Below are 55,975 nucleotides of genomic sequence, written 5' to 3'. Positions count from 1 at the left end.
AGCGGGGCGAGGGCGCGGGCCCGTTCGAGGTCGGCGGGTTCGTCGATCTCCAGCACGCGGGCCGGGTCGGTGCGCACCAGGGCGGTCCTGCCGAAGAAGCGGTGGTTCGCGGCGCGGAAGCCGTCGGCGCGCATCGCGTACGCGGTGCCGGTCTCCAGCAGGTCCTGCGGCCGGTCCTGGCGGCGCGGCCGGGTGGACTTGTCGTGGTTGACGCCGACGGCGCCCCCGGCGGCGAGCGCGGTGACGGCGGAGGCGGGCGCGGTGACGGCAGGTGCGGTCCCGTTCGCCGGCTCGTGCGACGTGTCGGCCGCCGCCGCGTCCCCGGCCTCGCGCCATATGAAGCCGTGGAAGGGGGCGACGGTGTGGGCGGTGTCCGCGCCGCCGTCCAGCACCGCGGCGGCGACGCCGTCGACCTCCTCCGCGGTGATGAACGGGCTGGTGCACTGGACGAGCAGGACGACGTCGGTGGCCGCGCCGCTCATCGCCTCGTGGGCGTCCATCGCGTGCAGCACCGCGGCCTCGCTGGTCGCGGTGTCGCCCGCGATCGCCGCCGGGCGCAGGACGACTTCGGCGCCCGCGGCGCGCGCGACCTCGGCGATGGAGGGGTCGTCGGTGGAGACGACGACCGCGGTCACCCGCCCGGCCTCGACGCAGGCCGCCACCGCCCGCGCCACCAGCGGCACCCCGCCCACCGGCGCCAGGTTCTTGCCGGGCACCCCCTTGGACCCCCCGCGCGCGGGGATGACGGCAAGGACGCTTCCGGCCGGGGTGGTGGATCGGTCGCTCATCGGGTGACTCCTGTCGTCTTTCGGGCCCGGCGGCCCCGGCGCCCCGCTCCCGCGAGGGGCTCTGTGCTTTCGCCGCGTATGCGGAGGACGGCCGCTCCAGGGGCGCGCGGAACCGCGCGCTCGGCCGGGAATCGCGTGCGGGCCGTCACAGCTGGCCCCAGCGGCGGATGGTGGGGGCGACGCGCTGGACGCCCTGGCGGTAGGCGGTGCGGGCGGAGTTGCGGACGAAGTCGCGGACCGCGCGGCGGACGGGGCCGGGGTCGCGCGGGGCGAGGCCGCCGACGGGTTCGCCCTTGGGGTCGAGGCCGTGGCGGGCGAGGACACCGGGGAGGTAACCGGGGGCGGTGCGCAGCGTGTAGTACGGCGTGATCCTCGGCAGTTCGGGTTCGGCGAGCAGTGCCTGGACGCGGGCGCGCAGGGCGGCGAAGGGCGCGAGGGCGGCGACGCCGTGGGCCGCGGTCCAGTCGGGGTGGGCGTGCGGCACGTGGCCGTCGTCCAGTTCGTCCCAGGAGGCGAAACAGCCGGAGCCGAGGAAGTGGTGGTTGCCGAGCGATTCGCGGATGCCGAGGTCGGTGAGGATCGCGGTCGGGATGCCCCGGTGCAGCGATTCGAGCGCGGCGGTCGAACTGACCGTGACCAGCAGGTCCGTACGGTCCAGGACCTCGGCCATGTTGCCGTAGACCAACTGGAGGTTGTCCGGCGGATCGAGGGCGGCGACCAGCTTCTGGTACGGGTGTTCCTCGATGTGCGTGGTGTGCTCGCCGGGCTTGCTGCGCAGCTTGACCAGCACCTCGCGCTCGGTGTGCCGCCGCGCGTGGTCGACAGTGCGGCGCAGCAGGTGCGTCCGGTCGGCCCGGCCCTCGGGCGCGGACGGCTGCACGGCGAAGGTGACGGTGAACGGCCGCTGGTCGTCGGGCCGGTACGGCTCGCCGCCGAGGAACGGCAGCGCGGTCTCGACGATGCTCGTGGTGCGGTAGCCGACGCCTTCGTACACGTCCCTGAACCGCCGTGCGTCGTCGGCGCTGTTGGCGAGGACGACATCGGCCCCGGCGCGCAGCAGCAGACCGTCGGCGAGCTTCTCGTATACGACGCCGACGTATCCGGTGACGACCAGCGGTCGCTGCGGGCGGCCTTCCCAGGCGCGCGCGAAGCCGTGCAGGAGCGCCTGGACGGTGCCGCCGACGCAGGAGATGACGACCACGTCGCAGCTCTCCTCGTCGATGTCGGCCAGCATCTCGGCGGCGGTCGCCTCCTCCATGGAGTCGGCCGGAATACCGAGTTCCGCCAGTTGGCGGGGCGTGGGGGTGGCCCGGCCGCGCAGCAGCCGCGCGTCGAGTCGGGCCTCGGGGTCGATCCGGCGCGCGGTCAGCGCACCCCACTTCCACCGGGTGTCCGAGTCGGCGATCACAGTGACCCGCAATGGGCCGGGCTTACGTTTTGGCACGGCAAGACCTTAGGAAGCCGTTGAGTTCATCGTGCTAATTGGCGACCAACAGCAGGTAAACATAGAGCCGCCACTTAGCCGTCTGCCGTGGATAGGCCAGGAGTTCTCCGACCGGCAGAAGAGCCCGTGCGGGGCCTGCTTCATCGCTCCGACATCTGCCGTTTACCCAGATGTACGCTCGACGCAAAGCAAAAGGACAGGCAAACGCCCTAAGGTACGGCGGGTGGTCAAGCTCACCGTTATCGTGCCCTTTTTCAATGTGCAGCAATTCGTGCCCGACGCGCTGCGCAGTCTCCGTGCCAATGCACGCTCGGATTTCGAGTTCCTGCTGATGGACGACGGGTCGACCGACCGGACTCCGGAGCTTCTGGAGCAGGGGGTCGGCTCGCTGCCCGGCGCACGGATCATCCGGCGTGACCACACCGGGGTGGCGAGCCTGCGCAACGCGGGCATCGACGCGGCCAGGGGGACGTATCTGACGTTCCTCGACGGCGACGACTGGATGGCCCCGGGCTATCTGCCGCAACTGGTGCGGGCGATGGAGGAGTTGGACGTCGACTTCATCCGTACCGACCATGTGCAGTGCACCGGCAGCACCCGCAACATCATCCGGGCGCCGTACGGCCGCCGCGGTCAGCGGCTCGACCCGCGCGCGACGATCCTGCCCGCCGACCGCCCGACGCTGGTCGACTACCCGTACTCCTGGGCGGGCGCCTACCACCGGCGGATCGTGGACGAGGGGCTGCTGCACTTCCCCGAGCACCTGCGCACCGCCGAGGACCGGCCGTGGATCTGGCGGCTGCACCGCGAGGCGAAGTCCTGCGCGGTGCTGGGCCTGCTGGGCGTCTACTACCGGCGCGGCGTGGCCAGTTCGCTCACCCAGATCGGTGACATCCGGCAGCTCGACTTCGTCCGCTCCTTCGACCAGGTCATCGCGGAGATCACCGCGGACCGGGACGCGGAGCTGTTCCTGCCCAAGGCGGTCCGCACCTACTGCGCGATCATCGCCCACCACCTCGACAACATCGACCGCTTCGAGCCCGTGCTGGCCCGCAAGCTCAAGGCGATCAGCGCCGCCGCGCTGAACCGGCTGCCGCACGACGTGCTCACCGACGCGCTGGACTCGATGGACCTGGAGCGCAGTGTGAAGATCCGCCGCCTGCGCTGGCGGGTGCCGGTAAGGACCGACGGCCTGGACGCCGATCCTTACCCGGAGCTGTCGCCCGCCGCACGGCGCACCGCGGCCTCCGCCTCCCCGGCCGCCGGAGCGGGGGCGGGCGCCGCGAAGCCCGAGGCCGACGACGATCCGGACGCCACGGACAACGGATCGGCGGTCGCGTGATGGCACGTACCACTCAGCTCTTCATGGCCTCCACGCTGTACGGCGCCGCCACGCTGGCCGCCGGCCTGGACTCCGGGTCGTTCCCGCCCGCCGACCGCCGCATCCTGGTGGTCAGCAACAACGCGTCGGTGCCCGAGACCAATCCGGGGCTCGACCAGGCCCCCGGCTTCGAGGTGCTGCGCGACCGCTTCGACCGCATCGTGTCGTGGAACGAGACGATCACCCCGCTGCACCCGGGCGGCTGGGTCCCGCGCCCGGACGACGTGCCGCTGTGGGAGCGGCATCTGCGGATGCTGTGGAGCCTGGGCGACGACGCGGTGGAGCTGATCGTCGAATCCCTCCAGGTCGCGCCCGCGCTCTCCTTCGTGCAGGTCTTCACCGGCGCCCCGATCAGCGTGTACGCGGACGGCCTGATGTCGTACGGCCCGACCCGCAACAAGCTGGGGCTGCTGGTCGACACCCGGATCGACCGGCTCTACCACCTGGACCTGGTGCCGGGGCTGCGTCCGCTGCTGCTCTCCGAGCACGGCGTGGAGCCGCAGGTGGTGCCGACCGAGGGCTTCACCAAGGTGCTCTCCGAGGTCGCGGAGGGCTCCGCCGACCTCGCCGAGGAGCATCTGGCGGACGTGCCGGAGGGCGCGGCGCTGCTGCTGGGCCAGTACCTGTCGGCGCTCGGCATCCTCTCCGTGGCCGAGGAGGAGGAGCTGCACCTGTCGATGGTGCGCGGCGCCGCCGCCCTCGGGCACCGCGCGATCGTCTTCAAGCCGCACCCCACGGCGCCCGCGCACTGGACGGAGCCGCTGCGCGCCGAGGCCGAGCGGCTGGGCGCGAGGCTGACGGTGCTCAACACGCCGGTACTGGCCGAGGTGGTCTACCAGCGGGCCCGCCCCGCGCTGGTTGTCGGCTGCTTCTCCACCGCGCTGCTGACCGCGTCGGCGCTGTACGGCATCCCGGTGGCCCGTACCGGCACCAAGCTGCTGCTGGAGCGCCTGTCGCCGTACCAGAACAGCAACCGGGTGCCCGTGACGATCGTGCACGCGCTGCTGCCGGACCTGGCGGACGCCTCGGCCGTACGGTCCTGGTCGTCGCCGTCGCCCGAGCGGGTGGCGGCGGAGCTGACGCCGCTGCTGCACGCGGTGGGCTTCTGCATGCAGCCGAAGGCGTACCCGAAGCTGCGGGCCGGGGCGGAGGCGTATCTGACGGGTCATCTGAGCGCGGCGACCTGGCCGTACTTCAAGCGGCGGCGGCTGACCTCGCTCGGGCTGCCGGGCGCGGTACCGGCCCGGCTGGCGTTCGTGCCGCGCAATCGGACGGTCCGCAGGGTGGCCCGCAGGGCGCGCGCCCTGAAGAAGGCGACCATGGGGTGACATCCCTCACGATCGCCGCCGGTGGGGCATTCGCCCCTTTACCGGCGGCGTCGGACGGCGCATCGTGGAGGACTTCCGGGGGCCGCACCGGCCTGAGGGGCCGTACACCCACACGATGAGGACCGACACCGTGAGCGACTTCGCCGCACCCCGCCCGCACACCGAGCCCGGCACCGGCACGGGCGGGCCCAAGGACCGCAAGCACCTCATGGAGCAGGTGCTGGGCTGGACGCTCACCGTGCTGGTGGCGATGCTGATCACGCAGATCCACCTGCTCTGACGGCGCTCCCGGGGCCCGCGTGACGGTGTCGGCGGGCCCGGACGCGGATCAGAAGGCGTCCGTGGGGACGTACGTGCCCCAGATCTCCCGCAGCGCGTTGCAGACCTCCCCGACGGTGGCGCGGGCCCGCAGCGCCTCCTTCATCGGGTAGAGGACGTTGTCGGTGCCCTGCGCGGCCTTCTGGAGGGCCGCCAGCGCCGCGTCCACGGCGTCCTGGTCGCGGCCCGCGCGCAGGGCCGCCAGCCGGGCGGCCTGCTGGGCCTCGATGGCCGGGTCGACGCGCAGCGGCTCGTACGGCTCCTCCTCGTCGAGCTGGTAGCGGTTCACGCCGACCACCACGCGCTCGCCCGAGTCCGTCTGGAGCGCGATCCGGTACGCGCTGCGCTCGATCTCCGACTTCTGGAAACCGTTCTCGATCGCCGCGACCGCGCCGCCGAGGTCCTCGACCTTCGCCATCAGCGCCAGCGCGGCGGCCTCGACGTCGTCGGTCAGCTTCTCCACCACGTACGACCCGGCGAAGGGGTCGACGGTCGCGGTCACGTCCGTCTCGTACGCCAGCACCTGCTGGGTGCGCAGCGCGAGCCGGGCGGACTTGTCGGTGGGCAGCGCGATGGCCTCGTCGAAGGAGTTGGTGTGCAGCGACTGCGTGCCGCCCAGCACCGCCGCCAGGCCCTGGACGGCCACCCGTACGAGATTGACCTCGGGCTGCTGCGCGGTGAGCTGCACACCGGCGGTCTGGGTGTGGAAGCGCAGCATCAGCGACTTCGGGTTCTTCGCCCCGAACTCCTCGCGCATCACCCGCGCCCAGATGCGCCGCGCGGCCCGGAATTTCGCGACCTCTTCCAGGATCGTGGTGCGGGCGACGAAGAAGAACGACAGGCGGGGCGCGAATTCGTCCACGTCCATCCCGGCGGCGACGGCGGTGCGCACGTACTCGATGCCGTCGGCGAGGGTGAACGCGATCTCCTGCGCGGGCGAGGCACCGGCCTCCGCCATGTGATAGCCGGAGATCGAGATGGTGTTCCACTTCGGGATCTCGGTCCTGCAGTATCCGAAGATGTCCGCGATCAGCCGCAGGGACGGCTTGGGCGGGAAGATGTACGTGCCCCGCGCGATGTACTCCTTCAGCACGTCGTTCTGCACCGTGCCGGTCAGCGCGGACGCCTCGATGCCCTGTTCCTCGGCGACGAGCTGGTACATCAGCAGCAGGAGCGCGGCGGGCGCGTTGATCGTCATCGACGTCGACACGCGGTCCAGCGGGATGCCGTCGAAGAGGACCTTCATGTCCTCGACCGAGTCGATCGCCACACCGACCTTGCCGACCTCACCGTGCGCGATCACCGCGTCGGAGTCGTGGCCCATCTGGGTGGGCAGGTCGAAGGCGACCGACAGGCCCATCGTGCCGTTGGCGATCAGGCCCTTGTAGCGGGTGTTGGACTCCGCCGCCGTGCCGAAGCCCGCGTACTGCCGCATCGTCCAGGGACGGCCGGTGTACATCGACGGGTACACACCGCGGGTGAACGGGAACGCGCCCGGCTCCCCCAGCTCGGCCGCGGGATCCCAGCCCTCCAACACGCCCGGCCCGTAAACGGGCTCGATCGGCAGTCCCGACTCCGACTCGCGTGTCATCTTCACGCCTCCGTGTGCTGCTGAATGGCTGTGTGGCTGGCGTAACGGACTGTAGCGGCGGCCCTGCGTGCGGTGCACCGCGGCGGCCTGGGACCTTCCTCACAGTCTTCCCCGCGGTTCGCGCAACCGCACGGCCGGGAATCGATGTCTAGGGAAGAACAGGAAGCACGAGCGGGGGGACGCAGGGGATGAGGACGATGACGGGGACGGGCAGCAGATCGCCGCTGGCGGTGGCCGCGGCGGTCGTGACGGCGGCGCTCTCGACGGCCGTGCTGGCGGGCTGCGGACCGCAGGACACCGGGGCCTCGGGCAAGGACAGGCCGCCGGCCACCTCGGCCGCGCCGTCGCCGACCGCGACGACCGCGCAGCCGTCGTCGGAGCCGCCGGCCACCACCGCGCCCCCGACGACATCGGCCGCGCCCACCACGACCGCACCGGCCTCGCCGACGGCTCCGGCCACGACCGCGCCGCCCGTCGTCCCCGCCGTGATCGCCACCGGCTCGACCAGCGCCAAGGTCCGCGAACTCCAGGCCAGGCTCGCCCAGCTCCACCTCTTCAGCCAGTCCCCCACCGGCTACTACGGCACCGTCACCCAGCACTCGGTGAGCGACTTCCAGGAGCGGCACGGCCTGGCCATCACCGGCCGCGTCACCCAGGACACCTGGACGAAGCTGCGCTCGCTGACCCACGCCCCGACCCACAAGGAGCTGTACCCGGTCGCGCCGCCCAAGCCCGCGGGCAAGCTCGACCCGCGCTGCATGACCGGCCGCGCCATGTGTGTGAGCAAGACCACTCGCACGCTGTCGTGGGTGGTCGACGGCAAGGTCAGGGCCACCATGGACGTCCGCTTCGGGTCGCAGTACACCCCGACTCGCGAGGGGCTCTTCCACGTCACCTTCAAGAGCCGCGACCACGTCTCGACGCTCTACAACACGGCGATGCCGTACGCGATGTTCTTCAGCGGCGGCCAGGCCGTGCACTACTCCTCGGACTTCGCGGCCCGCGGCTACGCGGGCGCCTCGCACGGCTGTGTGAACGTACGGGACAAGGCGGCGGTCTCCGCGCTGTTCGACCAGGTCAAGGTGGGTGACAAGGTCGTCGTCTACTGGTGACGCGGGCAGCGTCGATCCGTGTGGTGACGGGCGCGGCCGGGCAGGGGGAATGCGCCCGGCCGCGCCCTTTGCACGGACCCCGATACGGGGAGAACCGGGGTCCGCAGGACCGATGACCAGTCGGTCCACTTCCTACAGCGCACCGGCACGCGGAAGTGTCACCTGGCCGCACCCGCCCCGGCCGTCCCATGATTCGTCGGAGGGGTCGGCGGCCGGGGCCGCGGGCCCCGGAAGCGCCCCGCGCGGCGCCGTACCGAGCCCCGCGGGTCGCGTCACAGGGCCTTGGAGGTCGAGAAGGTCACGCCGACGTGGTCGGCGTCGGCGCGCGGGTCGTCGTCGTGTTCGAGGAGTTCGGCCAGGCGGCGCAGGCCGCGGTGGGTGGCCATCCGGACGGACCCGGCGCGCTTGCCGAGGACGCGGGCGGCGCTGGTGGAGTCCAGGCCCATGACGACGCGGAGCAGGACGGCCTCGGCCTGCTCGCGCGGCAGGGCGGCTATCGCGGCCAGGGCGCGGTCGGTGGCGACGGCGTCCAGCGCCTCGCCCGCGGTGTCGGCCCGGTCGGGGAGCTGGACGAGTTCGTCGACCCCCGCGCCGGAGACGGGCCGCCGGGCGCGGGCACGGATGTGGTCGAGCGCGCGGTTGCGGGCTATGCGCGCCGCCCAGCCGCGCACCGAGTCGCCCGCGCCGCGGAAGTTGGGGAGGTCGCGGGCGATCTGCAACCAGGTCTCGGAGGCGACGTCCTCGGCGTCCACCGGTCCGACCAGGCTGCGGACGTATTGCAGCAACTGCGGTTGCACAGCGCGGTACACGACGCGGAACGCGGCTTCGTCCCCGCGCTGCGCCCCGGCTACCGCGGTCTCCAGGTCCACCTCTGGCCCCACCCCCTCGAACACTCGCCCCATCCTGCCTCATGTGGGAGCGCTGACACTTTTGAACCATGGGAGCGGTGACACTTTTGAACGGGGATACGCCGTACAAGACGGCGGCCGGGGACGCTCCTGTGGGGGGAGGCGGCCCCCGGCCGTCGTCAACTTCCCCCACGCAGTCCCCTCATGAACGGTCGTTGAGGAGTCCTCCGATGTCATTGGACCGCCTCCTCGACGGGCTCCCGGGCGGACTGCCGCCGGGACGGCTGGTCCCCGGCTCCGCGCCGGGACTGTGGCTGAGCGACGAACCCGTGGTCGCACCGGGCCGGTTGTGGGCCCGCTACCAGGCGCAGCAGGAGGAGACCGGCTGGCGGCCGGTGCTGATGGCGTGGCCGTGCGCGAACGGTTTCGGGCACCGCGCGGCCGAGATCGACGCGGTGGACGCGGAGGCGTCGCTGCGCGAGTCGTGGGGGACGTACCAGGAGGCGCGGTCGCTGCTTCCGCCGCACCCGGCGATCGACGAGGTGTGGCCGGACGACGCGGCGGCGCTGCTGGCGGCCGACCCGGGGCCGCCGTTCACCGCCTTTCCCGGGCTCGCCGCCGCCTCGCCGCCGCATCCCGGCCCTTCGCCCGACGCGGTGGCGCGCGCGGCCGTCGGGCAGATGCTGCACTACTTCACGACCCGTTTCATCGCGCACATCGCGCTGGTCCGCGCCGAGCGCAGCGCCGACATCCCGGCGCTGGCGGGCTGGGAGACCGAGGCGCCCGCGCTGGAGCTGTCGGCGCTGCTGCGTACGTGGGAGGACCGGTTCGGGGCGCGGGTGATCGGCTTCGAGGGCTCGTCGGTCTTCGTGTCGGTGGCCTCGCCGCCGCTGGCCTCCGCGCACGCCGGGCACGTCGCGCTCGAACACGTGCTGACCGGGGCGTCGAATCTGAACGACGGGACGTTTCCGTTCCCCGACTACGCCGAGGCGCTGCGCGGGGAGCGGCTGTGGTCGTTCTGGTGGGACTAAGCGGCGCCGGGCCGGGGCGGGCCGACGGGGGGCGCGTCAACGGGGGCGGGCCGACGGGGGTCGCGTCAACGGAGGGCGCGTCAACGGGGGGCGCGTCAACGGAGGGCGCGCCGCCTCACGTACGAGTGAAGTTCAAGGTCCCGTCGGACATGTTCGAACCGGCTGCCCCTAAAGTGGGAGCACTCCCCCTGCCGTACCTTCCCTAGCCGAAGCCGTACCGAATCCGCACCTGTCGTACCGCCGTGCCGATTCCGTACCCCCGGTCCACCCGATCCAGGAGCCCAGCGCTGTCCAGCGACACCCCGCCCGAGGGGCTGTATCTGCTCAACCGGGCCCCCTCCCTGGTCGCGGAGGCGGCGCTGCGCACCTGCTGCGGCAGCCATCGCTGGGCCCGCCGGGTGGCCGCGCACCGGCCGTATCCGACGGTCGAGGCGCTGCTCGCCGCGGCCGACGAGGCGGCGTACGACCTGACGTCGGGCGATCTCGCCGAGGCGCTGGCAGGCGAGGCCACCACCGCGCTGCCCGACCGCGGCGGCCTGACCGTGCACACCGCGCTGCGGGCCGCGAACGCGGCGTACGAGGCGAAGTTCGGCCACGCCTTCGTGATCGCGCTGACCGACCTGGACGACCCCGACGACCCGGCCGCCGCCCTCGACCTGACGCTGGCGAGCCTGCGCCAGCGCCTGGGGCACGACGAGGACGAGGAGTCGGTGGCGACGGCCGAGCAGCTGCGCCGGATCTGCCGCGCGCGGCTGCTGCGACTCGCGGACACCGGTGGGCATCTGGCCGAGTCCGGCCCGCGAAAGACCCCCGCCGGTTCACCCGACCGTGCGGGATCGATCACACCTGGCCTACCCCGCGGTCCGGAGCCGACATCGCGTCGCTACGATGGCCGGGGCCGGTGGACCGTACCCGGCCGGGCGTGACCGACACCGAAGCCGGCACCCCTCGCCCCGCTCCCGGAGGGTTTTTTCCGTGCCGGCTGGAACGCTGTACCGCGGCCGGGAAGGCATGTGGTCCTGGGTGGCTCATCGAGTCACCGGTGTCCTCATCTTCTTCTTCCTGTTCGTCCATGTCCTCGACACCGCCCTGGTGCGGGTCTCCCCCGAGGATTACGACAAGGTCGTCGCGACCTACAAGACCCCCATCGTCAGCCTGCTGGAGTACGGCCTCGTGGCCGCGATCCTCTTCCACGCGCTGAACGGCCTGCGGATCATCGCGGTCGACTACTGGACCAAGGGCCCGCGTTACCAGAAGCAGATGCTGTGGACGGTGCTCGGCCTGTGGGCTCTCCTGATGGTCGGCGCGATCTACCCCGTCCTCGGCCACGCCGCACGAGTCCTGTTCGGGAGCTGACCGCACATGTCCACCGAAATCACTCCCGCGGACGCGGTCGAGCTGACCGGCTCCAGCGTCACGTACAGCCCGGACAACCCGGCCCCGGTCATCGAGCCGCCGCGCGCCCGCACCAAGCGGACCCCGCGCAGCTCCCGCACCAACTTCGAGCTGTACGGCTGGCTGTTCATGCGGCTGTCCGGTGTGGTGCTGGTCGTCCTGGTCCTCGGCCACCTGCTGATCCAGCTCGTGCTCGACGGCGGTGTCACCAAGGTCGGCTTCGCGTTCGTCGCGGGCCGCTGGGCCTCGCCGTTCTGGCAGGGCTGGGACCTGGTGATGCTCTGGCTGGCCATGCTGCACGGCGGCAACGGCCTGCGGACCGTCATCAACGACTACGCCGAGCGGCCGAACACCCGCATCTGGCTGAAGACGCTGCTGTTCACCGCGACGGCGTTCACCATCGTGCTCGGTTCGCTGGTGATCTTCACCTTCGACCCGAACATCCGCTAACGCGGCCGACACGGCCATCACCGCCAAGCCGCGAAGCCGCTGACGCCAAGCGCTGAGCCAGGGCTGGAACAGGGAAGCGACCCCCATGCAGATCCACAAGTACGACACCGTCATCGTCGGCGCGGGCGGCGCCGGCATGCGCGCGGCCATCGAGGCCACCAAGCGCAGCCGCACCGCCGTTCTGACCAAGCTGTACCCGACCCGCTCCCACACCGGCGCCGCCCAGGGCGGCATGGCCGCCGCCCTCGCGAACGTCGAGGAGGACAACTGGGAGTGGCACACCTTCGACACGATCAAGGGCGGTGACTACCTGGTCGACCAGGACGCCGCCGAGATCCTGGCGAAGGAGGCCATCGACGCGGTCCTCGATCTGGAGAAGATGGGCCTGCCGTTCAACCGGACGCCCGAGGGCCGGATCGACCAGCGCCGCTTCGGCGGCCACACCCGCAACCACGGCGAGGCCGCGGTGCGCCGCGCCTGCTACGCCGCGGACCGCACCGGCCACATGATCCTCCAGACGCTGTACCAGAACTGCGTCAAGGAGGGCGTGGAGTTCTTCAACGAGTTCTACGTCCTGGACCAGCTCCTGGTCGAGGTCGACGGCGTCAAGCGCTCCGCGGGCGTGGTCGCGTACGAACTGGCCACCGGCGAGATCCACGTCTTCCAGGCGAAGGCCGTGATCTACGCGTCGGGCGGCACCGGCAAGTTCTTCAAGGTGACGTCGAACGCGCACACCCTGACCGGTGACGGCCAGGCCGCGGTGTACCGGCGCGGGCTGCCGCTGGAGGACATGGAGTTCTTCCAGTTCCACCCGACGGGCATCTGGCGGATGGGCATCCTGCTGACGGAGGGCGCCCGCGGTGAGGGCGGCATCCTCCGCAACAAGGACGGCGAGCGCTTCATGGAGAAGTACGCGCCGGTCATGAAGGACCTCGCCTCGCGTGACGTCGTCTCCCGCGCGATCTACACCGAGATCCGTGAGGGCCGCGGCTGCGGTCCCGAGGGCGACCACGTCTACCTCGACCTCACGCACCTGCCGCCGGAGCAGCTCGACGCGAAGCTGCCGGACATCACCGAGTTCGCGCGGACGTACCTGGGCATCGAGCCGTACACCGACCCGATCCCGATCCAGCCGACCGCGCACTACGCGATGGGCGGTATCCCGACCAACGTGCAGGGCGAGGTGCTGAGCGACAACAGCACCGTCGTGCCGGGCCTCTACGCGGCCGGTGAGGTCGCGTGCGTGTCGGTGCACGGCGCGAACCGGCTGGGCACCAACTCGCTGCTGGACATCAACGTCTTCGGCCGCCGTTCCGGCATCGCCGCCGCCGAGTACGCGCACGCGCACGACTACGTGCCGCTGCCCGACGACCCGGCGTCGCTGGTCGAGGCGCAGGTGGAGCGGCTGCGCGCGTCCACCGGCACCGAGCGGGTCTCGGTGATCCGCACGGAGCTGCAGGAGTGCATGGACGCCAACGTGATGGTGTTCCGCACCGAGCAGACCATCAAGACGGCCGTCGAGAAGATCGGCGAGCTGCGCGAGCGCTATCTGAACGTGGCGATCCAGGACAAGGGCAAGCGGTTCAACACCGACCTGCTGGAGGCCGTCGAGCTGGGCAATCTGCTCGACCTGGCCGAGGTCATGGCGGTCTCCGCGCTCGCCCGCAAGGAGTCGCGCGGCGGTCACTACCGCGAGGACTACCCGAACCGCGACGACGTCAACTTCATGCGGCACACGATGGCTTACCGCGAGGTGGACGCGACCGGCGTCGAGTCGATCCGCCTCGACTACAAGCCGGTCGTGCAGACCCGCTACCAGCCGATGGAGCGTAAGTACTGATGAGCACCCCGACGCTCGACAAGCACTCGGCGGCCCTCGACGCCGCCGAGGTGACCGACGCACACCTGATCACGATCACGCTGCGGATCCGCCGGTTCAACCCGGAGGTCGCGGCGGACGCGGAGTGGGTCGACTACCAGTTGGCCATCGACCCGAAGGAGCGCGTCCTGGACGCGCTGCACAAGGTCAAGTGGGAGATCGACGGCTCGCTGACCTTCCGCCGCTCGTGCGCGCACGGCATCTGCGGGTCCGACGCCATGCGGATCAACGGCAAGAACCGGCTGGCGTGCAAGACGCTGATCAAGGACATCAACCCGGACAAGCCGATCACGGTCGAGGCGATCAAGGGCCTGACCGTGCTGAAGGACCTCGTGGTCGACATGGACCCGTTCTTCCAGGCGTACCGCGATGTGATGCCCTTCCTGATCACCAAGGGCAACGAGCCGACCCGTGAGCGCCTTCAGTCCGCCGAGGACCGTGAGCGCTTCGACGACACCACCAAGTGCATCCTGTGCGCCGCGTGCACGTCGTCCTGCCCGGTCTTCTGGAACGACGGCCAGTACTTCGGCCCCGCGGCCATCGTCAACGCCCACCGTTTCATCTTCGACTCCCGCGACGAGGCGGGTGAGCAGCGCCTGGAGATCCTGAACGACAAGGACGGCGTCTGGCGCTGCCGCACCACCTTCAACTGCACCGACGCGTGCCCGCGCGGCATCGAGGTGACGAAGGCGATCCAGGAAGTCAAGCGCGCCCTGATCACCCGCCGCTTCTGACCCCTGCGTCCCCAAGGGCCCGCCCCGACCGGTCGTCTCCGGCCACGGGCGGGCCCTTTCGCGTGCCCGTACGCGGGTCCCTTCGCGATCCCCTTCGCGCGCGCTAGCCCGCGGTCCCGGCCGCGTCGTGCTCGGTGAAGATCTCGCGGGCTGCCGTGACGCCGTTGAGGGCGGCGGGGAAACCGGCGTAGCCCGCCATTTGGGTGAGCGTTTCGACGACTTCGGTGCGGGTGCCGCCGAGGCGCAGGAAGGCGCGGATGTGGATGCGGAGCTGGGGGGCGGCGGTGCCGAGGGCGGTGCAGATGGCGATGGTGAGGAGTTCGCGGGTGACGAGGTCCAGGCCGGTGCGGCAGTAGATGTCGCCGAAGACGTGCTCGACGATGTAGCGGCCGAGGTCGGGGGCGATGTCGTCGAGGGTGGCCACGACGCGGACGCCGTCGGGGCCGTCGACGGTGCGCAGGGCGTCCAGGCCGCGTTCGTAACGGCCGCCGTCGACCGGTTCCTTGACGACCGGGTCGTCGTCGGCCGGATGGTCCGCGAAGACCTCGCGGGCGGCGCCGAGGGCGTTGAGCGCGGCGGGGAAACCGGCGTAGACGGTGGTGTGGATGAAGGTCTCGACGATCTCGCGCCGGGTGCAGCCGACGTTGAGCGCCCCGGCGATGTGGAAGCGGAGCTGCGGGGCGGCGTTGCCGAGGGCGGCGAGCGCGGCGACGGTGGCGAGCTGCCGCTGCCGCGGGGTGAGGCCGGGGCGTGACCATATGTCGCCGTAGCCGAACTCGATGGTCATCCGGGCCAGGTCGGGGGCGATCTCCGCGACCGAGTCGAGCAGGGCCGGGCGCTCGTCGCCGGTGACCGTGCGGAGGGCGGCCAGGCCGCGCGCGTACCGGTCGTCGGCGGGAGCGGATTCGGCGCGGTCGGTGGGGTCGGAGCCGTCTGCGGGGGTCATGACGACGACGCTAGGGGTTGGAGTCGACTCCAGCGCAAGTCCCACGCCAGCTCAGCCCGTGCAGTCGCGTCTGCCGTCCCCGTTCCCCTCGGCCGCCAGCATCACCCGCCGCAGCAGGTCGGAGAGCGTGCGCCGTTCTGCCGGGGTCAGCACGCCCAGCAGCCGGCGCTCCTCCTGGCCCTGGAACTCCAGCGCCCCGAGCCACGCCTGCCGCCCCGCCTCGGTGAGTTCGACGTCGACCCGGCGGCGGTCGGCGGCCGACGGCGTACGGCGTACGTACCCGCGCCGCTCCAGGCCGTCGAGGCGGCCGGTGATGGAGGCGGGGGCCATCTTGAGGTCGGCGGCGAGTTCGGAGGGAACGGTACGGCCGCCGCGCCCGGCGAGCGTGTGCAGCGTCTCGTACTCGTGCTTGTGCAGGCCGTGGTCGACGAGCGAGCGCTGTTTGACCCTGCGGATGTGGTCGGTGAACAGCATGGCGCGAGTGGCGGCGCCCTCGACGTCGGGGTCGAGGTCGGGCAGTACGGGCTGCCAGCGGGCGACGTGGCCGTCGGTCCAGTCGTGCGGGGTGGGCATGGGCCGATCCTATGCCTACCCACCGGAGATACGTCGGTGCCGAAATATTCGTTGACGAAATGTTCGACGCCGAAATACCTTGTTCGCCGTGACCACCCCGCCCCCGCACGAAGACCGGCACGACGACCCGCGCGACGAACGGCACGACGGCCTCCGCGACGACCGGCACGACGCCCCCCGCGACGGCTCCCGCCAGGACCCCGTCGCCCCGCCCCCCAAGCCCCGGCACCCGCTCCGGCACCGCTCGTTCCGCCTGCTCTTCTTCGGCCGGACGCTCTCCGCCCTCGGCGACGCCGTCGTCCCGGCCGCGCTCGCCATCGCCATCAGCCGCGCGACCGGCTCGGCGTCCGCGCTCGCGGTCGTGCTGGGCTGCGCGATGGTGCCGCGCCTCCTGCTGCTGCCGGTCGGCGGCGTGATCGCCGACCGGTTCGACGCGCGCAAGGTCGCGCTCACCACCGACCTCGTCCGCTGCGCCGCGCAGATCTTCGTCGGCCTCGAACTCGTCGGCGGCGACCCGAGCATCCTGGTCCTCGCGGTCGCCGAGACCGTCGGCGGCGCCGCCTCCGCCTTCGCCATCCCGACCTCCGCGCCGCTGGTCGCGGGCACCGTCGAGGAGGACGGCCTGCTCCGCGCCAACTCCCTGATGGCGTCCGCCGCGAGCGCGACCCGGCTCGGCGGCCCCGCGCTCGCCGGACTGCTGATCTTCACCGCGGGGCCCGGCTGGGCGTTCCTGCTGGACGCCGCGTCCTTCGCGGCGAGCGCGGCGCTGCTCACCCTCGTCCGGGTGCGCCGCACCCCCATCCCGCGCCGCTCGATGCGCGCCGACCTCGTCCAGGGCTGGACCGAGGTCCGCGCCCGCGACTGGTACTGGACCAGCCTGATCGCCCACGCGGTGTGGAACGGGGCCGCCGCCGTCCTGGCCACCCTCGGCCCGCTGATCGCGCACCACCGGCGCGGCGGCGACGGCATGTGGGTGCTGATGCTCGAAGCGGGCTCCGTCGGCCTGCTGACCGGCTCGCTGCTCGCCTCCCGCGCCCGGCTGCGCCGCCCCGTGCTCACCGGCAATCTGGCCCTGACCAGCTACGCGCTGCCGCTGGTCCTGCTCGCCGCCGACGCCCCCGCCGTGCCCTTGATCGTCTCCTACGGCCTCGCGCTCGGCGCGCTCGGCTTCTTCAACCCGGTCTGGGAGTCCTACGTGTTCAGCTCGGTGCCCGCCGGGGTGCTGGCCCGCGTGACCTCGTACGACTGGCTGCTCTCGCTCGCCGCGATGCCGGTCGGATACGCGCTCGCGCCGCTCGCCTGCGACGCCTTCGGACCCGCCGTGCCGCTGTACGTGGCGGCGGCGCTGGTCGGCGCCCTGTGCCTGGGGACGGCGGCCGTCCCCGGTGTGCGGCACGCGACGACGGTGACCGACGCCCCCAGCAAGCGGGCACCGGTCACCGTCTGATCACCCCGTGGGGGGAGCTGTCGGGAACCCGCGGACTACGCGGTACGGCGGCGGTTGCGCGCGGTGAACAGCACCGCGCCGCCGAACGCGACGGCGCCGACCGCAATCGCGCCGATCAGCCGGGTCGCGCCCGCGCCGGTGGCGGGCAGCGAGGCGTTGCCCGCGCCGCCGGACACCGCGCCGGAGGACCCGGCCGATCCGGTGGTCCCGTTGGGGCCGGAAGAACCGGCGGTGGCCGAGGCGTTCGAGGCCGACGTCTTGACCACGAGCGCGACCGAGTTGTTCGCCGCGTTGTGGTCGAAGGGCAGCTCGATCCGGTTCGGCCCGGTCGTCAGCAGCGCCGCCTCGCCCCGGTGCACGCCGGTGGACGTGACGCGCAGGGTGAGCGGGAAGTCGTACGACTTCCCGCTGTAGAGGGTGACCGGGCGCTCGACGTCGGACTCCGTGTCCGACGCGCAGCGCAGGTACCGCTTCGCGGTGTCGCGCGGCGCGCACGTCACGGGCCACTCCACGAGTGCGGTGCCGTCGGGCACGCGGACGTCGAAGCGGGTGACCGGCGTGAAGTACTTGAGCGGGTCGATCGAGGCGGGTCCGTGGTTGTCCACGTGCACGGTGAGCTTGACCTGCGCGCCGTTCGCACCGGTGACCTCGGGCGCGGAGATCCCGAAGTCCGCGGTGTTGGTGACCGTGAAGTCCGCGCCGCCGTACGAGGTGTCGTTACGGCCGTCCGCCCCCGGGGTCCCGCCGGGAACCGGCACCAGGTGGAGGGCGGGCCCGGTGCCCGGCTCGCCCGCGGGGTGCGCGGTGGCCTCCTTCGGGGTGAACGCCGTGACGTCCACGCTCTCCGCGTAGGCGTCCGCGTTCGCCTTCATCGAGACGGTGTCGCGCACGCCGTAGCTGGCGCCGGCGGCGAGCGGCTGGTCGATGGCGCAGCGCGCCACCGTACGGTCCACGCCCTGCCGCGGGTCGCGGGAGGTGTCGTACAGGCAGTTGGAGAAGCGCTCGACCGGGGTGAGGCCGTGCGACCACCGCAGCTCCAGTTGGACCGAGGCGACATCGGCGTTGCCCTCGTTGGTGACGGTGACCGGCACGTCGCCGTTCGCTCCGGGGGCGAGGGTCGTGGCCGCCGCCCGGCCGACGACGAGGGACGGGCCGTCGGCCAGCGTCACCGTCGGCTTGAAGGTCTGCGTCTTGCCGTTGGTGTTGCGGTGGCTGACGCTGAACGACCCCTTGGCCCCGGCGGCCACGCCCGGCAGCGGCCGGATCTTCACCGCGACGTCGGGCAGGTCGAGCTGCCCGACCGGCGCGCCGGGCACGGTGCAGACGGCGTCGGCGCCGGTCACCGTACAGCCCTGCGGCCAGACGACCTCGGCGACGTTCTTCATGCCCGCCGCGGAGAAGGTCAGTCGCTGTGCGGGGACGGCCACGTTCGGGTCGTGGTGGAACATCGTGACCGCCATCGAGCGGGTGACCGGTTCCGCCCCGGCCGCCGTGGGCGCGAAGGTCACGTCGTAGGCGCGCAGGCCCAGGTCGATCGAATCGGCCGGCGCGGTGTCCGCCGGCGGCCCGTCGGCTGCGAAGGCCACGGCTCCGCCGCCGAGCGTCAACACCCCGGCCGCCCCAAGGGCCAGCGCCGCCGGGCGCAGCCGTCCGGTGAATGCGCGACCTCGCATGGTGTCTCCCCGTCACTTCGAGTGGTGGTTCGTTGTGGGGAGTTGGACGGCCGATGTCGCACAGGGGTTGTACGGGTTTCCGTTTGTTATAGATTTGGTCAAGTAGCGGCGGGGACAGTGGACTTCGCACCGGTTACCACCGTCTCCTGGCCCCTCGCCGCGTCCGCCGCCGGGTCCTCGCCGACCGCCGTCCCCGCGCCCACCGTCGGCAGCGTCACGCAGACCGTGAGGCCGCGGCCGGGCGCCGTCTCCAACGCGACCGTGCCGTGGTGCGCCTGGACGACGGCCTGCACGATGGCCATGCCGAGGCCCGCGCCGCCGCTGTCGCGGGCGCGTCCTGCGTCGGCGCGGAAGAACCGGTCGAAGACGCGGGCCGCGTCCCGCTCGCTCATACCGGGACCCGAATCGGTGATCCGCAAGAGCAGTTTCTCGCCACGCGCGGCGACTTCGACGCTGGCCGGGGAGCGGGCCGGGGTGTGCACCCGCACGTTGCTCAGCAGATTGCCCACGACCTGCCGCAACGCGGCCTCGTCGCCGAGGACTTCGGGCAGCGGTCCGCCGTCGCCCCGGCAGTCGGGCACCATCAGCGTCAGCGGCCGTTCCGGCTGCTGCGCGGCCAGGTCGGCGGCGGCGTCGCGGACCAGCCGGGACAGGTCGACGGCGCCGTGCGGCAGCGCGGGCCGGTCGTCGAGCCTGGCCAGCGCGAGGAGTTCGTCGACCAAGCGGCTCATCCGCAGCGCCTCGGAGCTGACCCGGCTCAGCGCCCGCTCCTTCTCGTCGGCGTCGAGCATGCCCTTCTCGTAGAGCTGGAGGTAGCCGCGCACCGACGCCAGCGGGGTGCGCAGCTCGTGCGAGGCGTCGGCCAGAAATCGACGCAACTGTGTGGTGGCGCGCTCGCTTTCGGTCACGGCGGTCTCGATCTGCTGGAGCATCGCGTTGAGCGCGCCGCTGAGCTGTTCGACCTCGCTGGAGCCGTGCCGCGCGGTGCCGATCCGCCGCCCGAGGTCGCCCCCGGCGATGGCGGACGCGGTCTCCACCATGTCCTCCAGCGGGCTCAGCCGCCGCCTGGCCGCGGTCAGCGAGCCGGTGGCGAGCAGCGCGAGCAGCACCACGCCGACGACCGATTCGACGATCAGCAGATTGCCGATCGCGTGCTTGACGCCGCTGAGCCGTATGCCCTTGACCACGATGGTGCCGTCGGAGAGCCGGATCGCGACCACCCGGTACTCCATCGAGCCGGTCTTCACGGTCTTCGCGCCGCCGCTGCGGACCAGCCCCGCCGGGTCGGGGATCGCCTCGGCGAGCCGCCGCTGCTCGGAGCTGACCGGAATGGTGCCGTCCTGGCAGACGGCGGCGGGCTCGCCGCGCCGGTCGAGCATGACGAACAGATCCTGCTGGAACGCCACCGCGATCGCCGAACTCCCCTGCCCGCCGCCCCCGTTCTGCTCGCCCTGCCCGCTCTGCAGGAGGTCGGCGAGCTGGCAGAGCCGCCGCACCATGTCCGCGTCGATCGAGGTCTTGGCGAGCGAGGACTGCGAGCCCTTCAGCGAGTCGTCGATCTCGCCGACCAGCACCATGTACGTGGCGGCGATGCTCGCGCAGGCCGCGAGCAGCAGACCGACCGCGAGGAAGGTCACGTTGGCGATCGTGAAGCGCCCGCGCAGCGAGTGCGGGCGGGGCCACAGGCCGCACTTGTTCACCTTCACACCGCTCCCCCGACCGCGGCGGCGCCCGGTTCCGCCGCGCGCAGCCCGTATCCGATCCCCCGCCGGGTCTCGATCAGCGGCGGCCCGAGCCGGTCGAGCTTGCGCCGCAGATACGAGATGTACGTCTCGACGACCGTGGACGAGACGGCCGTGTCGTACTGCCAGACGTGCTGGAGCAGTTGCTCCTTGGTGACGATCCGCCCGGCGTTGCGCAGCAGGTGCCGCAGCAGGTTGTACTCGGTGGGCGTCAGCTCGACGGGCTGCCCGCACCTGCGGACGGTGTACGTGGCCTCGTCCATCTCCAGGTCGCCGTGGCGCAGGACGCGCCCGTCGGCTCCCTCGCGGCGCCGGGTGCGGCGCAGCACCGCGTGCACGCGGGCCACCACCTCGTCGACGCCGAACGGCTTGGTGATGTAGTCGTCGCCGCCGAGCGCGAGCCCGGCGACCACGTCGCGCGGGGCGTCCCGCGCGGTGACGAAGATGACGGCGAGGTCGTCGGCGTCGGTCTCGGCGGCGCGTTCCTGGCGCAGCGCGCGGCAGACCTCCCAGCCGCTGCCGTCCGGCAGCATCACGTCGAGCAGTACGAGGTCGGGCCGGTGTTCGCGCGCGGCGGCCAGCGCCTCGCGCCCGGTCGCGGCACTGTGCACCGTGAAGCCGTTGTATTTCAAGGTGATGCGCAGGATGTCCGCGATCCCCGGTTCGTCCTCCACGATGAGCACGGTGGCGTCCATGCCCACCAGTATCCGCACTCCCCCCGCGACCCCGTCCCGGCCGGAACTTTGGAGTTCCTTGAGAGAAGCGGGATCGGCTTGGCGGTCGGCGCGACAGCCACGGAGGCTGAAGAGGCTCGTTGGTCAGTCCACGGGTCCGTCGGTCAGTGCGCGGGTCCCGTTGGTCAACTCGTCGGTCGTGGAACGCTCGTTGATGGGGGATGTGGTCGTGGCCGTTGTGGCTCGATGGTGTTTTCGGCACAAATGGCTGGTGATGTCGTTCTGGCTGGCGGCGCTGCTGTGCGTCGGCGCGGTGGGCAACGCGCTCGGCAGCGGCTACTCCAACGCGTTCTCGCTCAAGGGCACCGAGTCCACCAAGGTCCTGGACCTGATGGACCAGGTGGTGCCCGAGCGGTCCGGCGAGGCCGACACGGTGGTGTGGCACGTCGACTCCGGTACGGTGCGCGACGCTTCGGTACGGGCGCGGCTCGACCCGGCGCTGGCGGACATCGCCCGGCAGAAGGACGTCGGGCAGGTCGTCAGCCCGTACGACCCGGCGGGCGCGGCGCAGATCAGCAAGGACGGCCGTACGGCGTACGCGACGGTGACGTACACCAAGCTCGGCGGTGACCTCTCCGACGACCAGGCGCAGAAGCTGATCGACACCGCGCACCACGCGGCGGCCAAGGGCCTGAGGGTCGAGGTCGGCGGCAACAAGCCCGCGCAGGCGGAGCAGCCGCTGCCGGGCCTCGCCGAGGGCGTCGGCATCGCGGCGGCGGCCGTGGTGCTGTTCCTGGCGCTGGGCTCGCTGTTCGGGATGCTGCTGCCGATCGTGACGGCGCTGTTCGGCATCGGCATCTCGTCGTCGGCGATCATCATCCTCAGCCACGGCATGGACGTGGCGGACTTCTCGCCGCAGCTCGCGACGCTGGTGGGTCTGGGCGTCGGCATCGACTACGCGCTGTTCATCGTGACCAGGCACCGCAAGGGAATCCTGCGCGGGAAGAGCCCCGAGGACGCGGCGGTCACCGCGCTCAACACCTCGGGCCGCGCCGTGCTGTTCGCGGGCGGCACGGTCTGCATCGCGCTGCTGGGCATGTTCACGCTGCGGCTGACCTTCCTCGACGGTGTGGCCGTCGCGGCGGCGCTGACCGTCGTCATCACGGTCGCCGCCGCGATGACGCTGCTGCCCGCGCTGCTCGGCCTGCTGGGCATGCGGGTGCTCAGCCGCGGGCAGCGCCGCGCGCTGGCGGCCGAGGGACCGCAGCCGGAGGTCGCGACGGGCGCGGCGGCGCGCTGGTCGTCGTTCCTCCAGCGGCACCCGCGGGTGCTCGCGGTGGCGGCGGTGGCCGTGATGGCCACCTTGGCGATCCCGGCGCTCGGCCTGCGCCTGGGCTCCTCCGACCAGGGCAACAACCCGACGACGACCACCACCCGCAAGGCGTACGACATGCTCGCGGACGGCTTCGGCCCCGGTTTCAACGGGCCGTTGACGATCCTCGCCGAGGTGCCGACCGGCGCGGACAGGACCGCGCTGAACGGCCTGGTCACGACGTTGAAGGACACCGACGGCATCGCGTACGCCGCCGCCCTGCCGATGAAGCCGGGCGACAAGGTGGCGTTCATCCAGGCGGTGCCGACCACCTCGCCGCAGGACAAGGCGACTTCCGACCTGATCGACCACCTGCGCGACGACGTCGTCCCGGCCGCCGAGCGGGGCAGCACGATGCGGGCGTACGTCGGCGGCCAGACGGCGATCTTCGAGGACTTCGCGACGGTCCTGTTCAACAAGCTGCCGCTGTTCATCGGCGTGATCATCGTGCTGGGCTTCCTGCTCCTGCTGGTCGCCTTCCGCAGCCTGGTGGTGCCGCTGACGGCCGCCGCGATGAACCTGATCGCGGCGGCGGCCTCCTTCGGGGTGCTGGTGGCGTGCTTCCAGTGGGGCTGGGGCGGTTCGCTGGCCGGGCGCGAGGGGCCGATCGACGCCTTCCTGCCGGTCATCATGCTCTCGCTGCTCTTCGGCCTGTCGATGGACTACCAGGTCTTCCTGGTCAGCCGGATGCACGAGGAGTGGGTGCACACCAAGGACAACGCGCGGGCGGTACGGGTCGGGCTCGCCGAGACCAGCCGGGTGATCAACTCGGCGGCGGTCATCATGATCTGCGTCTTCGGCGCCTTCGTGCTCAGCGGCGAGCGGGTGCTGGCGATGTTCGGCATCGGCCTGGCGGGCGCGGTCGCGCTGGACGCGTTCATCCTGCGGACGGTGCTGGTGCCGTCGCTGATGCACATGTTCGGCACCTCCAACTGGTGGCTGCCCGCGTGGCTGGACAAGCGGCTGCCGCACCTGGCGGTGGAGCCGGCCGAGGACGACGGCCCCGCGGCAGGCGCGCCGACGGGCACGCTGATGGCCGCCGGGGCCGGTACGGACATCGTCTCCGGGCCCGCCGTACGCGGCCGGGTCACGGGCGCCGCCGGGCTGCCGGTGCCGCGCTCGGAGCTGACGCTGATCGCGGCGGACGGCCGCCAGGTGGGCCGCGCGGCGGCGGACGACGAGGGCGCCTTCGCTCTGCCGACACCGCGCGCGGGCTCGTACGTCCTGGTCGCCAACGCGCCGGGACACCACCCGCAGACGGCGAGCGTGCTGGCCTCCGACCGACCGGTGGAGTGTGATCTGCGCCTCACGGGGACGGGTGCGCTGACCGGTACGGTGCGGCGCGCGGACGGCCAGCCGGTCGAGGACGCGCGGGTCGTGCTGCACGACGCGGACGGCCACGAGGTGGCGGAGACGCGGACCGGCAAGGACGGCTCGTACGCCTTCGGCAATCTCTACTCCGGCCGGTACACGCTGCTGACCATGGGCTATCCGCCCTTCCCCGCCACCGTCCGGGTCCCGGACGACGGCGGCGAGGGGGACGGTGACGTCGATCTGGAGCTGAGTTATTCGCAGGACTGACCGCGGCCGGGCGCCGCCGCTCCCCCGGCGGCGCCTGTTGTCAGGGCCCGGTTCCGAACCTTCGGAGCCGGGCCCTTCCGTATGCCCGGAGCACCGGACTTGAACATGTTCAAAACCGGGTCTAGAGTCATCGCGTCAGTAGGTTTGAACACGTTCAAACAAGGGGTGGACCCGCTATGGACCTGACCGTCCTCGCGTATGTGATCTATCTGGCCGTCAGCATCGGCCTGACCGTCTGGGTGGCCCGTACCCTCAGCAGCAACGGCCGGATCTTCCTCGCCGACGTGCTGCACGGCGACGAGAAGCTCGCCGACGCCGTCAACCACCTCCTGGTGGTCGGCTTCTATCTGGTGAACCTCGGCTTCGTCGCCCTCTACCTGAAGTCGGCCGACGCCGTCGACAACGCGCGCGGCCTGTTCGAGGCGCTGTCGGTCAAGCTCGGCGTCGTGCTGCTGGTGCTCGGCGTGATGCACCTCGGCAACGTCTACGTGCTCAACAAGATCCGGCGGCGCGGGCTGATGGAGCGCGAGCAGTACCCGCCGGTGGACAGCGACGGCTGGACGAAGCCGAACGGCCCGACCCCGGCCGGGGTGTGACATGACGCGCCTCACGCAGAGCGCGGTGACCGCGCGGCCCGACCGGCCGACGGCGCGGCCCGTGGCGCGGACGCCCCGCCCGCCCGTACGGCGGCTCACCGTGCTGTACGACCCCGCCTGCCGGCTGTGCGCCTTCGTACGGGACTGGCTCGTCCGGCAGCGGCAGCTCGTCAGACTCGACATGGTGCCGGTCGGCTCCCCCGAGGCCATGCACCGCTTCCCCGGCCTCGACCACGCGGCGACCGGGCGCGAGATCACCGTCGTCGGCGACGCGGGCCAGCTCTACCGGGGCGACTCCGCCTGGGTGGTGTGCCTGTGGGCGCTCGCCGACCACCGCGCCTTCTCGCACACCCTGGCCACCCCCGCGGGCCGCAGGCTCGCCCGCGCGGCGGTGCTGACCGCGGCCAAGTACCGCGAGAGCAAGCAGCGTTCGGCCGCGGCCCCGACCTGGTTCCCCGGGCGCAACGCGGCGGGCGCGCCCGGCCCCGCGCCGGTCAGGTCCGTACCCGGCTGGATCTACGACAAGGCGACCGGCTGGACGCAGAGCGACCCGGGCTCCCCGTCGGCACCGCCGTCCGCACCGCCGGCCGACCCGCGGCGCGGCCGGGGCGAGGACTGCGCCGACTGCTGTGCGGGCGACGGATAGGCTCACCCGGGTGGAGCACGTGACAGACCAGCCGGAGCCCGCGGCCACGGGTCCGGCGGCGGAGCCGGGCCCCGGCCTGGGCGAGGAACTGCCCGGCGGCCGGGCCCGGCCCAAGACCGGCAAGAGCGAGCAGACCCGCGCGGTGATCCTGGAGACCGCGATGCGGCTGTTCCGCGAGCGCGGCTACGACAAGACCACGATGCGCGCCATCGCCCAGGAGGCGGGCGTCTCGGTCGGGAACGCCTACTACTACTTCCAGTCCAAGGAATTCCTGATCCAGGGGTTCTACGACCGGATGACGCACCACCACGCGGCCGACGCCCGGGTGCGCATGCGCGGGGTGACCGACTTCGCGGAGCGCCTGGAGATCACGCTCGCGTCCTGGCTGGACACCGCGGCCGAGTACCACGAATTCGCCGCCCAGTTCTTCCGCACGGCCGCCGACCCGGACAGCTCGCTCAGCCCGTTCTCGAACGAGTCGCACCCGGCCCGCGCCACCGCCGTCGAACTCTTCCGCGACGTGCTGTCCGGCTCCGACCTCGCCCCCAAGCTCGACTCCGAACTCGCCGAGCTGCTCCCCGAACTGCTCTGGCTGCACCTCATGGTCGTCGTCCTCTACTGGGTCTTCGACCGCACGCCCGACACCGCGCGGACCCGCGAGTTCGTGCACCGCTCCACCCCCGTGGCGGCCCGCGTCATCGGCCTGTCCCGCTACCGGGTCTTCCGCCCCGTCGTCCGCGACGCCAAGTCCCTCATCCAGGACTTCATCCTCCCGACGATCGGCCGCACCGCGGTCACACCGTCGAGTCGGCCGACTCCCGATCAGCCGGGGCAGCCGGGCTAGTCGGGGCGGTCGCTTCCGCCGGGTCGGCCGGACCGGCCTGCGCCGCCTCGCGGCGCAGCGCCCGCAGGCTCCGCGCGCCGAGGGCCGCGATGGCGGTGCCGAGGAGGAAGGAGACGATCGCGAGCGTGAGGTGGATCCAGAAGTAGGCGGTGGGCGATCCGTGGTCGCCGTCGTGGAAGGCCAGACCGCTGGTGTCCTTCCACAAATTCTTGACAAAGGTGACCCAGACGATCCACGACCACACACCGAAAGCGACCAGGAACCAGGACACGCGCCGACTGAGCTTCATGCGTCCCAGTATGTGCGGGCCCCCCGGTAGGAGGGCCGACGGGGGTGGCCGGTTCCCCGCGCGGGACGTGCGGATCGTCACGGCGGACGGCCCGCACCCGGGGGCGCGGCGGCCAGGAAAGGACATGTACGTTTCCTCGGGTGCCCATGCCTACGACCGCCGCGCGCCGCACCGCGCCGCACCGTTCCGCCCTGGCCGTTCTCGCCGTGTCCGCCGTCGCCGCGCTGCTCGGCGGCACCGTCCTGACGGGGGCCGCGAGCGCGGCTCCGGCCGCCGGCACCAAGCCCGCGCCGAGACCGCCCGAGCACATGTCCACAGTGGGCGGCGACCGGCTGGGCGTGCCGGGCACGCAGGTGGACCCGGGACAGGGCGCGCCCGCGCTGCCCGCGAAGCTGACGGCGAAGTCCTGGATCGTGGCGGACGCCAAGACCGGCGAGATCTACGCCGCGCACAACGCGCACTGGCGGCTCCCCCCGGCCAGCACCCTGAAGATGCTGTTCGCCGACACGGTGCTGCCGAAGTTCCCGAAGAACACCGTGCGCAAGGTGCTGCCGAGCGACCTCCAGGGCATGGGCGAGGGCAGCAGCCTCGTCGGCATCAAGGAGAATCTGACCTACACCGTCCACGACCTGTGGCTCGGTGTCTTCCTGCGCTCGGGCAACGACGCGGTGCACGTGCTGTCCGCCATGAACGGCGGCGTCGCCCAGACCGTCGCGGACATGAACGCGCGGGCCAAGGAGTTGCAGGCGGCCGACACACATGTGGTCACGCCCGACGGCTACGACGAGCGCGGGCAGGTCAGCAGCGCGTACGACCTCACGCTCTTCGCCCGCTCGGGGCTCCAGAACGCCGACTTCCGCGAGTACTGCTCGACGGTGAGCGCGCAGTTCCCCGGCGAGTGGAAGGTCGACAAGAACAAGAAGACCGGCAAGACCACCAAGAAGCGCGAGTCGTTCGGCATCCAGAACACCAACCGGCTGCTCAGCGGCGACTACGGCCTGTCCCCCTACCCCGGCATCGCGGGCGTCAAGAACGGCAACACCACCAACGCGGGCGCCACCTTCACCGGGGTCGCGCAGCGCGACGGCCGTACGCTGCTGGTCACCGTCATGACGCCGAAGGCCGAGCACGACCTGGTCTACCGCGAGGCCGCCTCGCTGCTGGACTGGGGCTTCAAGGCCGCCCCTACGGTCAAGCCGGTCGGCACGCTGGTCCCGCCGCTGAGCCAACTGCCGCCGCCGACCGCCACGACGAAGGCGCCCGAGGGCGACAAGGGACCGGCCACCGCCTCCGCGACGGCCGGTTCCTCCCACGACGGCCTGTGGACGGCGCTGGGCGTCGCCGCCGGTTCCCTGCTCGTCCTGGCCGTGGCGTTCATCGTGGTACGGAAGCTCCGCCCGCTGCCGTCCCCGGCCGGCGGTGGTCCTCATCCTGCCCCGCGTCCTGATCCCGCTCCGCGTCCCGGTGCTGACCCTGATCCTGGCCCTGATCCCGATCCCGATCAGGCGTCCGGTCCGGCGTCCGGTCCCGACCGCCGCTCCCGGCGCCGGAAGGGCTGACGGACTCCGGGGCCCGCGTGGCCCCGTGGACCTCGATCACCTCGACGACCTCCACGGTCTCGACGCCTTCCCCCGGTTCCCCGGCGGCGTCGCCGTCACCACCGTCCCCGCCGTCCTCGCCGTCCTTCTCGGGCGGCGGCGCGTGCCTGGGCGTCGCCGTCCACGCGGCGCAGTACAGCAGCAGCTTCGCCATGAAGTTGATCCAGAGCAGCAGGGCGACCGGCGTACCGAAGGCGCCGTACACGTTCTTGCCCGCGACGCCCTGGAGGTAGCCGCTGAGCAGCACTTTCAGCAGCTCGAAGCCGACCGCGCCGATGAACGCCGCCTGGACCACGGCGCGGCGCGACGGTTCGACGCCCGGCAGCAGCGTCAGCAGGTAGGTCAGGATCAGGAAGTCGGCCAGGACGGCGATGCAGAAGCCGAGGACGGTCAGCAGCGCGCGGCCGGGGCCGTGGTCGGCGAGCCCGGCCTTGTGGACGGTCCAGTCGACGGCCGCGGTCGCGAAGCCGGAGGCGGCGAGCGAGAGCAGGGCCGCCGCGCCGAGGCCGAGCAGGATGCCGCCGTCGACCAGTTTGGCGACGACGGGGTTGCGCTCCTCGTCGTCCTTGTCCCAGACCGCGCGCAGGCAGTCGCGCAGCGAGCCGACCCAGCCGATACCGGTGAAGAGCAGCGCGGCACCGGCGATCCCGCCGATGGTCCCGGCGTTGGCGACCAGGCCGTTGATGTCGAGCTGGTCGGCGATGCCGGGGATCTGGTCGGAGATCTTGTGCTGGAGGGTGTCGAGCTGATGCTGCGACAGCAGCGCGGCGCCGATCGCCGCGACGACCGCGAGCAGCGGGAAGAGCGAGAGGAAGCTGGTGAAGGTCATCGCGGCGGCCAGCCGCGTCCAGTGGACGGTCTGGAGGTGCGCGAAGGCGCGCCAGCCGTGTGTCCGCATCGCCGCGGCGATGCGCGGGCCGATCCAGGGCAACCTTGTCAACCAGTCCATAACGGGGGGCCTACCCTCCCCCGGCCCGCGCAGTCCCGCGGAACACGAAGGTGCGGGTTCCCCAGAAGCGCAGCGCGGTCGCGAGAGCCATGCCGATCCCCGCGCCCGACACGACATCGGCGCGCGCACTGGCCAGCCCGAGCACGTAGTGCGATACGCCCAGACAGCCCAACTGCACGAGCGCGCCCGCCACGTTCACCGCGAAGAAGACCCCGTACTGCCGCGCCCTGCCGACCGCGGGGGTCCGGCCCCGGTAGGTCCCCAGCGCGTTCCCGAGATACGCCACCGTGCACCCGGCGAGGAACGACAGCGCCTTCGCCCCGATCGGCCCGAACCCGCCGGGGCCGCGCAGCCAGACGAACAGCCCGAGGTCGGCGGCGTACGCGGCGCCGCCCGCGAGGGCGAAGCCGAGGACTTCCGAGCTGAGGCCCCGAGGGGAGCGCGCCCTCACCGGTTGACCGCCGCCAGGACGTAGAGGACGACCCAGGCCAGGGCGATGACGACCAGGGCGCGGTCGCGCAGGACGACGTCCTCGGGGGCGCCCGCGGAGCCCGCGTCGGCGAAGACGGCGTAGCGCAGGACGGAGAGGATGAAGGGGATCATCGAGAGCTGCCGCCAGGGGAGCCAGCCGTTGGGCGAGGCGCCGGTCTCCATCGACCACAGGCAGTAGGCGAGTACGGCGCCGCCCGCGGCGAGCTGCCAGACGAAGCGGAGGTAGCCGGTGGTGTACGCGCCGAGGAGGGCGCGGGAGGCGCCGACCTCGGAGCCCTCCGAGTCCTCGGGCGGCGCGGGGGCCGCCGGGGCGGTGGCGTCCGGCTGGGGTCCGACCGTCGGGGCCGCGGGGGCCGCCGCCGTGGCCCGTTCGGCGAGCCGCGACATCAGGACGAGTTCGGAGTAGCGCTTGGCGGCGACCATGAACAGCGCGCCGAAGCCCGAGGTGATCAGGAACCAGCGGGACAGGTCGATGCCGAGGGCGAGGCCGCCCGCCATGGCGCGCATCAGGAAGCCGGTGGTGACGATGACGAGGTCGACGACCAGCATGTGCTTGAGCCACACGCAGTAGGCGAGCTGCATGACCACGTATCCGGCGAGCAGCCCGGCCGTGTCCGGGTTGCAGAGCACCCCGGCCGCCGCGGGCGCGAGGACCGCGAGGGCGCCGCCCGCGGCGTACGCGACCGGCACCGGGACCTGTCCGCAGGCCACCGGGCGGCGGCACTTGACGGGGTGGGCGCGGTCGGCGTCGGCGTCGCGGGCGTCGTTGATCAGATAGACGGCGGCGGAGCAGCCGGTGAAGAGCACGAAGACGACGGCGAGCTGGAGTACGGCGTGCGCGGACAGCAGGCGTCCGGCGGCCAGCGGCGCGGCCAGCACGAGGACGTTCTTGACCCACTGCCGGGGCCGGGCGGTCCGCACCAGACCGGCGGGCAGGCCCCGTACGGAGACCGGGGGCGGGAAGCGTCCGGCCGAGGGGACGGCGGTCGCCGGTACGTCGTCGATGAGCGCGGCGGTGCGTTCCGTCATGACGGCCGCCCTCCGCGCAGGGCCCAGTTCCGGCCGAGCCGGGCGGTGACGGCGCCGAGCAGCGCGCCGCAGGCCACGTCGCTCGGGTAGTGGACGCCGACGACCATCCGGGACACGCACATGGCGGCGGCGAGCGGCGGGAGCGGCGCGGCGAACGGCGTACGGGGCATCAGTGCCCCGAAGGCGACGACGGCCGCGGCGGCCGAGGTGGCGTGCGAGCTGGGGAAGCTGTGCTGTCCGGCGGTGCGGACCAGCGGTTCGGCGTCCGGCAGCACCGGGCGGGGGCGGCGGACGACCCGTTTGACGCCCATGCTCGCCGCGTGGGCCGCGCCGACCAGTGTGGTGGCGCGCAGCCAGGCGCCGCGGCGGCCGGGGTCGGCGCAGGCGCCGGCGAGACCGGCGGCCAGCCAGACCGCGCCGTGCTCGCCCGCCCAGGACAGCGCGCGGGCCGCGCCCGCGACGCGGGGGTCGGTGCCGCGGCGGCGCAGCGCGGCCAGCAGGTGGTGGTCCGCGCGTTCCGCGGCGGAGTCGGGGTAGCGCACTGGTCGGTACTCCCTCGCAGCGACGGCTCGTGACCCGGGGCCGCCGCAGCTGGGCGACCGGTCGCCCCACCTGGGCGAATTGTCGGGTCATCACACTTGGACCCCGAGTGCTTACCGTGCGCGACGGCTCCTCACGCACCACCACTCACCCTTTTCAGTGAGAAAAGCCGCATAACGCACTATTCGTGATCTTTTGCACCACTCAGAGCGCTACGGTCACGGACATGCCTGTACCCTCCGCGACGACCGTCCCCGTCACCGGCGAGGGCCGCACCGCCGCCGATGCCTCGGCCGACCCCACCGCCGCCCCCCTCGATCGCGGCTCCGGCCCCGCCGACCTCCCCAGCCGCGTCGGCCCGGTCACCGGCTGGGGCCGCACCGCCCCCACCACCGCCCGCGTCCTGCGCCCCCTGACGTACGAGGCGGCCGTCGCGGCGGTCACCGGCAGCGACGGCCGCGGCGCCATCGCGCGGGGCCTGGGCCGGGCCTACGGGGACGCGGCGCAGAACGCGGGCGGCGCCGTCCTGGACATGACCGGACTCGACCGCGTCCACGAGATCGACGCCGTCAACGGCCTGGTCGTGTGCGACGCGGGCGTCTCGCTGCACCGCCTGATGGAGGTGCTGCTGCCGCTCGGCTGGTTCGTGCCCGTCACGCCCGGCACCCGCTATGTGACGGTCGGCGGCGCGATCGGCGCGGACATCCACGGCAAGAACCACCACGGCTCCGGGTCCTTCTCCCGCCATGTGCGCGCCATCGAACTGCTCACCGGTGACGGCGAGACCCGGCTGGTCACGCCCGAGGACGAGCCGGGCCTGTTCTGGGCGACGGCCGGCGGCATGGGCCTGACCGGCGTCATCCTGGCCGCGACCCTCCAGCTCCTGCCGGTCCAGACGTCGTTGATGACCGTGGACACCGAACGCGCCACCGACCTGGAAGACCTGATGGCGCGGCTGACCGCGACCGACGACACGTACCGCTACTCGGTGGCCTGGATCGACCTGCTCGCGCGCGGCGCGAAGACCGGCCGCGCCGTCCTCACCCGCGGCGACCACGCCCCGCTCGACGCGCTGCCCGCCACGTCCCGCGCCCGCCGCGACCCGCTCGCCTTCCGCCCCGGACGGCTGCCCGCCGCCCCGCGCTTCGTCCCCGAGGGCCTGCTCGGCCGCACCAGCGTCGGCCTGTTCAACGAGTTCTGGTACCGCAGGGCACCGCGCGAGCGGCGCGGCGAACTCCAGCGCCTGTCCGCCTTCTTCCACCCGCTGGACGGGCTGCCGCACTGGAACCGGATCTACGGCCGCAGCGGCTTCGTCCAGTACCAGTTCGTCGTCGGCCACGGCCAGGAGGAGGCGCTGCGGCGCATCGTCGGACGGATCGGCGCCCGCGGCTGCCCGTCCTTCCTCGCCGTGCTCAAGCGCTTCGGCGAGGGCGATCCCGGCTGGCTCTCCTTCCCGATGGCGGGCTGGACCCTCGCCCTCGACATCCCCGCCGCGCTCCCCGGCCTCGGCGCGTTCCTCGACGAGCTGGACGAGGAGGTCGCGGAGGCGGGCGGCCGGGTCTACCTCGCCAAGGACGCGCGGCTGCGGCCCGAACTCCTGGCCCGGATGTACCCGCGCCTCGACGACTTCCGCACCCTGCGCGCCACGTACGACCCGCGCGGCGTGATCACATCCGACCTCGCCCGTCGCCTGGCCCTCTAGGGCCCGCCGCCACAGCCTCGAAGGAGCTTCCCGTGAAGGACGCGTTCGGCGCCCCCCAGTCCCTGCTGATCCTCGGCGGCACCTCCGAGATCGCGCTGGCCACCGCCCGCCGCCTCATCGCCCGCCGCACCCGTACCGTCTATCTCGCGGGCCGCCCCTCCGAGGCGCTGGACGCCGCCGCGACGCAGTTGCGCGCGCTCGGCGCCGACGTCCACGCGGTCGGCTTCGACGCCCTCGACCCCGCCTCGCACGAGGAGGTCCTCGGCAAGCTCTTCACCGAGGGCGACATCGACATGGTGCTGCTCGCCTTCGGCGTCCTCGGCGACCAGGCCCGCGACGAGCAGGAACCGCTCTCGGCCGTCCACGTCGCCCAGGTCAACTACACCGGCGCCGTCTCCGCCTCCCTGGTCTGCGCGGGCGCCCTCCAGTCGCAGGGCCACGGCTCGCTGGTCGTGCTGTCCTCCGTGGCCGGCGAGCGCGCCCGCCGCGCCAACTTCATCTACGGCAGCAGCAAGGCCGGGCTCGACGCCTTCGCCCAGGGCCTCGGCGACGCCCTGCACGGGGCCGGCGTGCACGTCATGATCGTCCGCCCCGGCTTCGTCCGCACCAAGATGACCGCGGGGCGCGAAGAGGCCCCGCTGGCCACCACCCCCGAGGCCGTCGCGGTCGCCATCGAGACCGGGCTGCGCCGCCGCAGCGAAACGGTCTGGGTGCCCGGCACCCTGCGCGTCGTCATGTCGGCCCTGCGGCACGTCCCGAGGCCGCTCTTCCGCCGCCTGCCGGTCTGACCCGGCACCGGCTCCGCCGCGCGCGCCGTCGGCGGCGGGCGGCCGTGTCGTACGCTCCACAGACGGTGACACCGCGTTCCGGAGGAGGGGGCCATGGGGGCGACTCCCGCTGACGGGAGAGGACTTCGGGGTCGGCGGCTGCGGTGGCTGACCCCGCCGGTCGTGGCCTTCGCGGTCGTCGTCAGCTCCGTCTTCGTCGTGGCGGGGCTGTCCGGGACCGGCGCCAGGTCGGCCGTGCAGAGCGCGGCCCCGCCGCGGCCCGTGCTCACCCGGGTCGGCGCGTGGACGGCGGCGCTGGCGGGCGGCGGCCGGCGGGTCCACCACCGCACGGTCCGCATGGTCGTGCACCCGACGATCGGCGGGACGGGCGTACGCGTGCGGCTGTCGAACCGGTACGGGACCGGGCCGCTGCCGGTCGGGGCCGTGGACGTGGCCGTCCAGGCGCACGGCGGGGACGCCGTACCCGGCACGCATCACACCGCGACGTTCTCCGGGGCGGGCGCCACGACGGTCCCGGCGGGGCGGGACGCGGCGACCGACCCCCTCGCGATGACCGTCAACGCGGACGAGAATCTGCTGGTCAGCGTCTACTTCCCCGGTGACGCGGGCGCGTCGGGGCGGCACTGGCTGGCCGCCGAGACCACGTACTACTCGGCGCCCGGCGACTTCGCCGCCGCCGACACCACCGCGCACTACCCCGTCTCGAACGGGGTCTGGTACTACCTCAGCGGTCTCGACGTCGAGTCCGCCACCGCCCGCGGCACCCTGGTCGCCTTCGGCGACTCCCTCACGGACGGCGCGGGTTCCAGCACGTCGGCCAACGCCCGCTGGCCCGACGTCCTCGCCCGGCGGCTGCGCGACCGGCCGGGCGGCCCGCTCCTCGGCGTCGTGGACGCGGGCCTGAGCGGCAACCGGGTGCTCACCGACACCGGCACCCGTTTCGGCACCAGCGCCCTGCACCGCTTCGCCCACGACGCCCTCGGCCAGCCCGGCGTCACGGCCGTGGTCCTGCTGGAGGGCATCAACGACATCAGCGTCGACCGCGGCCCGCACGGGCACCTCGCCGCGGCCGACCTCATCGACGCCTACCGCACCCTCGTCCGCCAGGCGCACGCGGCGGGCGTACGGATCTACGGCGCGACCCTGCCGCCCTTCCAGGGCTCCCGCCCCTACACCCCCGCCGGTGAGCGGACCCGCGAGACCGTCAACCGCTGGATGCTCGGCGGCCACGCCTTCGACGCCGTCTTCGACCTGTCCGCCGCGCTGCGCGACCCCGCCCGGCCGCACCGCCTGTCCCCCGCCTACGACAGCGGCGACCACCTGCATCCCAACGACGCCGGTTACCGCGCGATGGCGAACGCGATCGATCTCCGTACGCTGACGGCTCCGCTGACGCCGCGCGCGGCGGGCTGACCGTCCGTACCCCCACTCACAGGCGGCTGGGGGTCGCCTCGTCCGTCGTGTTCTCCGCGTCCTCCCGCGGCGGGGCGACCTCGCCGAAGCGGGCCAGGGCCAGGGCGCCGACGACCGCGAGGGCGAAGCCCGCGACCGCGACCGGGGCCCAGCCGTGGCGGGTGCGGTCGCCGAGGGCCAGGACGCCGACGAGCGCGGGGCCGACGGTCTCGCCGATGACCATGCCCGCGGTGGCGGCCGTCACCGAGCCGCGCTGGAGGGCGGAGGTCAGCAGCAGGAAGGCGGCTCCGCCGCCGACGAGGAGGCCGTACACGGCCGGGTTGGTGAGCAGCGCCACCGGGGTCATGCCGTCGATGACGCGGACGGCGACCTCGACCACGCCGAAGCCGAGGCCCGCGCCGAGGCCCAGCGCCGCCGCGCGGGAGCGTTCGGGGAGGCGGCCGGCCGCCGTGCCCGCCGCGAGAACGGCGAGGGCCGTGGCCAGCGTGCCCCAGCGCAGCGCCGTACCGCCGTGGTCCGCGCCGGCCCCCTCGCTGCCCGAGGCCATGCCCAGCAGCGCCAGGCCGCCGCACACCGCCGCGACCGCGCCCCACTCGCGCGGCGACAGCCGCGTGTCCAGCAGCCGCGCCGCGGCGACTGCCGTGACGGCCAGGCTCGCCGCCAGGGCCGCGCCCACCGCGTAGATCGGCAGCGACCTCAGCGCGACCAGTTCCAGCGCGAAGCCCACGCCGTCGAGGCCCAGGCCCGCCACGTAGCGCCACTCGCGCAGGGCCCTGCCCAGCAGCCGCGCGTCGACCGCCGAGCCCGAGCCTCCGCCCGGCTCCGCCGCCGCCCGCGCCGCCACCGCTTGCAGCACGGACGCCACCCCGAAACACACGGCCGCGCCCAGCGCACACACCATTCCCAGAAGCACGCCACTGACTCTAGGGCGTCCAGCACCCCGGGCCCCGCCCCGAGCGCTTCCTCCGCCGCGGACGGCGAGCCGTCCCTTCCCACCGGCCGGTGGCCGCAAGCCCCCCGAATCGCCCCTCCGGGCCCGGTGGTGACCTGCGGCAGCAATGTGGCTGAGCGCGCAGTTCCCCGCGCCCCCCAAAAGATCGGCCCACCCCCCGGACGAAAGACGACCCGCCCCGCCAGGGGCGCGGGGAACTGCGCGGCCAGCCCCCACCGGCGGGTGGTCCGGAGAGGAGGGAACCGCCCCCGCCGGCGGGAGGGGGGAGGTCAGGCGGAGAGGACCGTGCGGAGTTGGGTGAGGCCCCAGTCGAGGTCGTCCTTGGAGATGGTGAGCGGCGGCGCCAGCCGAATGGTGCTGCCGTGGGTGTCCTTGGCGAGAACCCCGAGCGCCATGAGCCGCTCGGAGATCTCGCGGCCGGTCCCCACGGCGGGATCGATGTCGACCCCGGCCCACAGCCCGCGCCCGCGCACCTCGGTGACCTTGCCGGAGCCGGTGAGGAGGGCGAGCTCGCGGTGCAGGTGGTCACCGAGTTCGGCGGCGCGCTCCTGGTACTCCCCGGTGCGCAGCATGGCGAGGACTTCGAGCCCGACGGCGCAGGCCAGCGGGTTCCCGCCGAAGGTGGACCCGTGTTCGCCGGGCCGGTAGACGCCGAGGACGTCGCGGGAGGAGACCACGGCCGAGACGGGCACGACGCCGCCGCCGAGCGCCTTGCCGAGGACGTACATGTCGGGGACGACGTCCTCGTGCTCGCAGGCGAAGGTGCGGCCGGTCCTGCCGAGGCCGGACTGGATCTCGTCGGCGATGAAGAGCGCCCCGCGCTCGGCGGTGACCCGGCGCACCCCGGCGAGATAGCCCGGCGGCGGCACGAGGACGCCCGCCTCGCCCTGGATCGGCTCCAGCAGCACGGCGACGGTCTCGTCGTCCACGGCCGCTTCGAGCGCGGCGAGGTCGCCGTAGGGGACGGTCACGAAGCCGGGGGTGTACGGGCCGAAGTCCGCCCGCGCCTCGGGGTCGGTGGAGAAGCTGACGATCGTGGTGGTGCGCCCGTGGAAGTTCCCGGCCGCGACGACGATCCTGGCCCGGCCGTCCGGTACGCCCTTGACCCGGTAGCCCCACTTGCGCGCCGTTTTCACGGCGGTCTCCACCGCTTCGGCTCCGGTGTTCATCGGCAGCACCATCTCCATGCCGCACAGCTCGGCGAGCCGCGTACAGAAGTCCGCGAAGCGGTCGTGGTGGAAGGCGCGGGAGGTCAGCGTGACCCGGTCGAGCTGCGCCTTGGCCGCCGCGATCAGCCGGGGGTTGGCGTGGCCGAAGTTCAGCGCCGAGTAGCCCGCGAGCATGTCGAGGTAGCGGCGGCCCTCGACGTCGGTCATCCACGCGCCTTCGGCCGTGGCGACCACGACGGGGAGCGGGTGGTAATTGTGCGCGCTGTGCGCCTCGGCGGCGGCGATCCGCTCACCGGTGGTGCCGGTGGTACCTGCGGTGCCGGAAGGACCTGCGGTGGTGGTGGTCACGTGCGTTCTCCGTTCGTTGTACGTCGGAGGCCAGGGCGGAGGGGCGGGGTGACGCCCCTTTCTATCGTCGCTCGCCGCGATCACGGCGAAACCTCACCGACGGCGGCCAGTGGTGTCCACCAGGGGTATGGGAGCGGGGTCACCACCTGAGAGAATGATGGACATGGCAACAGATCGCCCGCGCGCGCTTTCCGGTATCCAGCCCACCGCCGGTTCGTTCCACCTGGGGAACTACCTGGGGGCGATCCGCCAGTACGTGGCGCTCCAGGAGACGCACGACGCCTTCTACATGGTGGTCGACCTGCACGCGATCACCGTGCCGCAGGACCCGGCCGAGCTGCGGGCGAACACGCGGCTGGCCGCCGCCCAGCTCCTGGCCGCCGGGCTCGACCCGGACCGCTGCACGCTGTTCATCCAGAGCCATGTGCCCGAGCACGCCCAGCTCGGCTGGGTGATGAACTGCCTGACCGGCTTCGGTGAGGCGTCCCGGATGACGCAGTTCAAGGACAAGTCGGCCAAGCAGGGCGCGGACCGCTCGACGGTCGGCCTGTTCACGTATCCGATCCTCCAGGTCGCGGACATCCTGCTGTACCAGGCGGACGCGGTGCCGGTCGGCGAGGACCAGCGGCAGCACATCGAGCTGACCCGCGACCTGGCGGAGCGGTTCAACACGCGCTTCGGCCCGACCTTCACCATCCCGGCGCCGCACATCGTGCGGGAGGTCGCGAAGATCTACGACCTCCAGGACCCGACGGCCAAGATGAGCAAGTCGGCGGCGTCGCCGAAGGGCCTGGTCAATCTGCTGGACGAGCCGAAGACGTCGGCGAAGAAGTTCCGCAGCGCGGTGACGGACACCGGCACGGTCGTCAAATATGACGAAAAAGACAAGCCGGGCATCAGCAATCTGCTCACGATTCACTCCGCGCTCACCGGTACCGGAATTCCGGAACTCGAGGAGCGGTACGAGGGCAAGGGCTACGGTGCGCTGAAGACCGACCTCGCGGAGATCTTCGTGGAGTGGGTCACACCGTTCCGTGAGCGTACGCAGGAGTATCTGGGGGACCCGGAGACGTTGGACGCGGTGCTGGCGAAGGGTGCCGAGAAGGCGCGCGCCGTGGCGGCGGAGACGCTGGCCGGGGCGTACGACCGGGTCGGGTTCCTGCCCGCCAAGCACTGAGTACGGTACGGGGCGGTACCGAGGACGATTTTTCTGCTCTCGCATGATTGTCCCGCATGATGGCTGTATGACCATGCGGGGTCATCGCGCGGGGGTGACCACGCGGCCGGCTGAACGGGGAAAGGGGTGAGCGCAGTGGGGACCTCCACGACCACCACGATCGGCGTGTCCATCGCGGTCCCGGAGCCGTACGGGCGCCTGCTCCAGGAGCGGCGCGCCGGTTTCGGCGATCCGGCGGCGTACGCGATCCCCACCCACGTCACGCTGCTGCCGCCCACCGAGGTCGACTGCGGCGCGCTTCCGGCGCTGCGCCGCCACCTCGCGCAGGTCGCCGCCGACGGCCGCCCCTTCCTGATGCGGCTGCACGGCACGGACACCTTCCGGCCGCTCTCCCCCGTGGTCTACGTCCGCCTCGCCGACGGCGGCGACGCCTGCGCCCAGCTCCAGGAGCAGGTCCGCTCGGGACCCGTCTCCCGCGAGCTCCAGTTCCCGTACCACCCGCACGTCACGGTCGCCCACGGCATCCCCGACCCCGCCATGGACCTGGCCCAGTCCGAGCTCGCCACCTTCTCCGCCGCCTGGACCGCGATCAGCTTCGCCCTCTACGAGCAGGGCGAGGACGGCGTCTGGCGCAAGATGCGCGAGTACCCCTTCGGCCGTGAGGGCCTCTCGGCCGTCCCGCACCAGCAGTCCGCCAAGGCCGCGACGCGGCTGTAACGGCGCTGCGGGGGCGGCCCGGCCGCGACTCCTGCCGCGCTTCGACCGCGCTTCGACCGTAAGCCGTCCCCGTCGGTCACATTCGGCCGCTTCCGTGCGACACATCAGCGCACCGCCCACCCACGGGCGGTGCGCTGATTCGTCAGGTCGGGCAGAAAGCCGGGAGTGATCATGGGTACGCGGACATCGGCCGTCGCGTTCACGGAAGCGGTGGCGGCGGAGCGGCTGGAGCGGGCGGCGGAGGCTCTGGTGCTGCACGGCTTCGACGCGGAGATCCTCGATGACGTGGCCGCCGCGCGGGTCCGGGTGGGCGAGCTGATCCCGCCGGGCGCGAGCGTGTTCACCGGGGCCAGCGAGACGCTGCGGCTGTCCGGGATCGAGGAGGACATCAACGGGAGCGGGCGGTACGAGGCGGTCAAGCCGCGCGTTCTGGCCATGGACCGGGCGAGCGAGGCGGACGCGATTCGGCGGGCGCTGGCCGCTCCGGACGTCAGCGTCGGGAGCGTCGCCGCCGTCACCGAGACGGGGTCGCTGGTGATCGCGTCGGGCAGCGGGAGCCAGTTGCCCGGGTACGCGGGCGGGGCGGGGCGCGCGATCTGGGTGGTGGGCGCGCAGAAGGTCGTGCCGGACCTGGAGACGGCACTGCGCCGGGTGGAGGAGCACTGCCTGCCGCTGGAGAGCGCCAGGACCATGGAGGTGCACGGCTGGCCGAGCACCGTGAACCGGCTCCTGGTCCTCAACGCGGAGTACGTGCCGGGGCGCGGCACCGTACTGCTGCTCCGCGAGCCCATCGGCTTCTGAGGCACCGCCCGTTGACGGCCGCTCCACGGCCCGTTGACGGCCGGGCCCCTGTCGGTCCACTGGCGCGCGGTAATGCCGACAACGTGTGTGCAAAAGGAGGTGGCGGCCGGGTTTAGGGTGAAGCGGAAACGCTTGGAGGCATGGGCAATTGGCGAATGTGAAGCAGGGCCGTTGCATTGTCGGATCACGCGGGAGCGACCTCGCCAGGGCGCAAGTGCGTGAATATCTGGCGCCGTTGAGGGAGCGGTTTCCCGAGGTGACCTTCACGCACCGGGTGATCGTGGAGGGCGGCGACCGCGACCGGCGCTCACCGCTGGCCAACGTGTCGGCGGTGAGCGGCGGTTCGGCGTTCAGCACCGAGCAGGAGGCCGCGCTGGCGCGCGGTGACGTGGATGTGGTCGTCCACTCCCTCAAGGACCTGCCGACGTCGAATCCGCCGGGCCTGACGCTGTTGCCGCCGCCGGGGCGGGAGGACGTGGCCGACGCGCTGTGCGGGACGACGCTCGCCGGGCTGCCGGAGGGGGCCAGGGTCGGTACGGGGGCGGCCCGCCGGATCGGCCAGCTCCTCGCCGTACGCCCTGACGTGCGGATCGTGCCGATTCGCGGCAACGTACCGCCGCGCCTGGAGAAGCTGGCGACCGAGGGGCTGGACGCGGTCGTGCTGGCCCTGGCGGGCCTGCGCCGCCTCGGTCTCGACGGCGCTGTGAGCGAGGTGCTGCCGCTCGACCTCTTCCCGCCGAGTCCGGGCCAGGGCGCCCTCGGCATCCAGATCCGCGCGGACGACACCGCCGTACGCGACCTGCTCGCCTGCGCCGGTGACGCCTCCGTCGACGCGCGGGTCCGCGCCGAACGCGCGTTCCTCGCCGAATTGCACGGCGGGTGCAGCGTCCCGGTCGGGGGTTATGCCGAATTGGACCCGGCCGGAAATCTGCGGCTGTTCGGACAGGTCACGTCTCTCGACGGCAGGACGCAGATTTCCGCCACCGTCAGCGGTCCGGCGCAGCGGCCGGAAAGGCTCGGAAGGGAATTGGCCGCGGAACTCGCCGCGCGGGGCGCCCATTCCCTGCTCGACGCGGCGCGCCACCCCGACGCGTGACGCGACCGGCGGCCGTACCGCCGCCCGGCGCGTGACCTGACCGGCGGCCGTACCGCGCCTTACGCGCGGACCGCCGGGGACATCCGGCAGGAGACGCCGATCCGGTTCCAGGCGTTCATGGTGACGCACATGGCCAGGAGGCGGGGGAATTCGTCGGCGTCGAAGAGCCGGGCCGCCTCGTCGAAGACGGCGTCGGGGACGCCGTGGTCACCGAGGTGGGTGACGGCCTCGGCCAGGGCGAGGGCGGCGCGCTCGCGGGCGGTGAAGAAGGGCGTCTCGCGCCAGACGGTGACGCCGTACAGCTTCTGCTCGGTGAGGCCGAGGGCGCGGGCGTCGGCGCTGTGCTTGTCGACGCAGTAGGCGCAGCCGTTGAGCTGGGAGACGCGGACGCGGACGAGTTCGCGGACGGCGGGGTCGAGGCCGCGGGCGGCGGCCTTGTCGAGGGCGGCCATGGCCGCGTAGAAGTCGGGGGCCTTGTCGTTGAGGTCGATCCGGCGCGCGGGCGCGGGAACGGTAGCGGTGTCGTCGGTCGTCGTCGTCATGCCTCCACCGTAGGAGGAAAGTGGCTCCATGCCATGGTCCACTTGGAGCATGAACGACTGGGCCACTCGCGGTGAGCGCACCGCCGACTACGACCTGCTGCTCGACCTCCCCGCCGCGCGGGCCGCGGCGGGCGGCGGCGCGCGGGCCGGTCTTGAGCGGGCCCTGCGCGAGGCCGTGCGCGACGGCCGCCTCTCCCCCGGTACCCGCCTGCCGTCCAGCCGGGTGCTGGCCGGGGATCTGGGCCTCGCGCGCAACACGGTCGCGGACGCGTACGCGCAGCTCGTCGCCGAGGGCTGGCTGACCGCGCGGCAGGGCTCGGGCACGACGGTGGCACCGCGCCCGGCCGCGGTCCCCGGCCGGGCGGAGCGCGCCCCCGTGCGCCGTACGCCCGTCGCCCCGGTCGAGCTGGTGCCGGACAACGCGACCGGCCTCCCGTACAGCCTGTGGCCCGGCTCGCCCGACCTGTCGTCCTTTCCGCGCGCCGCGTGGTCGGCGGCGGCGCGGCGGGCGCTGGCCGCGGCGCCGAACGAAGCGTTCGGGTACACCGACCCGCGCGGGCGGCCGGAGTTGCGGGCGGCGCTGAGCACGTATCTCGCGCGGGTGCGCGGGGTGCGGACCGACCCGGAGCACCTGATGATCTGCACGGGGTACGTGCAGGGCGTCGGTCTGCTGGCCCGCGCGCTGTACGGCCGGGGCGCCCGCCGGATCGCCGTCGAGGCGCTGGGCTTCCCGGACACCCGAACGCTGCTGCGCACGGCGGGACTTGAGACGGTGCCGCTGGACGTGGACGGCGACGGGGCGCGGGTGGACCGCCTGGACGGCTCGGCGCAGGCGGTGCTGCTGACCCCCGCGCACCAGTTCCCGACCGGTGTGCCGCTCTCCCCCGGGCGCCGGACGGCCGTCACGGGGTGGGCGCGGAGCACCGGCGCGGTGATCCTGGAGGACGACTACGACGGGGAGTTCCGCTACGACCGGCAGCCCGTCGGCGCCCTCCAGGGCCTCGCGCCCGGACACGTCGTGTACGCGGGCACGGCCAGCAAGAGCCTCGCGCCGGGCCTGCGGCTGGCGTGGCTCGCGCTGCCCCCGCACCTGCTGGACGCGGTCGTGCGCGAGAAGCGGATGGCCGACCACCACTCGCCGGTGCTCGACCAGTTGACCCTCGCCGAATTCATCGGATCGGGCGCGTACGACCGCCACGTACGCCGCATGCGCCTGCACTACCGCGCCCGCCGCGACCGCCTGGTGGCGGCCCTGGCCGAACACGCCCCCCACGTCCGGGTCTCCGGCATCGCCGCGGGCCTGCACGCCGTACTCGAACTCCCCCCGGAGACCGGCCCGTTGCAAGCCCTCGTGGACCGCGCCCACGCACTCGGCCTGGCCCTCAGCGGCCTCCCCGTCTACGGCGCCCCCACCGCCCACGCGCCCACTTCCCTCGTCATCGGCTACGCCACGCCCCCCGACCACGCCTTCTCCGGCGCCCTCTCCCGCCTGTGCGAGGTCCTGTCGCCCGGGTAAGTGGGCCGGCGGAGACGGGAGTCGAGGTCAGGCGGGGAGGGTGAGGAGGACTTCGTCGATGTCCTCACCGCGGGCGTTCGCGAAGCCGCGGTCGGTGCCGGTGGGGTGGAAGCCGCATTTGCGCAGGACGCGGATCGAGCCGGGGTTGTCGGCGGCGGCGCGGGCGTGCAGGGGGCGTTCGGGGGCGACGGCGAGGAGTTGGCGGAGGGCGGCGGTGGCGGCGCCGCGGCCCCAGAACTCGCGGCCGATCCAGTACGTGACCTCGCGCTCCTCGGGCGGGCCGTAGACGGCGGCGTGGCCGACGACCGTACCGTCGGAGGCGGCGACGACCGTGCGGTTGACGACGCCGGGGGTGGCACGGACGCGGGCCCAGTGGGCGTGGAAGCGGGCGCTGTCCGACGGGTCCTCGGCGGTGAACGCGGCCATCCGTACCGCCTCGGGGTCCTGCATCTGAACGAAGAAGACGGGCAGGTCCGAGTCGCGTACCTCGCGCAGGATGACGTCCATGGGGCAAACGTAAGGGGCCCCGCACCAGGGCGGGACCCCTTACCGGCGGAAAAGAGACGGGACTCAGATGAGGCCCAGCTCGCGCACGGCGGCGCGCTCTTCTTCCAGCTCCTTCACGGACGCGTCGATGCGCGCGCGCGAGAACTCGTTGATCTCCAGGCCCTGGACGATCTCGAAGGCGCCGTTCTTCGTGGTGACCGGGAAGGACGAGATGAGACCGGCCGGGACGCCGTAGGAGCCGTCGGAGACGATGCCCATGGAGGTCCAGTTGCCCTCGGCGGTGCCGTTGACCCAGGTGTGGACGTGGTCGAGGGCGGCCGACGCGGCGGAGGCGGCGGAGGACGCGCCGCGCGCCTCGATGATCGCGGCGCCGCGCTTGGCGACGGTCGGGATGAAGGTGTCGGCCAGCCACTGCTCGTCGTTGACGACCTCGGCGGCGTTCTTGCCCGCGACCTCGGCGTGGAAGATGTCGGGGTACTGGGTCGCCGAGTGGTTGCCCCAGATGGTGAGCCGCTTGATCTCCGAGACCGGCACGCCGGTCTTCTTCGCGAGCTGCGCGACCGCGCGGTTGTGGTCCAGGCGGGTCATCGCGGTGAAGCGCTCGGCCGGTACGTCGGGGGCGGCGGACTGCGCGATGAGCGCGTTGGTGTTCGCCGGGTTGCCGACGACCAGGACCTTGATGTCGTCGGCCGCGTGGTCGTTGATGGCCTTGCCCTGCGGCTTGAAGATGCCGCCGTTGGCCTCCAGCAGGTCGCCGCGCTCCATGCCCTTGGTGCGGGGGCGGGCGCCGACCAGCAGCGCGACGTTCGCGCCGTCGAAGGCCACGTTCGGGTCGTCGGTGATGTCGATGCCCTGGAGGAGCGGGAAGGCGGCGTCGTCCAGCTCCATCGCGGTCCCCTCCGCGGCCTTCAGGCCCTGGGGGATCTCCAGCAGACGGAGCCTCACCGGCACGTCCGCGCCGAGCAGGTGGCCCGAGGCGATGCGGAAGAGGAGGGCGTAGCCGATCTGGCCTGCCGCTCCGGTGACGGTGACGTTGACGGGGGTGCGAGTCATTGCCTTCTCCTGGCCTTTTCCTGCGGGTACCTGGCATTGCCGCCCCGGCAGTGGCCCGAGCGGCCCCGGAACGTGACTCTCTCGTCGTCAAGAGAGCCGTCTGTCAGGCTATCGCGCGGCGGCGCCGCCGGTGACGCGAGGGCGTGTGGCCCCGGTCACCGGGAAGGCCGCCGGGTGACGTTCCCGTGCCGCGCGGGACCCGCGTCCGCGGGTTTGCGCGGTGCGCCGCGGGTCCGCGCGTCTCAGCCCTGGCCGCCCACGCAGAGGTTGACGACGAGCAGGCCGAGGCACAGGCCGCCGCGGCCGGTGGCGGTCGCGGTCGGGGACGGCGGACCCGTGGGCGTATCCGTAGGAGAAACGGTTCCTCCGGAGGCGGGCGCCGAAGGGGACCCGGAATCGGTCGGTACGGTGCCGGGAGCGCCGCCGCCCGGCGCGCTGCCGGGGCCCGCGCCGTGGGTGGCCGTGGCACCGGGTGTTCCCGGCGGACCGGCGGACGGGGAGCCGTCGCCCGTCATCACCGTCACCGAGGGCTCGGCCGCGGGGGCGGTTCTTCCCGGCGCGCCGCCCGTGCCGGGCGACGTACGTGGCGCCGCGCCCTTCGCTCCCGGCGTCAGCGGCGCGCCCGCCCGGTCGGTCACCGTCGGCGCCGCCTCGGGCGCCGGGGCCCGCCCGGTGCTCGGGCCAGCCGCGAGCAGCACCGTCACCGCCGCGCCGATCGCCAGCACCCCCGCCGTACCGAACAGCAGCGCCCTGCGGCGGCGGTTGCCCGGCAGACCCTCCTCCGGGCCCAGCGGGTCCAGCGGATCGGGATGCGGTACGGGTTTGCCCCGGCCCCTGTCGCCGGTGCCGGTCGCGGCCTTCTCCGCCAGTTTCCACAGCGCGCCGACCCGGTCGTAGTCCGCGCCGCTCGCCTGCGCCAGCACCTCCACCGCGTCCAGCGGCGGCAGTTGCCTGCCGTTGAGGTACTTCTCCCACGACTCCGCGGACTGCGCCGTGCGCGCCGCCAGCGCCGGGACCGTCAGGCCGCCGCGGTCCTTCATCCGGCGTAACTGCACGGCCAGCCGCCGCACATCCACCGGAATCCGCTCCGCCAACGGCTCCCACTGCCCCATCGTGCCCCCTATCTCAACGAGTCCCCCGCCGGGGGCAACGCTAGAACGGGTGTCCCCTTGTCGGGGGGACTTTCCGGACAGCGTCCCCGAACTCGTCCGGACCTGCTATTGCCGGGTGCCGGGCCCCGGCCGCCTCCGAGGCCAGCTCTTCGTCCGCGCCACCGCTGTCGCGGCCCAGCGCCCGCCCCGGGGGATGCGCCCCGCCAGGGGCGCGGGGAACTGCGCGGCCAGCCCCCACCGGCCGGTGGTCCGGGGACAACCGATTTGCCCCGCCGGGACCGGTGGCGACCTGCGGGAGCGCCGTGGCTGGCCGCGCAGTTCCCCGCGCCCCCAAAAAGACCGGCCCGCCCCCCATGCGAAAGGGGCCTGCCCCGTCAGGGGCGCGGGGAACTGCGCGAGCAACCCCCACCGGCCGGTGGTCCGGGGACAACCGATTTGCCCCCCCGGGGGCCGGTGGCGACCTGCGCGAAGCGCCATGGCTGGCCGCGCAGTTCCCCGCGCCCCCAAAAAGACCGGCCCGCCCCCCATGCGAAAGGGGGCCCGCCCCGTCAGGGGCGCGAGGAACTGCGCGAGCAACCCCCACCGGCCGGTGGTCCGGGGACAACCGGGGTGCCCCGCCGGGGGCCGGTGGCGACCTAAGCGGAGCGCCCACGCGGCGGCAGCCGCAGATCAGACACAGCCCCGCGCCCCTCAAAAGACCGGCCCGCCCCCCATGCGAAAGGGGGCCCGCCCCGTCAGGGGCGCGGGGAACTGCGCGCGCAACCCACCACCGGCCGGTGGCCGGGAAACAACCGGGCTGCCCCGCCGGGACCGGTGGCGACCTGCGCGGAGCGCCCACGCGGCGGCGCCCCCAAAGAACCTGGCCCCGCGTCAGCCCACCGTTCCGGGCTACCGCACCGAGAAGTGGATGATGTCCTCCAGGAACGGAATCCTGATCAGCGGATCCGGCTGCGCCATCAGCGCCAGCAGCACGATCGCGAGACCGAACAGCCCGTACGTGATCACATCAGTGAACCGGCTGCGGACCGCGAGCATGCCGACCGCCGTCACGCCCCAGCGCAGCGCGGCGCCGACCAGCAGCGACGCCCCGATCACGATCGTGCCCGCGCGGAAGGCGCCGGCCGCCGTGACGATCAGCCCGATGGCCGCGCCGCAGATGACCAGCAGGATCGGCCACTGCCGGGCGGGCGCGGGGGCGTCCTTGCCCGCCGCCCGGCCGCCGCCCTCGGGACGCGCGGTGGTCCTGCCGGGCCCGGCCTCGTGCCTGCCGTGCTCCCCGGTGAATCCGGCCGCCTGTCCGAGGGAGTGCCCAGAGGAGTGCCCGGAGGACGAGGGCGCGGGCACCGGCGCCGACGCCGGGCCCGAGCCGTTCTCACGGCCCTCCCCCGGTGTCCGGCCGGTCCCCGGCCCCCCGGCGCCGAAGTCCGCGGCCCCTGCCGCGGGACCCGGATCAGCCGACATCGCCCGCGGCCCGCTCGGACGCCTCCACCACGTTCTGGAGGAGCAGCGCCCGCGTCATCGGGCCGACGCCACCGGGGTTCGGCGAGATCCAGGCGGCCACCTCGGCCACGCCCGGATGCACGTCGCCGACGATCTTGCCGTTCTCGTCGCGGCTCACGCCGACGTCCAGGACGGCCGCGCCCGGCTTCACGTCCTCCGGCTTGATGATGTGCGGCACACCGGCGGCGGCCACGACGATGTCGGCCTGCCGCAGATGCGCGGAGAGGTCACGGGTGCCGGTGTGGCACAAGGTGACCGTCGCGTTCTCCGACTTACGGGTCAGCAGCAGGCCGATCGAGCGGCCCACGGTGATGCCGCGGCCGACCACGACCACGTCGGCGCCGTTGATCTCCACGCCGTGGCGGCGCAGCAGCTCCACGATGCCGTTGGGGGTGCAGGGCAGCGGCCCGGTCTCGTTGAGCACGAGTCGGCCGAGGCTCATCGGGTGCAGCCCGTCCGCGTCCTTGGCCGGGTCCATCAGCTCCAGCACCCGGTTGGTGTCGATGCCCTTGGGGAGCGGGAGCTGCACGATGTAGCCGGTGCAGGCCGGGTCCGCGTTCAGCTCGCGGACGACCGCCTCGATCTCCTCCTGCGTGGCGGTGTCCGGGAGTTCACGCTGGATGGAGCCGATGCCCACCTGCGCGCAGTCGCGGTGCTTGCCCGCGACGTACCACTTGCTGCCCGGGTCGTCGCCGACCAGCAGCGTGCCGAGGCCGGGGGTGATCCCGCGGGCCTTCAGCGCCTTGACGCGTTCGGCGAGTTCGGACTTGATCGCGGCGGCGGTGGCCTTGCCATCGAGAATCTGGGCGGTCATGCCCGCCATTCTCGCGGATCGGACCCGCGCCGGACCAATCCGCCCCCGGCGCGAACCCCGCCTGGGTGCCACCTGAGCGCCGCCTGCGCCGTGCCCGGCCCCCGCCGGCCCCCGCCGACGCCCGCCGACGCCCGGACGGGTGCCTCGACCGGTGCCCCGGCCGCTGCCCCGACCGCTGCCCGGACCGCCGCACCGTGGAGGCACCGTCCCGACCTCGGTCCGACACCTCTGGTCCCTTGCGCGCCGGGGCACAGGGGCCCCACGATGTGGCCTCGTCCCCCGATTGGGCCAGTACGACGGATATACGACGGATGCGGTCCGGCCGCCGCCGTCCCGACCGGCCCTGTCGTCCCAGCCGCGCGCGTAAGGAAGCAGCACGTGAGCCAACCCCCCGGCCCTCCCGGCCCCGGAAACCCGTACGGCGGACCGTCCCAGCCGCCGCAGCAGCCGCCCTACGCGCAGAACCCGTACGGCCAGGGCGTCCCGCAGCAGCCGGGCCCGTACCAGCAGCAGCCCGGCGGCTACCCCGGATACCCGCAGCAACAGCAGCAGCCCGGCGGCTACGGCTACCCCGGCGGCTACCCGGGCCAGGCGCCGTACGGCTACCCGCAGGGGAACCTGCCGCCCGGCATGCCCCCGCTGGCCGGTTGGGGCGCCCGGCTCGGTGCCACGCTGCTCGACGCGCTGATGTTCAACCTCGTACCGGGCGGGCTGGTCATCGCGGGCTACACCCAGATGTCCGTCAAGCTCGCCGACCGCTGGCAGGACTGCGACGACGCGGGCATCCCCCGCGACGCGTGCCCCAACCCGCACGTGTCCGGCGGTTCCGTCGCGCTGATCCTCATCGGCGGCCTGCTCAGCCTCGTCGCCATGCTCTTCCTCTGCTACCGCGAGGGCAGCACCGGGCAGACCCCCGGCAAGAAGATCGTCGGCATCCGCCTCCTGCGCGAACACGACGGCTCCACCCTCGGCTTCGGCCTCGCCTTCGGCCGCCGCCTGCTCCACGTCCTGGACGGCCTGCCGTGCTACCTCGGGTTCCTCTGGCCGCTGTGGGACGCGAAGAAGCAGACCTTCGCCGACAAGATGGTCCACACCGTGGTCATCAAGGACCAGTCCTGACCGACCCCGCGCTGACGCGGGGCGGCGTGCGCGGGGGGGGGCGGGGAACCGCGCGGCCGGCCCCACCGGCCGGTGGTCCGAAGACCACCGGTCCGCCCCGCCGGGGCCGGTGGTGACGTGCGAGCACGTCACGGCCGGGCGCACGGTCCCCGCGCCCTGTGAAGGATCGGCCTACCGCCAGGGTCCTAGTGGAAGAAGTGCCGCGTCCCCGTCAGGTACATCGTGACTCCCGCCTTGGCCGCCGCCTCGATGACGGCTTCGTCGCGGATGGACCCGCCCGGCTGGACGACGGCGGCGACCCCGGCGGCGGTGAGGACCTCGAGCCCGTCGGGGAACGGGAAGAAGGCGTCGGAGGCGGCGTAGGAGCCGGTGGCGCGCTCGGCCCCGGCGCGCTCGACGGCGAGCCTGGCGGAGTCGACCCGGTTGACCTGCCCCATGCCGACGCCGACCGTGGCACCGCCCTTCGCGAGAAGAATGGCGTTGGACTTGACGGCGCGGCAGGCGCGCCAGGCGAAGGCCAGTTCGGCGAGCTGGGCCGCCGTCAGCGCGTCCCCGGTGGCGAGGGTCCAGGTCTCGGGGTCGTCGCCCTCGGCCTGGAAGCGGTCCTTGGCCTGGACGAGGAGGCCGCCCTCGATGGGCTTGTACTCGGTGACGGTCTCGGGCCCGTCGGCGCAGCGCAGGACGCGGATGTTCTTCTTGCGCGCGAGGATCTCGACGGCGCCGTCCTCGTACCCGGGAGCGACGATCACCTCGGTGAAGATCTCGGCGACCTGCTCGGCCATGGCCACCGACACGGGCCGGTTGACGGCGATGACGCCGCCGTACGCGGAGACCGGGTCGCAGGCGTGCGCCTTGCGGTGGGCGTCGGCGACGTCCGTGCCGACCGCGATCCCGCACGGGTTGGCGTGCTTGATGATCGCGACGCAGACGCCCTCGTGGTCGTACGCGGCGCGGCGGGCGGCGTCGGTGTCGACGTAGTTGTTGTACGACATCTCCTTGCCGTGCAACTGCTCCGCCCCGGCCAGCCCCTTTCCGCTGCCGTCGCTGTAGAGCGCGGCGCCCTGGTGCGGGTTCTCGCCGTAGCGCAGCGTCTGCTGGAGGTCGTACGTCTGCCCGCTGAACTCGGGGAACTCCTCGTTGGACGCATAGCCGTCCAGGAACCAGGAGGCGACGGCCACGTCGTACGCGGCGGTGTGCTGGAACGCCTCGGCGGCGAGCCGCTTGCGGGCGGCGAGGTCGAAGCCGCCGTCGCGGACGGCGGCCAGGACGTCGGCGTACCGGTTCGGGCTGACGACGACGGCGACCGACGGGTGGTTCTTGGCGGCGGCGCGGACCATCGAGGGGCCGCCGATGTCGATCTGCTCGACGCACTCGTCAGGGCTCGCGCCCGAGGCGACGGTCTCCTTGAACGGGTAGAGGTTGACGACGACCAGCTCGAACGGCTCGACGCCGAGTTCGGCGAGCTGCCGCTGGTGGTCGGGCAGGCGCAGATCGGCGAGGATGCCCGCGTGGACGCGCGGGTGCAGCGTCTTGACCCGGCCGTCCAGGCACTCGGGGAAGCCGGTCAGCTCCTCGACCTTGGTGACGGGGACGCCCGCGGCGGCGATCTTCGCGGCGGTCGACCCGGTCGACACCAGTTCCACCCCCGCCTCGTGCAGACCGCGGGCCAGGTCTTCGAGACCCGTCTTGTCGTAGACACTGATCAGCGCGCGACGGATGGGCTTATTCACCGACATGAACCTTTCGTCCATCAATGCGGTAGCCGTGGCGCGCCAGGCGCCCCACGGTCTCGACGAGCAGTCGTCGCTCGACTTCCTTGATGCGCTCGTGGAGCGCGTCCTCCGTGTCGTCCGGCCGGACCTCGACCACGCCCTGGGCGATGACCGGGCCGGTGTCGACGCCGTCGTCGACGAAGTGGACGGTGCACCCGGTCACCTTGGCGCCGTACGCGAGCGCGTCGCGTACGCCGTGGGCGCCGGGGAAACTCGGCAGCAGCGCGGGGTGGGTGTTGATGATCCGGCCGCCGAACCTGGCCAGGAACTCCTTGCCGACGATCTTCATGAAGCCCGCGGAGACGACGAGGTCGGGCGCGTACCGCGCCGTGGCCTCGGCGAGCGCGAGGTCCCAGGCGGCGCGGTCCTCGTGGTCCTTGACGCGGACGACGAAGGTGGGCAGGCCCGCGCGGACGGCGCGGTCCAGGCCCGCGATGCCGTCGCGGTCGGCGCCGACGGCGACCACACGGGCCCCGGCCCCGTACGAGGGATCGGCCTCGATGGCGTCGAGCAGCGCCTGGAGATTGGTCCCCGAACCGGAGACGAGGACGACGAGACGGGCGGGGGTGGAGGCGTGTGCGGGCGCGGCCACTGGCGGTGCTCTCTCGTTTAGAGGATCGTACGAGTCGGAGGCCGATCGGATGACGGGGAACCCTACGAGGCCGCCGACCGTCAGCAACGATACCGGCACTCCCGGCGGCCCCCACGGGACGGGGGAGCGCGCGGACGGTAGCGTCTGCCGGGAGAGCGGCACTTCGCGCGCCCCGCACGCGGGCGTAAGTGACGCATCTGACAGGGATGGCACATCGTCGTACGGTCGTTGCAAGACGTCAGTACACGTCGGTACAAGCCGAAGAAGGAGTCGAGCCCAAGGGGATGGCGCATCACATCATGAGCAGCGGCCGTATTCGTCTCGCGCTGCGCGCGCCCGAGGGCGATCAGCAGGACAATCCCTTCGCGCCGCCGCCGGAGGGCGCGCCCGACCGTCCGTGGCAGCCGCGACAGCAGCCCTCGGACGGTTCGTCGAAGGAGGGCTCGTCGGAAGGCTCGTCGGAAGGCGGCTCCGGGGACAAGCCGGAGGGTCCGCCCCCGCCACCGCACGGCGCGCCCACCGCGTGGGGCCACGGGTGGAGCAATCAGCAGCCCCAGGGCGGACGCCCTGACCCGTTCGGACGCAGGCCGGAGCAGGGCGGCGGTCCCACCGGGCCCGCGGGCAGCGGCCCGCGCTTCGACCCCACCGACCCCGCACAGCGGCGGTCGCGCTATTCGCTGGTCTGCGGCGGCTGGGGACTGATCTTCGCCCTCCTGGGCTGGACCCCGGTGGGGCTCCTGCTCGGCGCGCTCGCCCTCTACTGGGGGATCTCCGCGCTCCGCATGAGCCCGCAGGACCGGGCCAAGGCCCGCGCCGAGGCGGCCTCCGCCCTGGCCGACGCCACCCAGACGCCCCGGCCCGCCCCGCCCGCGCCCGGGCCCGACGCCCAGCGCTCCTTCGTCACCGCGGCCTGGAGCGGCATCATCACCAGTGCCGTGACGCTCGCGCTGGTCGTCACCACGTACTCCTTGCAGTACGCCTACCGCGATTACTTCACCTGCAAGAGCGACGCCCTCACCACGCCCGCGTCGCACTCCTGCCAGAATCTCCTCCCCAGCCCCCTCCGCGACTTCCCCGGCCTCCGCTGACCCCCTCCCGGGGGGGTGGCGCGTGAAATTCGGGTCCCGTATCCGCCGAGCGTCCGCACGGTGGGGGCTGGTCGCGCAGTTCCCCGCGCCCCTACGGGGCTCGACCTCTTCCGCCGGGCGCAGACGAAGGGCCTGCTTTTCAGGGGCGCGGGGAACTGCGCGGCGAGCCCCCACCGGGGGCGCGGAGGAGAACCGGCCCCGGCGGGGCAGACACTGTGGGTTCTCGGGCTGAAAGCCCGGCGGGGGCCTACTCGGGCCCGGGGTCCGGCTCGGGCCGGGGGACGACGGGGGCCGGGGCGGCGATCGGAGCAGGCGGCAGCGTCGGCATGGGCGGAACGGCCGGAGGAGGCGGCTCCGCAGGAAGAGGCGGTGGAACCGCAGGTACCGGGACCTCGGCGGACGCCGCAACGGCGCGGGTCGGCCGCAAGGCGGCGGCATGGCGCCGCACCGCGGGGCCGCACCGCCCCCAGAGCCCGCGCGCGGCGCGCGCGGTGGCGGCAGGCCAGCCGAGGGGCCGCAGGGCCCGGACCCAACCGGCCCAGGTCCGGGGACGGAAGACCGCGGCCCCGTCCCGGTGCCAGCGCAGCGCCACGGCCCCGGGCGCACCGAGCAGCAGCGTCCAGGCGAGCGCGGCGAGGCCGGTGGCCCACCAGGAGGGGCCGAAGGCGGCGAGGGTGACGGTGCCGAGGGGCCCGCCCGACACGGCGGCGAGCAGCGCGAAGGCGACCCCGGTGACGAGGGCCGCCGCCGAGGCCACCGAGGCCGTACGCCGCAGGCTCCACGCGTCGGCGGCGCGCCCCACGGACCGGGCGACGAGAACCCCCGCGCAAACGGGCACGGCGAGGGTGGCCCACCCGACGAACCCCCCGCTCCCCTCGTCCGGCAACGCGGCGAGCAGCGGAAATCCGGGCAGCGTCGGATAGCCGGAGGCCCCGGCGGGAGCGACCGCGCTGCCGACGCCGACGGCGAACCCCGGCCCGAGCGCGTACGAGGCCCCCCAGACGGCGAGGTTGGGGACGAGCGCGACCGCGACGAGCAGGACGGCGAGCTGTCCGGCCGGCGGCGCGCTGAGCTGCGCGAAGGTCCGCCCGGCGGCCCCGGCGTGCCACGCGAGGGCGGCGGCGCCGATGAGCGCGCCGCCGCCGATGACGACGCCCACCGCCGTCCCGGCGGCCCGCAGCGCGACGACGGCCTCCCGGCCGTACGGCCCGACCCGCGCGAGTGACGGCCGCCCGCACCCCGACCACGCCCCGGCGGCGGTCACGGCGGTCGCGAAGAGCGGTACGTAGAGCAGCGCGGCGAGGACGTCGACGCGGAAGGACCCGCCCGCGGCGTACGCGACGGCGCCGGACGCGGCGGCCAGGTATCCGCCGAGCAGCCAGCCCGCGGTGGCGGCCACCGTACGGACGTCGGCCGCGGGCCGCGGGCCGTCCTCGCCCCCGGCCGCCGTGCGGACCGCGGAGGCCGCGGCGCGGAAGAGCAGCCAGCCCGGCAGGGCGGTGAGCAGCAGCGGGGTCACACCGATGGGCGCGGCGGCGCCGGAGAGCGTCTCCGTACGGACCAGGTCGGCGCCCTGGGCCAGCAGCCACAGGGCGGCGCCGACGTGCAGGGCGCCGCCGAGGCCGCTGTCGGGGAAGGGCGAGGCGATCCAGAGCAGGAGGACGACGGCGCCGAGGACGCCGAGGCCGAGCCCGGCGGCGACCGCTCCCCCGGCGAACGCGGTGGCGCGTGCCGCCGCGACCCGCCGGGCAGCGGCCTCGGCGGACAGTGCCGCGATGCGATCGGTCGTATGGGTCACGGCGACCCATGGTGCCAACAACACCCGTTTCGCCCCGGCAGCGGGCGAAAAGTCGTCGTGTCGCACATGATGGGCGCTATGTGTCCTTTTTTCACACTGTCACATGTACGGGTATCCGTACGAGCACGGGTACGGCGTGACGGCTCGGGGTCGCCGCGGTGAGCGCCCGCAGGCGCACCGGCGGGACACAGTCACCGCCCAAGCCCGTACCGGCCAAGCAGAAGCCGACGTCGCGGCAGCGGCAGAAACCGCCGTCGTCCGGCGCGCCCGCACCTGCCGCGGACCCGGCTCCGTCCCAGAGCCCCACGGGTCCCGCGCCCAAGAGACCGGCGCCCGAGGGGCCGGCCGCGAAGAGCCCGCCGTCCAAGAGCCCCGCGGCGAAGACCCCTCCGCCCACGGCCCCGGCGCGCAAGAGGCCCCCGCGCTCCCCCGCGCCCACCCGTGAGCCGGTCGGTCTGGGCCGCGTGGCGGTCGTCGCCGTGCCCGTCGTGGCACAGGCCCCGCCGGTGCTCCCCGGCCCGAGCCCCGAGGCCGCCTTCGACGCGCTGTACGCGCACTGCGCGGACCCGCTCGTGCGCCAGGTCCTGGTCCTGACCGGCAGTCCGCGGCTCGCCGACGACGCCGTGGCCCGCGCCTTCGACCAGGCGTGGCAGCGGTGGCCGGAGGTGGCGCGGGACGCCGATCCGGTCGGCTGGCTGCGCGCGAACGCCTACGCGTTCGCCCTCGCGCCCTGGCAGCGCTGGGTCCCGGCCCACCGCCGCGAACCCGCCGCCCCGGCCGCCCCCGCCCCCTTGGCGGCGGCCCTGCTGCGGCTGCCACCCGAGCACCGCCGCGCCCTGCTCCTCTACGACGGCCTCGGCCTCGATCTGCCCGGCACCGCCGCCGAGACCGAGTCCAGTACGCCCATCACCGCGGCACGCATCACCCACGCGCGGGCCGCCCTGACCACGGCGCTGCCGGAACTCTCCGAGGACGGCCAGCCCCTGTCCGTGGAACTCGGCGCGCTGCTCGCCGACGAGCAGGACGACGCCGCGCCCGCGCGTACCCGCAAACCGGCCGCCGTACGGGACGCGAGCGAGCGCGGTGTACGGCGGCGTACGGTCGCGGCC

Annotated in this window: 52 protein-coding genes and 1 pseudogene (2 of these 53 only partly in view); 27 read left to right on the top strand and 26 right to left on the bottom strand. The window is 73.2% G+C overall.

Going from position 1 to position 55,975, the window contains the following annotated elements; translation table 11 throughout:
• Nucleotides 1–788, bottom strand: the 5' portion of a protein-coding gene (locus ACFZAM_RS30305; protein WP_391050508.1) for a cytidylyltransferase domain-containing protein. 502 nt of this gene lie to the left of the window's left edge; 788 of the gene's 1,290 nt are visible here — the first part of the coding sequence; its start codon is at nt 786–788; the stop codon falls past the left edge of the window.
• A gap of 145 nt (nt 789–933) precedes the next feature.
• Nucleotides 934–2,232, bottom strand: a complete 1,299-nt coding sequence (locus ACFZAM_RS30300) for a DUF6716 putative glycosyltransferase (protein ID WP_355336883.1) — start codon at nt 2,230–2,232, stop codon at nt 934–936.
• A gap of 223 nt (nt 2,233–2,455) precedes the next feature.
• Between ACFZAM_RS30300 and ACFZAM_RS30295 the strand changes: the two genes are divergently transcribed.
• The 3 genes from ACFZAM_RS30295 (at nt 2,456) to ACFZAM_RS30285 (ending at nt 5,221) form a co-directional block, all read left to right on the top strand.
• Nucleotides 2,456–3,574, top strand: coding sequence for a glycosyltransferase (locus tag ACFZAM_RS30295; protein ID WP_391050505.1), 1,119 nt, complete (start codon nt 2,456–2,458; stop codon nt 3,572–3,574).
• Complete coding sequence (locus ACFZAM_RS30290) at nt 3,574–4,941, top strand: alpha-2,8-polysialyltransferase family protein (protein ID WP_355336881.1); 1,368 nt, start codon at nt 3,574–3,576, stop codon at nt 4,939–4,941. Before ACFZAM_RS30295 ends, ACFZAM_RS30290 begins: the two co-directional genes overlap by 1 nt.
• 115 nt (nt 4,942–5,056) lie before the next feature.
• Nucleotides 5,057–5,221: an SCO1431 family membrane protein gene (locus ACFZAM_RS30285; RefSeq protein WP_355336880.1), complete on the top strand. Its 165-nt coding sequence runs from the start codon at nt 5,057–5,059 to the stop codon at nt 5,219–5,221.
• Nucleotides 5,222–5,269: 48 nt separating this feature from the next.
• On the opposite strand, the gene ACFZAM_RS30280 is transcribed toward ACFZAM_RS30285, so the two are convergent.
• Together ACFZAM_RS30280 and ACFZAM_RS30275 are read right to left on the bottom strand one after the other, a co-directional pair.
• Nucleotides 5,270–6,850 (bottom strand): methylmalonyl-CoA mutase family protein, encoded by a 1,581-nt coding sequence (locus ACFZAM_RS30280; protein ID WP_391050503.1) that lies wholly within the window; start codon nt 6,848–6,850, stop codon nt 5,270–5,272.
• A 148-nt stretch (nt 6,851–6,998) separates the two neighbouring features.
• A complete protein-coding gene (locus ACFZAM_RS30275; RefSeq protein ID WP_355336878.1) occupies nt 6,999–7,364 on the bottom strand; it encodes a hypothetical protein in 366 nt (121 codons plus the stop codon).
• On the opposite strand from ACFZAM_RS30275, the gene ACFZAM_RS30270 reads away from it, so the two are divergent.
• Complete coding sequence (locus tag ACFZAM_RS30270; RefSeq protein ID WP_355336877.1) at nt 7,336–7,962, top strand: L,D-transpeptidase family protein; 627 nt, start codon at nt 7,336–7,338, stop codon at nt 7,960–7,962. The genes ACFZAM_RS30275 and ACFZAM_RS30270 overlap by 29 nt on opposite strands.
• A gap of 272 nt (nt 7,963–8,234) precedes the next feature.
• Here ACFZAM_RS30270 and ACFZAM_RS30265 read toward each other — a convergent pair whose 3' ends face one another.
• A complete protein-coding gene (locus ACFZAM_RS30265) occupies nt 8,235–8,855 on the bottom strand; it encodes an RNA polymerase sigma factor (RefSeq protein ID WP_317452472.1) in 621 nt (206 codons plus the stop codon).
• Between the two features lie 185 nt (nt 8,856–9,040).
• Between ACFZAM_RS30265 and ACFZAM_RS30260 the strand changes: the two genes are divergently transcribed.
• The 6 genes from ACFZAM_RS30260 (at nt 9,041) to ACFZAM_RS30235 (ending at nt 14,299) form a co-directional block, all read left to right on the top strand.
• Nucleotides 9,041–9,841: a DUF4253 domain-containing protein gene (locus ACFZAM_RS30260; RefSeq protein WP_355336876.1), complete on the top strand. Its 801-nt coding sequence runs from the start codon at nt 9,041–9,043 to the stop codon at nt 9,839–9,841.
• Between the two features lie 242 nt (nt 9,842–10,083).
• The gene (locus tag ACFZAM_RS30255) at nt 10,084–10,767 is read left to right on the top strand and encodes a 2-oxo-4-hydroxy-4-carboxy-5-ureidoimidazoline decarboxylase (protein WP_355336875.1); all 684 of its coding nucleotides are present in this window, start codon (nt 10,084–10,086) and stop codon (nt 10,765–10,767) included.
• 49 nt (nt 10,768–10,816) lie between these two features.
• Nucleotides 10,817–11,197 (top strand): succinate dehydrogenase, cytochrome b556 subunit, encoded by a 381-nt coding sequence (gene sdhC / locus ACFZAM_RS30250; RefSeq protein ID WP_188279402.1) that lies wholly within the window; start codon nt 10,817–10,819, stop codon nt 11,195–11,197.
• 6 nt (nt 11,198–11,203) lie between these two features.
• Nucleotides 11,204–11,686 carry a succinate dehydrogenase hydrophobic membrane anchor subunit gene (locus ACFZAM_RS30245; protein ID WP_355336874.1) on the top strand — a complete coding sequence of 161 codons (483 nt, stop codon included), beginning with the start codon at nt 11,204–11,206 and terminating at the stop codon, nt 11,684–11,686.
• 85 nt (nt 11,687–11,771) lie between these two features.
• Nucleotides 11,772–13,526, top strand: a complete 1,755-nt coding sequence (sdhA, locus tag ACFZAM_RS30240) for a succinate dehydrogenase flavoprotein subunit (RefSeq protein ID WP_391050500.1) — start codon at nt 11,772–11,774, stop codon at nt 13,524–13,526.
• The gene (locus ACFZAM_RS30235) at nt 13,526–14,299 is read left to right on the top strand and encodes a succinate dehydrogenase iron-sulfur subunit (protein ID WP_355336872.1); all 774 of its coding nucleotides are present in this window, start codon (nt 13,526–13,528) and stop codon (nt 14,297–14,299) included. The genes sdhA and ACFZAM_RS30235 overlap by 1 nt, the downstream gene beginning before the upstream one ends.
• Nucleotides 14,300–14,402: 103 nt before the next feature.
• Here the strand turns inward: ACFZAM_RS30235 and ACFZAM_RS30230 are convergent, their stop codons facing one another.
• Both ACFZAM_RS30230 and ACFZAM_RS30225 read right to left on the bottom strand, forming a co-directional pair.
• Nucleotides 14,403–15,245 (bottom strand): carboxymuconolactone decarboxylase family protein, encoded by an 843-nt coding sequence (locus ACFZAM_RS30230; protein ID WP_391050498.1) that lies wholly within the window; start codon nt 15,243–15,245, stop codon nt 14,403–14,405.
• A gap of 51 nt (nt 15,246–15,296) precedes the next feature.
• On the bottom strand, nt 15,297–15,818 hold the full coding sequence (locus tag ACFZAM_RS30225) for a MarR family transcriptional regulator (protein ID WP_391050496.1): 522 nt from the start codon (nt 15,816–15,818) through the stop codon (nt 15,297–15,299).
• A gap of 88 nt (nt 15,819–15,906) precedes the next feature.
• On the opposite strand from ACFZAM_RS30225, the gene ACFZAM_RS30220 reads away from it, so the two are divergent.
• Nucleotides 15,907–17,265, top strand: a complete 1,359-nt coding sequence (locus ACFZAM_RS30220; protein WP_391050495.1) for an MFS transporter — start codon at nt 15,907–15,909, stop codon at nt 17,263–17,265.
• Nucleotides 17,266–17,300: 35 nt separating this feature from the next.
• Here the strand turns inward: ACFZAM_RS30220 and ACFZAM_RS30215 are convergent, their stop codons facing one another.
• From ACFZAM_RS30215 to ACFZAM_RS30205, 3 genes are all read right to left on the bottom strand, one after another.
• Nucleotides 17,301–18,938, bottom strand: a complete 1,638-nt coding sequence (locus ACFZAM_RS30215; protein WP_391050494.1) for a hypothetical protein — start codon at nt 18,936–18,938, stop codon at nt 17,301–17,303.
• Between the two features lie 98 nt (nt 18,939–19,036).
• The gene (locus ACFZAM_RS30210; protein WP_391050493.1) at nt 19,037–20,644 is read right to left on the bottom strand and encodes an ATP-binding protein; all 1,608 of its coding nucleotides are present in this window, start codon (nt 20,642–20,644) and stop codon (nt 19,037–19,039) included.
• Nucleotides 20,641–21,375 (bottom strand): response regulator, encoded by a 735-nt coding sequence (locus ACFZAM_RS30205; RefSeq protein WP_391050492.1) that lies wholly within the window; start codon nt 21,373–21,375, stop codon nt 20,641–20,643. The genes ACFZAM_RS30210 and ACFZAM_RS30205 overlap by 4 nt, the downstream gene beginning before the upstream one ends.
• Nucleotides 21,376–21,628: 253 nt before the next feature.
• On the opposite strand from ACFZAM_RS30205, the gene ACFZAM_RS30200 reads away from it, so the two are divergent.
• The 4 genes from ACFZAM_RS30200 to ACFZAM_RS30185 all read left to right on the top strand — a co-directional run bounded on the left by ACFZAM_RS30200 (nt 21,629) and on the right by ACFZAM_RS30185 (nt 26,393).
• A complete protein-coding gene (locus tag ACFZAM_RS30200; protein WP_391050491.1) occupies nt 21,629–24,307 on the top strand; it encodes an MMPL family transporter in 2,679 nt (892 codons plus the stop codon).
• 176 nt (nt 24,308–24,483) lie between these two features.
• The gene (locus ACFZAM_RS30195) at nt 24,484–24,903 is read left to right on the top strand and encodes a hypothetical protein (RefSeq protein WP_391050490.1); all 420 of its coding nucleotides are present in this window, start codon (nt 24,484–24,486) and stop codon (nt 24,901–24,903) included.
• A gap of 1 nt (nt 24,904) precedes the next feature.
• Complete coding sequence (locus ACFZAM_RS30190) at nt 24,905–25,549, top strand: DCC1-like thiol-disulfide oxidoreductase family protein (protein ID WP_391050489.1); 645 nt, start codon at nt 24,905–24,907, stop codon at nt 25,547–25,549.
• A 10-nt stretch (nt 25,550–25,559) separates the two neighbouring features.
• On the top strand, nt 25,560–26,393 hold the full coding sequence (locus tag ACFZAM_RS30185; RefSeq protein WP_391050488.1) for a TetR family transcriptional regulator: 834 nt from the start codon (nt 25,560–25,562) through the stop codon (nt 26,391–26,393).
• Here the strand turns inward: ACFZAM_RS30185 and ACFZAM_RS30180 are convergent.
• Nucleotides 26,344–26,682, bottom strand: coding sequence for an SCO4848 family membrane protein (locus tag ACFZAM_RS30180; protein ID WP_391050487.1), 339 nt, complete (start codon nt 26,680–26,682; stop codon nt 26,344–26,346). The two genes, ACFZAM_RS30185 and ACFZAM_RS30180, sit on opposite strands and share 50 nt — an antisense overlap.
• Before the next feature lie 146 nt (nt 26,683–26,828).
• On the opposite strand from ACFZAM_RS30180, the gene ACFZAM_RS30175 reads away from it, so the two are divergent.
• The gene (locus ACFZAM_RS30175; RefSeq protein WP_391050575.1) at nt 26,829–28,241 is read left to right on the top strand and encodes a D-alanyl-D-alanine carboxypeptidase family protein; all 1,413 of its coding nucleotides are present in this window, start codon (nt 26,829–26,831) and stop codon (nt 28,239–28,241) included.
• A gap of 70 nt (nt 28,242–28,311) precedes the next feature.
• Here ACFZAM_RS30175 and ACFZAM_RS30170 read toward each other — a convergent pair.
• The 4 genes and pseudogenes from ACFZAM_RS30170 to ACFZAM_RS30155 form a co-directional block, all read right to left on the bottom strand.
• Nucleotides 28,312–29,229 (bottom strand): annotated as a pseudogene (locus ACFZAM_RS30170) (YihY/virulence factor BrkB family protein); the annotation flags it as partial.
• 10 nt (nt 29,230–29,239) lie between these two features.
• Nucleotides 29,240–29,680: a GtrA family protein gene (locus ACFZAM_RS30165; RefSeq protein WP_355336861.1), complete on the bottom strand. Its 441-nt coding sequence runs from the start codon at nt 29,678–29,680 to the stop codon at nt 29,240–29,242.
• Entirely contained in the window at nt 29,677–30,750 is a 1,074-nt protein-coding gene (locus ACFZAM_RS30160) for a decaprenyl-phosphate phosphoribosyltransferase (protein ID WP_391050486.1), read from the bottom strand. Before ACFZAM_RS30160 ends, ACFZAM_RS30165 begins: the two co-directional genes overlap by 4 nt.
• Nucleotides 30,747–31,292, bottom strand: a complete 546-nt coding sequence (locus tag ACFZAM_RS30155; RefSeq protein ID WP_391050485.1) for a phosphatase PAP2 family protein — start codon at nt 31,290–31,292, stop codon at nt 30,747–30,749. Before ACFZAM_RS30155 ends, ACFZAM_RS30160 begins: the two co-directional genes overlap by 4 nt.
• A 224-nt stretch (nt 31,293–31,516) precedes the next feature.
• Between ACFZAM_RS30155 and ACFZAM_RS30150 the strand changes: the two genes are divergently transcribed.
• From ACFZAM_RS30150 to ACFZAM_RS30140, 3 genes are all read left to right on the top strand, one after another.
• Entirely contained in the window at nt 31,517–32,992 is a 1,476-nt protein-coding gene (locus ACFZAM_RS30150) for an FAD-binding protein (RefSeq protein WP_391050484.1), read from the top strand.
• A 32-nt stretch (nt 32,993–33,024) separates the two neighbouring features.
• The gene (locus ACFZAM_RS30145; RefSeq protein WP_355336857.1) at nt 33,025–33,780 is read left to right on the top strand and encodes a decaprenylphospho-beta-D-erythro-pentofuranosid-2-ulose 2-reductase; all 756 of its coding nucleotides are present in this window, start codon (nt 33,025–33,027) and stop codon (nt 33,778–33,780) included.
• 93 nt (nt 33,781–33,873) lie between these two features.
• The gene (locus tag ACFZAM_RS30140; RefSeq protein WP_391050483.1) at nt 33,874–35,193 is read left to right on the top strand and encodes a GDSL-type esterase/lipase family protein; all 1,320 of its coding nucleotides are present in this window, start codon (nt 33,874–33,876) and stop codon (nt 35,191–35,193) included.
• 16 nt (nt 35,194–35,209) lie between these two features.
• Here ACFZAM_RS30140 and ACFZAM_RS30135 read toward each other — a convergent pair whose 3' ends face one another.
• A complete protein-coding gene (locus ACFZAM_RS30135; RefSeq protein WP_391050573.1) occupies nt 35,210–36,094 on the bottom strand; it encodes a hypothetical protein in 885 nt (294 codons plus the stop codon).
• Nucleotides 36,095–36,414: 320 nt separating this feature from the next.
• The gene (rocD, locus tag ACFZAM_RS30130) at nt 36,415–37,599 is read right to left on the bottom strand and encodes an ornithine--oxo-acid transaminase (protein ID WP_355337199.1); all 1,185 of its coding nucleotides are present in this window, start codon (nt 37,597–37,599) and stop codon (nt 36,415–36,417) included.
• 226 nt (nt 37,600–37,825) lie between these two features.
• Here rocD and trpS point away from each other — a divergent pair, with 226 nt between their 5' ends.
• The 4 genes from trpS (at nt 37,826) to hemC (ending at nt 41,453) form a co-directional block, all read left to right on the top strand.
• Complete coding sequence (trpS, locus tag ACFZAM_RS30125; RefSeq protein ID WP_391050482.1) at nt 37,826–38,839, top strand: tryptophan--tRNA ligase; 1,014 nt, start codon at nt 37,826–37,828, stop codon at nt 38,837–38,839.
• Nucleotides 38,840–38,974: 135 nt separating this feature from the next.
• On the top strand, nt 38,975–39,556 hold the full coding sequence (locus ACFZAM_RS30120) for a 2'-5' RNA ligase family protein (RefSeq protein WP_355336854.1): 582 nt from the start codon (nt 38,975–38,977) through the stop codon (nt 39,554–39,556).
• Between the two features lie 171 nt (nt 39,557–39,727).
• A complete protein-coding gene (locus tag ACFZAM_RS30115) occupies nt 39,728–40,357 on the top strand; it encodes an LUD domain-containing protein (RefSeq protein ID WP_355336853.1) in 630 nt (209 codons plus the stop codon).
• A gap of 157 nt (nt 40,358–40,514) precedes the next feature.
• Nucleotides 40,515–41,453 carry a hydroxymethylbilane synthase gene (hemC, locus tag ACFZAM_RS30110; RefSeq protein WP_391050570.1) on the top strand — a complete coding sequence of 313 codons (939 nt, stop codon included), beginning with the start codon at nt 40,515–40,517 and terminating at the stop codon, nt 41,451–41,453.
• 59 nt (nt 41,454–41,512) lie between these two features.
• Here the strand turns inward: hemC and ACFZAM_RS30105 are convergent, their stop codons facing one another.
• The gene (locus ACFZAM_RS30105; protein WP_391050481.1) at nt 41,513–41,995 is read right to left on the bottom strand and encodes a carboxymuconolactone decarboxylase family protein; all 483 of its coding nucleotides are present in this window, start codon (nt 41,993–41,995) and stop codon (nt 41,513–41,515) included.
• Between the two features lie 28 nt (nt 41,996–42,023).
• Between ACFZAM_RS30105 and ACFZAM_RS30100 the strand changes: the two genes are divergently transcribed.
• Complete coding sequence (locus ACFZAM_RS30100) at nt 42,024–43,511, top strand: aminotransferase class I/II-fold pyridoxal phosphate-dependent enzyme (RefSeq protein WP_391050480.1); 1,488 nt, start codon at nt 42,024–42,026, stop codon at nt 43,509–43,511.
• Nucleotides 43,512–43,538: 27 nt separating this feature from the next.
• On the opposite strand, the gene ACFZAM_RS30095 is transcribed toward ACFZAM_RS30100, so the two are convergent.
• The 5 genes from ACFZAM_RS30095 to ACFZAM_RS30075 form a co-directional block, all read right to left on the bottom strand.
• On the bottom strand, nt 43,539–44,018 hold the full coding sequence (locus tag ACFZAM_RS30095) for a GNAT family N-acetyltransferase (RefSeq protein ID WP_391050479.1): 480 nt from the start codon (nt 44,016–44,018) through the stop codon (nt 43,539–43,541).
• Nucleotides 44,019–44,081: 63 nt separating this feature from the next.
• Nucleotides 44,082–45,071, bottom strand: a complete 990-nt coding sequence (locus ACFZAM_RS30090; protein WP_355336849.1) for a malate dehydrogenase — start codon at nt 45,069–45,071, stop codon at nt 44,082–44,084.
• 242 nt (nt 45,072–45,313) lie between these two features.
• On the bottom strand, nt 45,314–46,183 hold the full coding sequence (locus ACFZAM_RS30085) for a helix-turn-helix domain-containing protein (protein WP_391050478.1): 870 nt from the start codon (nt 46,181–46,183) through the stop codon (nt 45,314–45,316).
• Nucleotides 46,184–47,071: 888 nt separating this feature from the next.
• The gene (locus tag ACFZAM_RS30080; protein WP_355336847.1) at nt 47,072–47,644 is read right to left on the bottom strand and encodes a DUF3017 domain-containing protein; all 573 of its coding nucleotides are present in this window, start codon (nt 47,642–47,644) and stop codon (nt 47,072–47,074) included.
• Nucleotides 47,634–48,497 carry a bifunctional methylenetetrahydrofolate dehydrogenase/methenyltetrahydrofolate cyclohydrolase gene (locus ACFZAM_RS30075; RefSeq protein ID WP_188283507.1) on the bottom strand — a complete coding sequence of 288 codons (864 nt, stop codon included), beginning with the start codon at nt 48,495–48,497 and terminating at the stop codon, nt 47,634–47,636. The genes ACFZAM_RS30080 and ACFZAM_RS30075 overlap by 11 nt, the downstream gene beginning before the upstream one ends.
• Before the next feature lie 378 nt (nt 48,498–48,875).
• Between ACFZAM_RS30075 and ACFZAM_RS30070 the strand changes: the two genes are divergently transcribed.
• Nucleotides 48,876–49,616, top strand: coding sequence for an RDD family protein (locus ACFZAM_RS30070; RefSeq protein ID WP_391050477.1), 741 nt, complete (start codon nt 48,876–48,878; stop codon nt 49,614–49,616).
• Nucleotides 49,617–49,801: 185 nt separating this feature from the next.
• On the opposite strand, the gene purH is transcribed toward ACFZAM_RS30070, so the two are convergent.
• Together purH and purN are read right to left on the bottom strand one after the other, a co-directional pair.
• On the bottom strand, nt 49,802–51,352 hold the full coding sequence (gene purH, locus ACFZAM_RS30065) for a bifunctional phosphoribosylaminoimidazolecarboxamide formyltransferase/IMP cyclohydrolase (protein ID WP_355336845.1): 1,551 nt from the start codon (nt 51,350–51,352) through the stop codon (nt 49,802–49,804).
• Complete coding sequence (gene purN, locus ACFZAM_RS30060) at nt 51,339–51,980, bottom strand: phosphoribosylglycinamide formyltransferase (protein ID WP_391050476.1); 642 nt, start codon at nt 51,978–51,980, stop codon at nt 51,339–51,341. Before purN ends, purH begins: the two co-directional genes overlap by 14 nt.
• A gap of 284 nt (nt 51,981–52,264) precedes the next feature.
• On the opposite strand from purN, the gene ACFZAM_RS30055 reads away from it, so the two are divergent.
• Complete coding sequence (locus ACFZAM_RS30055) at nt 52,265–53,068, top strand: hypothetical protein (protein WP_355336843.1); 804 nt, start codon at nt 52,265–52,267, stop codon at nt 53,066–53,068.
• Nucleotides 53,069–53,315: 247 nt separating this feature from the next.
• On the opposite strand, the gene ACFZAM_RS30050 is transcribed toward ACFZAM_RS30055, so the two are convergent.
• Nucleotides 53,316–54,866, bottom strand: a complete 1,551-nt coding sequence (locus ACFZAM_RS30050) for a DUF6350 family protein (protein ID WP_391050475.1) — start codon at nt 54,864–54,866, stop codon at nt 53,316–53,318.
• A gap of 158 nt (nt 54,867–55,024) precedes the next feature.
• Between ACFZAM_RS30050 and ACFZAM_RS30045 the strand changes: the two genes are divergently transcribed.
• A protein-coding gene (locus tag ACFZAM_RS30045) for a hypothetical protein (protein ID WP_391050474.1) crosses the window boundary here: on the top strand, nt 55,025–55,975 show its 5' portion. It continues 306 nt past the right edge of the window; 951 of the gene's 1,257 nt are visible here — the first part of the coding sequence; it begins with the start codon at nt 55,025–55,027; its stop codon lies off the right edge, out of view.

This window comes from Streptomyces sp. NPDC008079 (genome assembly GCF_042957385.1).
Taxonomy (GTDB): Bacteria; Actinomycetota; Actinomycetes; order Streptomycetales; family Streptomycetaceae; genus Actinacidiphila.
The sequence above is the reverse complement of the archived record's forward strand: the minus strand, read 5'-3'. Positions and strand labels throughout refer to the sequence as shown.

Bases quoted from the DNA above. Each gene is read 5' to 3' on its own strand.
- ACFZAM_RS30290 (WP_355336881.1), top strand. From the start codon at position 3,574: ATGGCACGTACCACTCAGCTCTTCATGGCCTCCACGCTGTACGGCGCC.
- ACFZAM_RS30285 (WP_355336880.1), top strand. From the start codon at position 5,057: ATGAGGACCGACACCGTGAGCGACTTCGCCGCACCCCGCCCGCACACC.
- ACFZAM_RS30280 (WP_391050503.1), bottom strand. From the start codon at position 6,850: ATGACACGCGAGTCGGAGTCGGGACTGCCGATCGAGCCCGTTTACGGG.
- ACFZAM_RS30260 (WP_355336876.1), top strand. From the start codon at position 9,041: ATGTCATTGGACCGCCTCCTCGACGGGCTCCCGGGCGGACTGCCGCCG.
- ACFZAM_RS30245 (WP_355336874.1), top strand. From the start codon at position 11,204: ATGTCCACCGAAATCACTCCCGCGGACGCGGTCGAGCTGACCGGCTCC.
- sdhA (WP_391050500.1), top strand. From the start codon at position 11,772: ATGCAGATCCACAAGTACGACACCGTCATCGTCGGCGCGGGCGGCGCC.
- ACFZAM_RS30235 (WP_355336872.1), top strand. From the start codon at position 13,526: ATGAGCACCCCGACGCTCGACAAGCACTCGGCGGCCCTCGACGCCGCC.
- ACFZAM_RS30230 (WP_391050498.1), bottom strand. From the start codon at position 15,245: ATGACCCCCGCAGACGGCTCCGACCCCACCGACCGCGCCGAATCCGCT.
- ACFZAM_RS30225 (WP_391050496.1), bottom strand. From the start codon at position 15,818: ATGCCCACCCCGCACGACTGGACCGACGGCCACGTCGCCCGCTGGCAG.
- ACFZAM_RS30215 (WP_391050494.1), bottom strand. From the start codon at position 18,938: ATGCGAGGTCGCGCATTCACCGGACGGCTGCGCCCGGCGGCGCTGGCC.
- ACFZAM_RS30205 (WP_391050492.1), bottom strand. From the start codon at position 21,375: ATGGACGCCACCGTGCTCATCGTGGAGGACGAACCGGGGATCGCGGAC.
- ACFZAM_RS30200 (WP_391050491.1), top strand. From the start codon at position 21,629: ATGTCGTTCTGGCTGGCGGCGCTGCTGTGCGTCGGCGCGGTGGGCAAC.
- ACFZAM_RS30195 (WP_391050490.1), top strand. From the start codon at position 24,484: ATGGACCTGACCGTCCTCGCGTATGTGATCTATCTGGCCGTCAGCATC.
- ACFZAM_RS30190 (WP_391050489.1), top strand. From the start codon at position 24,905: ATGACGCGCCTCACGCAGAGCGCGGTGACCGCGCGGCCCGACCGGCCG.
- ACFZAM_RS30180 (WP_391050487.1), bottom strand. From the start codon at position 26,682: ATGAAGCTCAGTCGGCGCGTGTCCTGGTTCCTGGTCGCTTTCGGTGTG.
- ACFZAM_RS30175 (WP_391050575.1), top strand. From the start codon at position 26,829: ATGCCTACGACCGCCGCGCGCCGCACCGCGCCGCACCGTTCCGCCCTG.
- ACFZAM_RS30160 (WP_391050486.1), bottom strand. From the start codon at position 30,750: ATGACGGAACGCACCGCCGCGCTCATCGACGACGTACCGGCGACCGCC.
- ACFZAM_RS30150 (WP_391050484.1), top strand. From the start codon at position 31,517: ATGCCTGTACCCTCCGCGACGACCGTCCCCGTCACCGGCGAGGGCCGC.
- ACFZAM_RS30140 (WP_391050483.1), top strand. From the start codon at position 33,874: ATGGGGGCGACTCCCGCTGACGGGAGAGGACTTCGGGGTCGGCGGCTG.
- ACFZAM_RS30135 (WP_391050573.1), bottom strand. From the start codon at position 36,094: ATGGTGTGTGCGCTGGGCGCGGCCGTGTGTTTCGGGGTGGCGTCCGTG.
- trpS (WP_391050482.1), top strand. From the start codon at position 37,826: ATGGCAACAGATCGCCCGCGCGCGCTTTCCGGTATCCAGCCCACCGCC.
- ACFZAM_RS30115 (WP_355336853.1), top strand. From the start codon at position 39,728: ATGGGTACGCGGACATCGGCCGTCGCGTTCACGGAAGCGGTGGCGGCG.
- ACFZAM_RS30105 (WP_391050481.1), bottom strand. From the start codon at position 41,995: ATGACGACGACGACCGACGACACCGCTACCGTTCCCGCGCCCGCGCGC.
- ACFZAM_RS30100 (WP_391050480.1), top strand. From the start codon at position 42,024: ATGCCATGGTCCACTTGGAGCATGAACGACTGGGCCACTCGCGGTGAG.
- ACFZAM_RS30095 (WP_391050479.1), bottom strand. From the start codon at position 44,018: ATGGACGTCATCCTGCGCGAGGTACGCGACTCGGACCTGCCCGTCTTC.
- ACFZAM_RS30090 (WP_355336849.1), bottom strand. From the start codon at position 45,071: ATGACTCGCACCCCCGTCAACGTCACCGTCACCGGAGCGGCAGGCCAG.
- ACFZAM_RS30085 (WP_391050478.1), bottom strand. From the start codon at position 46,183: ATGGGGCAGTGGGAGCCGTTGGCGGAGCGGATTCCGGTGGATGTGCGG.
- ACFZAM_RS30080 (WP_355336847.1), bottom strand. From the start codon at position 47,644: ATGTCGGCTGATCCGGGTCCCGCGGCAGGGGCCGCGGACTTCGGCGCC.
- ACFZAM_RS30075 (WP_188283507.1), bottom strand. From the start codon at position 48,497: ATGACCGCCCAGATTCTCGATGGCAAGGCCACCGCCGCCGCGATCAAG.
- purH (WP_355336845.1), bottom strand. From the start codon at position 51,352: ATGTCGGTGAATAAGCCCATCCGTCGCGCGCTGATCAGTGTCTACGAC.
- ACFZAM_RS30055 (WP_355336843.1), top strand. From the start codon at position 52,265: ATGGCGCATCACATCATGAGCAGCGGCCGTATTCGTCTCGCGCTGCGC.